Source organism: Streptomyces sp. NPDC003393 (genome assembly GCF_053589015.1).
Genome location: NZ_JBSFRB010000026.1, coordinates 1 through 55,213, shown reverse-complemented (window position 1 = coordinate 55,213; position 55,213 = coordinate 1). Strand labels below are relative to the sequence as shown.

Here is a 55,213-nt window from a genome sequence, read left to right as displayed (position 1 = left end):
CGCCTCCCGTTGCCGCCCGACGGTCACGTCCACAGCACGGTACGGGCCACCCGGGCGCCGGTGCGGGCGCAACGCGCCAGGACGCCGGTCACCGGGGGACACGGCTGTCCGTCCGGCGCAGGCGGGTCACGGGGCGGGCCCCTCCAGCAGGCCCGGCCTGTTGTTGCGGACGTCGTTGACGGCCGGGGAGACGGGACGGGCGTCCAGACGGCCGCCGCCAGGAGGGCTGAGCAGCTCCCGCAGCCCGCCGGGGTCCTGATGGCCCGGCTCGAGCCAGGCGTCGTAGTGGTCCGGGGTGAGGGCGAGCGGCATGCGGGGGTGCACGCGGCCGGCCGCGTCGGTGGCCTCGGTGGTCAGGACGGTGCAGGTCGTCACCCAGGCGGCGGGGTCGTCGTCCCGCGCCACCCCGGGGTCGCGCCAGTACTCGTAGAGGCCGGCGAGCGCCATCACCCCATCGTCCTCGGGGTGGATGAAGTACGGCTGCTTGCGCGTCCTGCCGGTGTCCTCCGCCCTGACCTGCCGCCACTCGTAGAAGCCGTCGGCGGGCAGCAGGCAGCGGCGCCTGGCGAAGGCGCGCCGGAAGGCGGGCTTCTCGTGCACGGTCTCGACCCGGGCGTTGATCAGCCGGGCGCCGATCCGCAGGTCCTTCGCCCAGGACGGGACCAGCCCCCAGCGCAGCACCCGCAGCTCCCGGCGCACCGGGCCCGCCTCCGGGTCCTCCCGCGGGGTGCGCTCCAGAACGGCCCACACCGGGTCGGTGGGTGCGACGTTCCAGCTGGGCTCCAGTGTCTCCTCCGGGCGCCACTCGGTGACCCCGAAGTGCCGCACCAGGTCTTCGGGGCTGCGCGTGGAGACGTAACGACCGCACATGTCCATCCATGGCCATCGGGCATGGCCGTGTGTCGAGTTGCGGAACGGGACGGGTCGTGCCCGGGGTTGTCCGCCCTCATGGACCGGAACCGCCGGCATCGCGGCTCGCTGCCGACCGCGCCGTCGTGGAGCCTCCCCGGGGCGGAGAGACTGGGCCACACCTCACATGGTGTCACTCACCGGGGAGGTTCCAAACGTTCTCGTCACCCTCCTGGCGGACGGGACTGCGGTACAGGCCGGCACGGCCGCGATCGGGCCGTGCGACCGGGTGTCGGGCGACCTCGATCGGGCCGGGGCGACATGACGGGGCGCCAGGTCCGCGACCGGCCGGCCGCGGAGCCCGCCACGGCGGACGACGAAGCGTCAGGCCGGTGACCGCCGCCCGGAGGCCCCGCGAGGCCGGCGGCACCGGCGACGCCACCGGGAGGCATCCGCGCATGGGGACGGCGAGTGTTTCCGCTGGTCCTGCGGCGACGTCGCGCCGCCCAGCACGTGCGGCGGCGGGTGGAGGGGTCTTACGGAGTGATGACGTGACCGGCGCGTTCGTGCGGTGCGGTGCCGCCGGCGGCCTAGCGTGGGCCGTATGCGTGTACTGGTCACCGGCGGTGCCGGATTCATCGGGTCCCATGTCGTTCAGGCGCTGACGGAGCGTGGGCACGAAGCCGTGGTGTTCGACGTGAGCACGTCCGCGGGTGCGGACGTGCGGAACCCGGAGGCGGTGGGCCGCGCGCTGTCGGGCGTGGACGCCGTGTGCCACCAGGCGGCGATGGTCGGCCTCGGCGACGGCGTCCGGGACGCGGCCGAGTACGTCTCCCGCAACGACCTCGGCACCGCCGTCCTGCTCGCCGCGATGGCCGAGGCGGGCGTGGGACGTCTGGTGCTGGCCGGGTCGATGGTGGTGTACGGAGAGGGGCGGTACGAGTGCCGGGAGCACGGGGTCGTACGGCCGGGTCCGCGGTCCGTGGGCGACCTGGACGCGGGCCGGTTCGAGCCGGTGTGCCCGAGGTGCGGGCGGGAGCTGCGCCCCGGACTGGTCGGTGAGGACGCCCCGCCCGATCCGCGGAACGTCTACGCGGCGACCAAGCTGGCCCAGGAGCACCTGGCGGCCGCGTGGGCGCGGTCGACGGCGGGGTCGGCGGTCTCGCTGCGCTACCACAACGTCTACGGGCCCCGGATGCCCCGTGACACCCCGTACGCGGGCGTCGCGTCCTTCTTCCGCTCCGCGCTGGCCCGCGGCGAGGCGCCGCGCGTGTTCGAGGACGGCCGGCAGCGGCGCGACTTCGTGCACGTACGGGACGTGGCCGCGGCCAACGTCGCGGCGCTGGAGGCGGAGCCGCCGCGGGGCGCGTTGACCGTCTACAACACGGGCAGCGGCGAGCCGCACACGGTCGGCGCCATGGCGCGGGCCCTCGCGGCCGCGTACGGCGGACCCGAGCCCGTCGTCACCGGCGAGTACCGCCTGGGCGACGTACGGCACATCACCGCGGACTCCTCACGGCTGCGGGCCGAACTGGGCTGGAAGGCCGAGGTCGGCTTCGAGGAGGGGATGCGGGAGTTCGCCCGCTCGCCCCTGCGCGACGAGAAGCCGGTCGATCACCTGTCGTAGCCGAGCGGCTCCTCGTCCGCGTCGTCCGGCCGGGCTCTGCGGGTCAGCTCTCCGCCGAGTGGGCCGCCGTGGGCAGGGTCACCTCGAAGCGGCACCCACCGGGGATGTTGTGAACGGCGGTGTGGCCCTGGTGGGCCTCGACGATGCCCCGGACGATGGCGAGGCCCAGCCCCGCGCCGGCCGGGGGTGTGCGGGCGTGGGTCCCGCGCCAGCCGGTGTCGAAGACCCGGGGCAGGTCCTCCTCGGGGATGCCGCCGCAGCCGTCGGTGACGGACAGGACGACGACGCCCTCCGGCGAGCGTTCGGCGGCGACGGCGACCGTGCCGTCGGCAGGGGTGCGGCGGATGGCGTTCACCAGCAGGTTGCCGAGCACCCGGCTCATCTCCTTGCCGTCCACCTCGACCGGCACCGGCTCCACCCGGTCGCCCACGAGGCGCACCCCGTGCTCCCTCGCCAGCGGGTCCGCCCCGGCGAGCGCGTCACCGACCAGGTCGTACAGCGAGATCCGGGAGCGGGTCAGGGCGAGGCTGCCGGCGTGGATGCGGGAGAGCTCGAACAGGTCGCCCACCATGTCGTTCAGGCGCTCCACCTCGGCGCGGATCTGCTTGAAGTAGCGGTCCGGGTCGGTGGCGACACCGTCCTCCAGCGCCTCGGACATGGCACGCAGTCCGGCGAGCGGGGTGCGCAGGTCGTGCGAGATCCAGGCGACGAGTTCCCGGCGCGAGGACTCCAGGGCGCGCTCGCGCTCCCGGGACTCGGCGAGCCGCGCGCTGGTGGCGGCCAGCTCACGGCTGAGGGACTCCAGTTCGGCGGTCGCCGGGGTGTCGGGCGCGGCGAAGTCGCCGCCCTCGCCGAACGAGCGGGCGGCGAGGGCGAGCTCGCGGCTGCGGGCGACCACCCACCGGCCCAGCAGCAGCGCGGTCACCAGGGACACCACCGCGGCCATGGCCACCACGGTGGTGACGACGGACAGGTCGTGCTCGGACAGGAACATCGCTTGCGCCACCACCAGAGTGCCGGCCAGCATCGCGGCCACCGCCACGGCGGCGACCACGGTGAGCGAGGCGGTCAGGGAGCGCCGCCGGATCAGCCGCAGCACACAGGCCCCGGCCAGGCCGGTCGCCGCGGCGCCGAGGAAGGAGTACAGGGCGATCAGCAGAATGTCGCGCACGCTCAGCTCCCTTCGGCCTCGTGTGCTTCGCCCGTGCGTGCTTCGCCCAGGTGCGCGGCGGGGTCGAAGCGGTATCCGACGCCCCACACGGTCTGGATCAGGCGGGGCCGGGCCGGGTCGTCCTCCACCTTGCCGCGCAGCCGCCGCACATGGACGGTGACCGTGGACAGGTCGCCGAAGTCCCAGCCCCACACCTCGCGCATCAGGTCCTCGCGGCTGAAGGCGCGGCCGGGGTGCCTGAGGAGGAAGGCGAGCAGGTCGAACTCGCGCAGGGTGAGGGCCAGCTCGGTGCCGTGCTTGGTGGCGCGGCGGGCGGCCGGGTCGACGGCGAGGCCGGCCGCGGCCGGTGGCCGCGACACGGCGGCGGGCCGGGTGCGGCGCAGCACCGACTCCACCCGCAGGACGAGTTCGCGCGGGCTGAACGGCTTGGTGACGTAGTCGTCGGCGCCGACCTCCAGGCCGAGGATGCGGTCGTCCTCGTCGCCGCGCGCGGTGAGCATGATGACCGGCACCGGGCCGCGGCCGCGCATCCGGCGGCAGACCTCCAGGCCGTCCATGCCGGGCAGCATCAGGTCCAGCACCACCAGGTCCGGCCAGTGCGCGGCCGCGCGAGCCAGTGCGGTCGGCCCGTCCCCGGCCCGGTCCACGACGTGGCCGGCGCGGTCCAGGTAGCCGGAGACCACCTCGGCGACGGTGGGGTCGTCCTCCACGACCAGGACCCGGGCCGCGGGGGCCGGCCGGCGTCCGGCGGTTCCGGACAGGGCGGTCGCCGGTTCGGTCGTTCCCGGTCCGGCGGTTCCTGGTCCGGCATTCCGGGGTCCACCGGTTCCGGGTTCACCGGCCTTGGGTTCGCCGGTGCCGGGTTCGCCGAATCGGGGGTCGCCGATTCGTGGTTCGCCGGCGCCCGCCTGGTGACCGCCCGCTCGGGGCTCGTACGGCTGCTGCATGCGTCCAGCCTGGCACTGCGGCGGCCGTGGTGCCGCTGCCGGTGGCTCGGCGGCTTGCGACGTCCGCGTTTCGTAAGATGCCGACAGCCGTTATGTCCGTTTTGAGTCCGTAGGGTGAGAGCCGTGACGACCTCTCCCACACCACCGGACGTCGACGTGGTGCTCCCCTGCCTGAACGAGGCCGGCGCCCTGCCCTGGGTGCTCGCCCGCATCCCCGAGGGCTGGCGCGCCCTGGTCGTGGACAACGGCTCCACCGACGGCTCGGCCGAACTGGCGCGTGAGCTGGGCGCGACCGTCGTGTCCGAGCCGCGCCGCGGGTTCGGCGCCGCCTGCCACGCGGGGCTGACCGCCGCCACCGCCGACATCGTGTGCTTCTGCGACTGCGACGGCTCGCTCGACCCGACGCTGCTGGTGCCCTTCGTCCGCGAGGTGCGCACCGGCGCGGCCGACCTGGTGCTCGGCCGGCGCCGGCCGCAAGGCCCGGGAGCCTGGCCCGCGCACGCCCGGGTGGGCAATCTCGCACTGGCCCGGATGCTGCGCCGCCGCACCGGTCTGCGCCTGCACGACCTCGGCCCGCTGCGGGCGGCGCGCCGGGCGCCGCTCCTCGCGCTCGGCCTCACCGACCGCCGCAGCGGGTACCCGCTGCAGATGGTGGTGCGCGCCGCCGACGCGGGCTGGCACGTCACCGAGCACGACGTGCCGTACCTGCCGCGCACCGGCGCCTCGAAGGTGACGGGCACCTGGCGCGGGACCTGGCAGGCGGTACGGGACATGCGCCGGGTGCTGGCCGAGCCGGGCCCGCGCGGCGCCCAGGGTGTGCCCACGGTCCCGCACGCGACCCGAGGAGTGCCCCGTTGACCACGTTGCTCGTCATCGCGAAGGAACCGCTGCCGGGGAAGGTGAAGACCCGGCTGACGCCGCCGTTCACCCCGCGGGAGGCGGCCGAACTCGCCGAGGCGGCCCTCGCGGACACCCTGCTCGCCGTGGCCGCGGCCCCCGCCGACCGGCGGGTCCTCGTCCTCGACGGTGTGGCCGGCCCCTGGCTGCCGCCCGGCTTCGACGTCGTACGGCAGTGCGCGGGCGGTCTGGACGAACGGCTGGCGGCGGCCTTCGCCGGCTGTACCGGTCCGGCGCTGCTGATCGGGATGGACACCCCGCAGGTCACCCCGGACCTGCTCGGCGTCGACTTCGCCACCTGCGACGCGTGGTTCGGCCCCGCCGAGGACGGCGGTTTCTGGGCCCTGGGACTGGCGGAGCCTGACCCCTCGCTGTTGCGGGGCGTGCCCATGTCGACGTCCGTGACCGGCGCCGTGCAGCGCGACAGGCTCGTCGCGGCGGGTCTGCGGGTGCGCGACCTTCCGCTGCTGCGCGACGTGGACACCGTCGCCGACGCCCGGGCCGTGGCCGCCCGCGCCCCGCACGGCCGCTTCGCCGCACGTCTCGCCCGCTGTGCGGTGGTCACCGGCCGATGACCACCGCACACGAGATCGCATCGACGACCGGTTCGACCGACGCCGGGGCGGCGGCCACACCGGCGTCCGGTGCCGAGTGGTCCGCCGGCGGCCGGGCAGGGCGTCGCGCAGGGGCCACCGAAACGGCCGACGGGCCGGCACGGACACCGGACACAGGCGTGGGAACCGCCGAGGAGTCCGCGCGCACCGCCGCTCGACGGGCGGGCACCGCCGACGGACCCACGCGGACCGACGACAGGCCCGCGGCGGCCACGGACCGGTTCGCGCGGCCGGCGGGTCGGCCCCCCCGGACCGCCGACGCGAACGCGGGGAACGGCGGCAGGCGCGCGCCGGCCCGCGAGCCGCGGACGGGAGCCACCGACGCACCCGTGCGAACTCCCGACGGATACACCCGAGGCGCCGACGGACCCGAATGGAGCGCCGACGGGCCTTACACCGCCGCGCTGCGCGACGGTCGCGGGCCGCTGTTCCTGCGCCGGACCGACGGGTGGCTGCTGCCGCTGGAGGTGGAGCGGTGGTGTGCGGAGGCCGACGCGGTGGATCTGGAGGTGCTGGCCCGTTGCGAGGGCGCGGTGCTGGACGTCGGATGCGGACCGGGGCGGCTGGTCGCGGCCCTCGCGGCGCGCGGACTGCCGGTCCTGGGCATCGACGTGAGCGAGGCGGCCGTCGCCCGCACCGTCGGTCTCGGCGGGCCCGCGCTGCGCCGCTCGGTGTTCGAACCGCTGCCCGGTGAGGGTCGTTGGGACAGCGCGCTCCTCATGGACGGCAACGTCGGCATCGGCGGCGACCCGCGCGTCCTGCTGCACCGGATGGCCCGGCTGCTGCGGCCCGGCGGTCTGCTGATCGCCGAGGCCGCGCCCGTGGACGTCGACGAGCGCGTCGAGGTCCAGGTCGTCCACCGGGCAGACGTGGCGGGCGGTGCGGGCGACCCCTTCCCCTGGGCGCGCGTCGGCGCCCCGGCCCTGCTGCGCCACGCCGGGCGCGCGGGCTGGCGGGCCGTCGATCAGTGGACGGCGGGCGGCCGGTGCTTCGCCGCCCTGCGCAGCCGCACCACGAGGACCAGCGCCGAGCCGCCGAAGAGCACGGCGGTGATCAGCAGCCAGCGGGCGAGGTAGCCGTCCGGCGACAGTCCGGTGGTCAGCCGGTACTGCCGCGGGTCCACCTGCCCGGTGATCAGCGGGAACCACACCAGGAACAGCAGCCCTGACAGGATCGCCGGGACCCGGACGTACGCCACCCACGCGCGGCGGCCGGCCCGACCGGCCGCCCGCACGGCGGCACGGTCCGCCGCCGCGTACAGCGGCAGCAGCACCAGGTCGTGCAGCAGCGCCGCGCCCACGAACCACAGCGCCACCCCGAACCAGTCGCCCGCGAACAGCCGCACCCCCGCGTATCCGGCCAGCGCGAACGAGCAGGCGAGCAGCACCAGCTGCAACGGGCTGCCGAGCGGGAGGCGGGAAAGGCGGAGCGAGCGGAGGAAGCCGAAGGGGCGGACGGCGCGGAGGGGGCGGGGGGCGCGCGGGGTCATCACAGGTCTCCGAAGGTCAGCCCGGCCACCCACTTCGTGTTCATCACGCCGGGTGCCGCGGGCACGATGACCCGGGCCGGGTAGCCGTGGTCCAAGGTCAGGTCCTCGCCGTTGACCTGGATCGCGAGCAGGGAGAGCGGGTCGCGCACCTGGTTGGCGCGCAGGCCGACCCGCCGGAAGGCACCGTGCCGCTGGAGCGACTCCACGAGCGCGTCGGGCACGCCGGCCGGATCCTCGTACCCGACGAGCGCCGCGAGGTCGCGCAGCCGGACGCCGCGCCACCACTGGTCGGACGTGGACCAGCCCTCGACGCAGGCGATGGGCAGCGCGGAGCTGCGCAGGGGCAGGCGGAGCAGATCGGCGCGGGCGAGGCGGACGGTGCCGGTGCGTCCGGTGACGACGAGCCGCCAGGCCTCCTCGCCCGTCTCGGCCGCGTCGATCCCGGCGTAGGCGGCGGTCTTGTTGATCTGGAATCCGTTCGGTCCGGTGCCCGGCTCGGACCCGCCGTGCGGGGCCAGCAGGGCGGTGCGCCGCAGCGGTCCGTCGAAGCCGCGGCCCACCGTCGTGGCGAACAGCAGCAGCGAGCCGCCTCCGACCACCCACAGCGCGCCACGGCGCGACACACTGGGCGGATCCGGCCGCGGGGACACCAGGTCCCCGTCCTCGTGCGGCGGCACGGGTTCGCCCGCCGCTCCCCGCGCACGGCGTACATGGCGCCACGCCGTGGGCAGCTTCAGTGCCACATGGACGGCGAAGGCCGCGAAGAACACCCAGGCGCCGTAGAAGTGCAGCGGATAGAACGAGCCGGGGAAGATGTAGTCCAGCTGGACGTTGAGCACCCCGGTGATGAACTCGAACAGGACGCCCCCGACCAGCAGGAGCAGCGAGATCCGTTCCAGCGCGTGGGTGAGGGACCGGGCGGGCGGCAGCGCGAACAGCCGGGGCACCACCGACCACAGCTTGGCCAGCAGGACCGGGATCAGGGTGATCCCCAGCGTCACGTGGACGTTCTGGGTGAGCCGGTACAGCCAGGGCGGACGCGTCGGCCAGTCGAAGAGGTAGAACCCGAGGATCCCTTTCCCGGGGGTCTTGTCGTTCACCGGGGTGAGGCCCGGGTTGTAGGCGGCGTACGACACCAGGCCGGTCACGAAGAGCACGGTGATGCCCACCAGCAGGACCAGGCCCAGCACCGAGGTGAACCACGGACCGCGCAGGGGGCTGCGCCAGAAACCGGGAGAGGTGGGGAGCCGTCGACCGCTCATATTCCGACGGTAGGCCGCTACCGCCGGGACGGCACTGCACGGCCCGTGACGAAACCCTGACGTCGGCGCCGTCGGCATACGCGCACGCCGGCCGCCGCCCTGGCGTTCCGGTGGGATCACTCATCCGGTCCACAGCGCGCGGCGGCCCGCCTGAGGAGCCGGTCCCCGATCAGCGCTCGGATCCACGGTGTTCACCGGCTCTTGCGCCCGCCCCCCGCGTAGACCCAGTACTGCGACGGGTTCTCGGGGACGTCCTCCTCCCGCTCGGGGCGCCACAACGGGACGTGCACCAGGCCCGGTCGGCCAGTCCTTCGCGGGCTGCCGGGTCGCCCACGGCTACCGGCCCGCCGGGCAGGACGACGTCATCGGCGGTGACTGGTACGACGTGCTGCCCCGGGGCGGCCGCAGGCTCGGCATGGTCGTCGGCGACGCCATGGGCCACGGGCCGGAGTCCGCCGTCGCCATGATCCAGCTGCGCACCGCCGTCCGTACGCTGGCGGCATTGGACATCGGCCCGACGGAGCTGATGTGCCGACTGGACGCGATGGCCGCCGTCACACCCGGCGCCTCCTTCGCCACCTGCAGGTACGCGGAGTGGGACGCGGACCGGCACACCTGCACCTTCGTCGGGGCGGGTCACCCGCCGCCCCTGGTCCGCGGGCCCCGCGGACCGGCGGCGCGGGTCGAACTCACCACCGCGGGCCTGCCTCTCGGACTGGGCACGGACCGTTACGAGCCGACGGTGCTGCACCTGTCGGAACCGGCCCTCCTGCTGCTCTACAGCGACGGGCTGGTGGAGTCCCGCACGAGTGACATCGACGAGGGCGTCTCCCGTCTCGCCCGAACCCTCGACGCGGGGGCCGCCACCGTGCCGGACCTCGGGCACCCGGACGCCCTGCCGTCCCTGTGCGGGCGCCTGTTGACGCAGTCCGCGGCCGACGGCGGCGGCGACGACCGGACGCTGCTGCCGGCCGAGCTGACCCCCGGGTGAACGGCGCCGTCCGTCGGGCTGCTTGTCGCATCGGCGGACGCGTCCGTTCGAGCGGTCTCCTCACCTGATGCGGTGAGGGAGCGGGCCGCGGCGCGTACGGACGAGGGGTGACCGCCGTTGCTTCGGTATGGACAGCACTTCTCGGGCCGTGCCGCCCACCCTCGGCCACCCGCCGGCGGACCGGCCCTACGCGGAACTGACCGCCGGCCCCCATTCCTCCGGAGTGCGCTGGGCCTCGTTCGCGGAGGCCGGTGCGCCCTCGCCCCATGCTCCGGCGGTCCGCGCGCCCGGCAAGCCGCTGCTGCGGCCCTGGGGCACCGGAGCGGGCGGGCTCCTGCCGGACGGGGGCGGGCGAGCGGGCGCGGGCGCCGATGCCGGGCCGGGAGCGCGAGTGGCGGCGGAGGCGGCGACCGGGGCGGTGCCCGCAGTGCCGGTACCGCGTGGGATCCCCGTCCTGTGAGGCCGGCCGATGTGACGGCGGCGGCACGGTGGCGACCGCGGACGTCCTCGTGGCCGCGTCCGCTCGCCGAGCACGGCAAGGAGGCGTGGGAGGACGGAGACTGCCCCTGGTGCCGCGCGCTGCTCGGCCCGGGGCGGACCCTCGCCCAACCGGACGTCGGGTGCGGGCCGGGCGGTTCCCGGTCGCGGCGGACCGGCCTGCCGTCCTGGGCCCACCGCGCCCGCGTCGTCATGGTGCCGATGGCGGCGCTCACGGTGGTGGCCGCGGTGCTGTTGGCGCTGGCCTGACCCGTCCCACCCGGTCGGCCGGGCCCCGTCGCCGGGCGCCCCGATTCCGCCGCGCGGCACCCGGCGGCCGGCAGGGGCATTTCAGTGGCCGGTTCCGGTGGTTCGAGGTGGGCACGGGGTTGTTATGACGACCGTCATGACGCATGCTGCTCCGAAGCCGACGAACGGAGTTGATCCGGCATGACCGACCTCCTGGCACGGGCGCTGTGGGAGCGCTACGAACCGGTCCACGGCCTCGTATACTTCGCGCCCGAGGCCCGCCGGGCGGCGGACGCGCTGGGGCTGCGCGGCTTCTGGATGGGGTACTTCGCGCTGCGCGCCGCCCCGCTCGGCGCCGTACCCGCTCCCGTCGTCACGAGTTCCTTCTACGTCTTCCACCCCGACCGAGTGGCCCGGGCCCTGCCGGACGCCTGGCGGTACACGGACCCGGCCGACGCCCTCGCGGCCCGGCAGGAGGCGATGGACGCCGCCCTGACGCGCCTGCTCGGCCGAGACGCCGCCACCGGTCCGCAGCTGGCCGAGGCGGCGGACCTGGCGTGGCGGGCGGCCGCGGCGGCCGACACCGCTGGACGGGTGCTCGGCGCCGCCAACCAGGCACTCGATCGGCCCGCGCCACCGCACGTGCGGCTCTGGCAGGCCCTGACGACCCTGCGCGAACACCGCGGCGACGGGCATGTGGCCGTACTGGTCGCGCATGGGCTCGGCCCCGTCGCCGCTATGGTGCTGAAGTCGGCCGCCGGCGAGTCCGACGCGACGCTGCTGCGGGAGACCCGCAAGTGGGACGTGGCGGCCTGGCAGGCGGCCGAGGAGGATCTGCGCGAGCGCGGCTGGCTCACCGAGGACGGCACGCTGACCGCGGCCGGAGCCGCCGTCCGCACCGAGGTGGAGGCGCGGACGGACGCGGCGGCCCGGCAGCCGTGGGCCGCCCTCGGCACCGACGCCGGCGCGCGCCTGGCCGATCTCCTCGAACCGCTGGCCAAGACGGTGCTGCACACCGGACTGATCCCGGCCGGCAACCCGGTGGGCCTCACCGGCGCTCTGTGGAACACCTCACCCGCCACCGGCGCCGGCGGCGGGTGAACGGGACCCCGGCGAACGGCTGCCGGCGCCGGCCGGCCCCGATCGGCGTCAGTCCGTCTTCCCGCGGCCGGACAGTGCGTCCCTGATCCGGTCGACCATGCCGGCGCCGGGAGCCAGGAGCTTGTTCGCGGGCGGCGTGTCCGGCGCCGTGGGGTGCGGCCTCGTCGGGGCCGTCTTCTTGGCGGTGCGCACCTTCTCGCCGAGCTGCTCCAGATCCTCCGGGGTCGCGGCCTGGCGCAGCTGGGGGAAGAGGTTCTGCTCCTCGTCCGTCACATGCTCCCGGATCTCCCGCATCAGACGGCCCATGAACTCGTCGAACCGCGCGTCCTCGGGCCCGCAGCCCTCCAGCTCCTTCATCGTGCGCTCGGCCTCCGCGTGGTCCTGGATCTCCCGGTCCGCGATCGCGTCGCCGTCCGGCACCCACCGGCGGACCGCCGGGTACAGGTACATCTCCTCGGCGACGGAGTGCCGGACCAGTTCGATCGTCGCCTGATCCGCCAGGTTCTTGCGCCGTTTGTCGCCGGCTGGGAGGGCCTCGATCTGGGCAAAGATCTCCTCGACCTCGCGGTGGTCGGTGGTCAGTTCGTTGATGACGTCTCCGCCGTGTCCCATGGCAGGGCTCCTTGGTGTTCGAGGGTGGCGTGTCGGACGGTGTGTCCCCCGGTGGGCCGGCGGACGGGTTCCCCCGGCGGCCCCGGCCACACCACCGCCCGCCGTCACACCACCGCCGGCCGCCGCGGCCGCCGTCGTACGGCGGCCGGTTGCGCGTACGCCGCCGATGACGAAGCCGCTGCGCGGGCGCGCCGGAACACGGCGCAGCGAGATGCGCAGGTCCTGGTCGGGGACGTTGTACTCCAGGCGGGCCAGACGCACCGCGAGGGACTCCAGCAGGCCGAGGACGACGCCCTCGCCGGGACACCGGTGGCCGGTCCACGGATCGCCCCCGCCCTGGGGGATCAATTCGTCGCGTTGGGCCGGGTGTTCGAAGAAGCGCTGCGGCCGGAAGGCGTAGGGGTCGCCCCAGAGGTCGGCGTCGTGGTTCTGCCCGTAGACGTCGAGGAGCACCATGCCGCCCTCGGGAACCGGCTGCCCCTGCCAGGACAGGTCCCTGGCGGCCCGGCCCGCGACAAAGGGGGCGAACGGATAGAAGCGGCGCACCTCGTGGGCGAACACGACGGCGTAGGCGGTGTCGCCCTCCCGCAGCCGTGCGCGCGTCTCGGGACGCCGGTGCAGGGCGTGCGCGGCGAACGCGACGAACCAGCTGACGGCGGCCGTGGGGCGCAGCACGTTCAGCAGCTCGGCCGCGGCCGTCCGCGCTGTCAGCGACTCCCCGTCGGCGCCGCGGTGCCGGACGACCCGCTCCAGCATGGAACCGGCCGGGGCCGCGGCACGGCCGGCACGCACGTCCCGGACCAGGCGGGCCAGCCGCTCCTCCTGCCGGGCGCGGGCGCGGCGGGCCCGCCAGTGACGTGGTCCGAGGGTGGCGAAGCCGTCGACCATCGCGATCAGGTCGCGGGCCGTCGCCGCGTCCCCCGCGTCCGCGTGTGTCTCCGCGTTCGCCTGCGCGAGAGGGACACCCGCCCAGCGGCACATCCCGCGCGTGAGCACCTCGGCCGCCTCGTCGAAGAGCACGACGCGGTCGCGCCCGGCCCAGCCGGCCACGGCCTCGTCCCAGGCCGCCGCGGTCTCCTCGACGACGGCGGCGACCCGGTCGGCGTGCAGCAGCGGAACGAACAGCCGCTTGCGCTCCCGGCGTTCCCGGCCGTCGAGCGTGTGTACGACGCCTCGGCCGAAGAGCGTGTCCAGGACGGGTTCCGGGATCGCGTCGTGGCGGCGGACGTTGCGCTCGTCGTAGAAGAACCGCACGGCGTCCGGACCGCGCACGGCGAGGGCGGGGCGGCCCATGAGCCGGGTCCGGACCGCCAGCCCGGTGACCACCCGGGGCCCGCTCTCCCGCATGCGCCCCGGCAGCCAGGCATATCCCCCGGCGAACAGGGCGAGTGTCTGGTCGGCCAGGGGCCGTGCGGGGCGTCGGGCGGCGTTCACGCCGGCCGAGTGCCCGAGGGGGTGTGCCGGAACCGCGTGCGGGATCCGGGCCCCGGGACGATCAGCGCGCGGCATCGGACACCGTCCGCCGTCATCGGACGAGTTTCAGCTCGGTGATCTTGCGGGTCTTCAGGTCGGAGCGGACGTCGATCCCCGTCACCTGGGCGTCCCTGCGGTCGCCCCAGACGAGCGTCACCCTGCACGTGGCCTGCCCGGCACCCGCCCCGGTGTAGGCCACCCTCCATCGCACCGGCACGTTCTGGGCGAACAGAACCCCGTCCGCGTGCTCCCTGGCCTCGTAGGCGGCGACCTTCCGGCGGGCGCCGGCGGACAGGTAGAAGTCCTTCAGCGCCTTCAGGCTCGCGACGGCGGCCGGGTCCTCGCCGTCCCAGGCGGTGTCGATATAGGCACCGTAGAAGTCGGAGACCCGCTGGGTCACGGCGCGCGGGTCGCCCTGGGCCGCGGGCTCGGAGGCCGCACGGCCGCCGGTGGAGGAGTGGGTGGTGCCGGGCCCGGCCAGCGCCGGTGTCACGGCGCCCAGGCAGAGGGCCCCGGCCAGAACGGAGGCGGCGACGAGGCCGCGGCGGCTGCGCACACGCGTGGACATATGGGTGCTCCCCCAGCGGATGGCGGGCCGGGTGGTTCCCGGCCCTGGTGGGCAGGTCGGACACGGCTCGGCACACGCAGCTTCCGTAATGCCCCGGAAGGTGGCGCCTGTCCCGAAACGTGAAAAAGGGTTGTACTACATTTCGGCCGTCCGCGGGCCGGCGCGCATCCGCTGCGCGTCCCTTCGGCCCCTTCGTACGGCTTCTTTTCGTCCCTTCGGGTATGCCTCGTCGCCCCTTCGGCGGACACGCTTCCCGCCCGTCCCTCTCGATTGCGCGCGTGCGGCCCGGGAACTCGGCGAAGGCCGTACACCGATACGCCCACGCATCCACACCCCTTGGAGAGGACCATGAGTCTTCTGCGCCTGACCGGTCGGCCCCTGCTCGCCTCCATGTTCGTCTTCGGAGGGCTCAACACCGTCCGCAGGCCCCAGGACGTGGCCCCGCTCGCCGAACCCGTCGTACGACCGATCCAGGAGCGCGTGCCGGTGCTGCCGGAGCGCACCGAACATGTCGTGCGGCTGAGCGGCGCCGTACAGGTCACCGCGGGTGTCATGCTGGGCCTGGGGCGGCTGCCCCGGCTCAGCGCGCTGGCTCTCGCGGGCACGCTGGTGCCGACCACGCTCGCGGGGCACCGGTTCTGGGAGGTTGACGACACCGCCGAGCGCTCCCAGCAGCTCATCCACTGCCTGAAGAACCTCTCCATGCTCGGCGGCCTGCTGATCGCGGCGGACGACACCGGCGGTACACCCTCGATGCTGTGGCGCGGCAGGCGCACGGCCCGCGAACTCCAGCGGGAGGCGGGCCTGGTACGCCGCACCGTTCGTGCGACCGCGGGCCCGGCCGCCACGATCGGCGGCATCCGCGCCAAGCTGCCCGGTTGATCAGGGGACACGCCATGAACGGTCAAGGACGCTCCGCATCCTTCCTTCCGGGGCTCTCCGGGCAGAGCGGCTACACCCTGCTCGGGATCTACCTCAACGACCACCTGGCGGGCGCGACGGTGGGCGCCGAACGGGCCCGGCACCTCGCCACCGCCTGCCGGGGGTCCGAGCTCGGTGCCGCGGTGGCGCCGATCGCCACCGCGATCGGCGAGGACCGCAGGAGCCTGCTGGCCCTCATGCGGCGGCTGGAACTGCCGGTGCGGCGCTACAAGGTCTACGCCGGGCGGCTCGGCGAGCGGGCCGGGCGGCTGAAGAGCAACGGTTCCCTGCTCCGGCGCTCACCGCTGAGTTCCCTGCTGGAACTGGAGCTGCTGCAGATCGGCGTGCAGGGCAAGATCTGCGCCTGGGAGACGCTCCGGGCGCTCGCCGACCATGAGCGGCGCCTCGACCCGTTCCAGCTGGACGGGCTCCTGGAGCGGGGCCGGGAGCAACTGCGCACCATCGACGACCTGCGCGCGCGTCAGGCGGCCGAGACGTTCCGCGGCTGGTGACGGGGCTCCGCTCCGACATCACCCTCGCCCGCCGCCGTACACGTGGCTCGTCCGGCTCGCACCCGGCCGCCGCCCCACACCGTCACTCCCGTCCGCCGCACCGGCAGCCGCGGGCGGACTCTCCGGGGAGTCCCCGGGGGCGGCGGCGTGCGGTGCGGGACGGATCGCGGCGCCAGTCGAGGACGGCGATCGTCAGGGCCGCCAGCATGGCGACCAGGGCGGAGCCCACGGAGAGCGCCACCGCCTGCCGGAAGTCCTCCCCGCTCGCGCCGAGCACCAGGTAGAACAGGCCCGGAAGGGCGGCCGTACCCACGGCGCCACCCAGGCGCTGGCCGGTCTGGAGAGCACCCCCCGCCACCCCCGCCATCCGCACCGGCACCTCGCGCAGCGTCATCGTCACGTTCGGGGAGATCACGCAGCCACTGCCCAGTCCGCCGACGAACAGGCCGGGGGCGGCGAGCCACGCGACGACGTCCTGCGGTGCGAAGCGCAGCACCAGCGCCGTCGCGCCCAGCCCCGCCATCACCGCGACCAGCCCGCACACGGTCAGCAGCCGGCCCAGCCGCTCCACCAGCCACCCGGCCACCACCGCCGCGCCGGCCGAGCCGATCGCGAACGGCGTGACCGCGAGACCGGAGCGCAGCGGCTCGTAGCCCAGGCCTTCCTGGAAGAACAGGGCGAACACCAGCCACACCCCGCTGAAGCCCACGAAGTACAGCGTGCCCAGCGCCGTCCCCAGGGCGTAACCACGCGTCCCGGTGACCAGCCGGGGATCCAGCAGCGGCCGGCACTCCCGTGCCGCCACCCGCCGCTCCCAGAGCGCGAAGCAGGCCAGCAGCGCCAGGCCCACCGGGAACAGCCACCACAGCCGGTGCAGTCCGCCGCTCTCGGCGAACACCAGCGGCAGCATCCAGGCCAGCACCCCGGCGCCGAGCAGCGCCACGCCCGGCAGGTCGAGGCGTTCCCGGCGGCCCGGGGCGACACGGGGCAGGAACCGCAGCCCCAGCAGCAGCGCCACCGCGCCGACCGGCACATTGACGTAGAAGATCCAGCGCCAGCCCTGCGCGCCGTGCGCCAAGGCCAGGATCAGGCCGCCGGTGATCGGTCCTACGGCGCTGGAGACACCCACCGTGGCGCCGAAGAGCCCGAAGGCCCGGCCGCGTTCGGCGCCGCGGAACATCTGCTGGATCAGCGCCGAGTTCTGCGGGGCGAGACATCCCGCGCAGGCGCCCTGCGCGAGCCGGGCCACGACGAGCCAGGCGATCGTGGGCGCGGCGCCCGCCGCGGCGCTGCACACCACGAATCCGGCCAGGGCGCACAGGAAGATGCGACGTCTGCCCACCGCGTCACCCACCCGGCCCGCCGGCACCAGGACGAGGGCGAACGTGAGGGCGTATCCGGACACCACCCACTGCACCGAGGACGCCGAGGCGTGCAGGTCGCGCTGCATCGACGGCAGCGCCACGGCCACGATCGTCACATCCAGCAGGCTCATGAAGCCGGTCGTCAGGGTGACCCACAGGGCCTTCCAGCGTCCGGCGGCGGCCGTGCCCTCCGGGGCGTCGCCGCGGCGGCCCGGCCGCGAGTCCCTGTCCACGAACGCTCCTCCCGGTTGCGGCCGCGGCCCGCGTTCCGTCCCACACGTTCCGGCGTGCCGAAGTGGCGCGTTCCCCCGCAGGACGTGCCGTACGCCCTCGTCCAGGAGGAACGGACACGTCAGGGCGCCCGTCTGCGGGTGCCGCGGGGGTACGCCGCCGAGGGGAGAAATGAGCCGACCGGAGAAATAATGGGTGTGAGGTTTCCGGAGGGGGGTACACGCTGCGAAGCCCGTCGTGATCACGAGACGGTCACGGACAGGCGACACATCGGCTCAGAGGGAGGACACGCACGATGGCGGTGACTACAGAGGCCAAGGCGGCTCCGGCGGGGACCGGGCTGCCCGAGGTGGCCGACCCCGCGCACGTCGCGCCGAGTGACGCGCGGGCACTGTCGCGGCTGTTCTTCGACCGGCTGGCGACCCTGGAAGAGGGCACGCACGAGCATCAGTACGCCCGTAACACGCTGATCGAGATGAACATGTCCCTGGTGCGCTACGCGGCCGGCCGCTTCCGCAGCCGGGGCCCCCAGGAGATGGAGGACATCGTCCAGGTCGGCATGATCGGGCTGATCAAGGCGATCGACCGGTTCGAACTCGCCCGCGAGGTGGAGTTCACCTCCTTCGCCGTGCCCTACATCGTCGGCGAGATCAAGCGCTTCTTCCGGGACACCTCCTGGGCCGTGCACGTGCCGCGCCGGCTTCAGGAGGCGCGGGTGGAGCTCGCCCGGGCCACGGAGGAGCTCGGCAGCCGGCTGGGCCGCAGGCCCACCACGCAGGAGCTCGCGGAGCTGATGAACCTGCCCGAGCAGGAGGTCGTCGACGCGATGGTGGCCTCCAACGGCTACACCTCCGCCTCGCTGGACGCCGCCGTCGCCGGCAGCGAGGACGGCGAGAGCGTCCTGGCCGACTTCATCGGCACCGAGGACATGGCCATGGAACTCGTGGAGGACGTGCACAGCCTGGCCCCGCTCCTGGCGGACCTCGACGAGCGGGACCGGCAGATCATCCACATGCGGTTCGTCGAGGAGCTCACCCAGGCGCAGATCGGGGAACGGCTGGGCATCTCCCAGATGCATGTGTCCCGGCTGCTCAGCCGTCTGCTCGCCCGGCTGCGCCAGGGGCTGCTCGCCACGGGCTAGCGGAGACCTGGTTCGACCCGGACGACCTGACCGGGCCCGACCGGGCTCAACGCCCCGCGTGACTGCGGGGCCAGGGGCCGGACGCCGCCGTCCTGGGGAGGTGGGCGGTGTCCGGCCCCGTTCCGCGTGTGCGTCGAGCCGGGGCGAGGCCATGCGTCCGGGCCCCGCGGCAGTGTGTCCGGTCCTGCCGCGGCGCCGCCGCCCGGTCCTGCGGCGACGCCCATCACACCGCCTTTGCTGACCCATAACCGAGCCTTATGGCCCCATAGACCGGACCCGCGTACCAACTTAGGTTTGCCTCAGTTTAGGGTTGCCGTCGAGTCGCCTGTCACCGCTCGAAGGGAACCTGATCATGCCCCGCCCCCTGCGGGTAGCCATCGTCGGAGCCGGCCCCGCCGGTATCTACGCCGCCGACGCCCTGCTCAAGTCCGGCGTGGCCGCCGAGCCGGGCGTGTCCATCGACCTCTTCGAGCGGATGCCGGCGCCGTTCGGCCTGATCCGCTACGGCGTCGCCCCCGACCACCCCCGTATCAAGGGCATCGTCACGGCGCTGCACCAGGTGCTCGACAAACCGCAGATCCGGCTCATCGGCAACGTCGACTACCCGAACGACATCACCCTGGACGACCTGCGGGCGTTCTACGACGCCGTGATCTTCTCCACCGGCGCCACGGCCGACCGGGCGCTGCCCATACCCGGCATCGACCTCGACGGCTCCTACGGCGCCGCCGACTTCGTCTCCTGGTACGACGGCCACCCGGACGTGCCGCGCACCTGGCCGCTCGAGGCCGAGAAGGTCGCCGTGCTCGGGGTCGGCAACGTCGCCCTCGACGTGGCCCGGATCCTGGCGAAGACGGCCGACGAGCTGCTGCCGACCGAGATCCCGGCGAACGTGTACGAGGGCCTGAAGGCCAACAAGGCGCTGGAGATCCACGTGTTCGGCAGACGCGGTCCCGCGCAGGCGAAGTTCAGCCCGATGGAGCTGCGCGAGCTGGACCACTCCCCGAACATCGAGGTCGTCGTCGATCCCGAGGACATCGACTACGACGAGGGCTCCATCGCGACCCGGCGCGGCAACAAGCAGGCCGACATGGTCGCCAAGACCCTGGAGAACTGGGCGATCCGCGACGTCGGCGACCGGCCGCACAAGCTGTTCCTGCACTTCTTCGAGTCCCCGGCCGAGATCCTCGGCGAGGACGGCAGGGTGGCCGGTCTGCGCACCGAGCGCACGGAGCTGGACGGTACCGGCAACGTCAAGGGCACCGGCACCTTCAAGGACTGGGACGTCACCGCCGTCTACCGCGCCGTGGGCTACCTCTCCGACCCGCTGGCGAAGCTGCCGTGGGACGACGAGACGGGCACGGTTCCCGACAAGGGCGGCCGGATCATCTCCGAGAGCGGCGAGCAGGTGCAGTCGGCGTACGTCACCGGCTGGATCCGCCGCGGCCCGGTGGGCCTGATCGGCCACACCAAGGGCGACGCCAACGAGACGGTCGCCAACCTGCTCGAGGACTACGCGGCCGGGCGGCTGCACACCCCCGCCTCCCCCGGTCCGGAGGCCGTCGACGCCTTCCTGGCCGAGCGGAACGTGCGCTTCACCACCTGGGAGGGCTGGTACCGCCTCGACGCGGCGGAGAAGGCGCTGGGCGAGCCGCAGGGCCGTGAGCGGGTGAAGATCGTCGAGCGCGAGGAGATGCTCCGGGCGAGCGGGGCGTAGACCGCAGCCCGGATCCCCAGCGCGCGACCCGCGGCCGGGACGTCGCGGCCAGGTGGTGGGCCGCATACCGCGCACGGGGTGTGCGCGCCTCACCCGTCCACGCGCCCGCACACCTGTGTCGCCGGACGGTACCGCCGACCACAATGGTCGGCTGACGGGGCCCGCCCACCATCCGCATCGGGGCGTGCCCCGTCTGCGTCGGAGCGAGCAGTGGCTCCGTGCACGGACGAGCCGTACCTCGGTTCCGAGGTACGGCTCGTCCGACTGCTGCCCCTGGTGGCTGGGGCTCTCTTACTGGTTCAAGCACGTGTTCCCGGCGGCAGGGTTGAGCAGACTGAGCACGCCGATCGAGTTCCCGCACAGGTTCAGGCCGAGGTCGAGAGGGACCTGAATGACGTTGCCGGAGAGCAGGCCCGGACTGTTGGAGGCGGCGCCGCTCGCCGTGGCGTCGGCGGCAGCGGTGCCCGCGCCCGCCACCAGGGCCGCACCCGCCAGGACCGCGGCGGCCGTCATACGGATCCTCATGAGAACTCCTGTCGCTCGAAGTAGCAGGTGCCCCAACAGTGAGCGCGTCAACGGCCGCGGGACCATCACCCCACGGCCGAACGGAGTAGAAACCTCAGTCTCCCCGGGCGTCGGTTGGACCGATCGGGGAACCGGGTGTGCGGCCGCCCGGGCGACGTCGCAGGCAGATCAGGGCGTGCGCGTCAACGTCACGCCGTCTCGCTCGCGGCCCGACCGGCGCGTCGGAGGGGCCCAGCCGGGCCGATCATGATCCGCTCTGGTTGATACTGGTAAGCGCACGCATGCCGTCCCCGCTCGCAGATTGGCCCATGTCGAACTCCTCCTCCTCCCGTCCCGCGGCCCCGCCCACGGTGTGGTCGGCGCGCGGCCGCCACACCGGTCCCGGCGCGGCGGACGCCGTACGGCGCCACCTGGAGAAACTCAAGGCCGACGGCGTCATCCACAGTCACCTCGAACCCGACGACGCCGACACCTCCCGGGAACACGTCTTCGAGGCCCGCTGGCTCGCGCCCGACGAGGTGACGGTTCGCGCCCGGCTCGCCCTGTCGCCCCGCCGCGGCTCCGCCGAGGAGCAGGACTGGGTGCTGGTGGCGGAGGCGGAACGGGACTGGGACCCGCGCTGGCCGTCGCCCGCGACCATGTTCTGGCCGCGGCGGTCCGACGTCGGCTGGGACCGGGAGGCCGGCACCGGCCTGCGCCTGGGTGACGTCAACCCGCTCCCGGACGACGACAAGGAGCTCCGGCGTGTGCTGCGGCACGCGGTGCGCGACACCTGGTGCGTCCATGTCGTCGTGCACGAGGCCATGACCCCGGACGAGCGCGGCCGTGCGACGCTGCTGGGGCCGCTGCCGGAGGGCCTGCGGCACCGTGTCGTGGAGCACCGTGCCGCGCCGCACCGGCTCAGGGCCGTCAACTGGGTGCTGGACGACTTCGGCACCAGGGTGCCCCGCGGCGGCGCCGTCGTCCTGCCCGGCCACCCGGCCGCCCCCGGCTACGAGGCGCAGGAGTTCTCCGTGCGCAGCGTCTTCCTGGACGGCACCGAGCCGGCCGAACTGCTCCACGCGATCACGCGGTTCGCCGCGCTGCGCCGGCCCCTGCCGGACGGCGCCGACGACGCCCTGACCGCGCTGCGGGAGCAGTGGCACCTCAGGACGCTGGAGGAGGAACTCGCCCACACCCGTGAGCTGGTGGCCATGTACGCCGAGGCCCTGGAGGCGATGACGAAGTCGCGGGACCTGTACCGCGAGGCGGCCGAACGGGCGCACGAAACCCTGGCCGCCCTCCGCGAGGCCGGGGCCGAGGGCGTGCCCCCCGCGCGCAGGCCCGCCCGCGTGGCCACGGGCTCCCCGTTCCGGCAACTGGCGCGCGGCCTGGAGCGGCTCAGGGGTTCGGCCCTGTCGCCGCGCCCGGGTACGCTCCCGGTGCGGGAGGACGCCGGGGACGCGGCACCCGCGCCCGGCCCCTCGGACCTCCACGGCGGAACCTGACACCAGCCGGTGCGCCCGGGCCCACCCACGCCGAGGACGTCACGGGGACGCTCACGCCGGGGACGTCACAGGGCGGGCTCAGCCGGAGGGCCGCGGCGCCGGATGCCGCTCGGCCACGTGCACCATGAGCAGCAGGGAGAGCGCTGCCAGCGAGGCCAGGGACGCACACACCGCGGTGAGCCCGGCGCTCACCGGCGGCGCCACAGTGATCGCCAGCGCCCGGGTCAACTCCGCCGACGCGAACCGGCCTTCGACGTACCCGAGTGCGGCCAGGACGCCCGGCACCACCGCTCCCGCGACCAGCACCACCACCCCGGGCCGCACGGCGAGCGCGAGGGCGAGCGCCGCGCACAGCAGCGAGACCGCGAGGGCCATGCCGTAGACGTAGACGGGCACCCCCTCGCGACGCAGCGGGAAGTGGGCCGCGCCGCACACCACGAGCGCCGCCGCGGCCAGCCAGCTGGGCCAGAACGCCAGCCGGCCCTTCCACCCGCCGGACCGCCGCGTGCCGCTGTCCGTCACTTCGTCCTCGGGCGCGTCCGGCGCTTCCGCGTGGCCGCCGGATCCGATCGTCCCGGTCATCGGCTCCTCGCCGGGCGGCGCCGGCGCGTGACCGGCACCGCAGGGCCGCGCGAAGCCCCGGTCGCGGGCGAGCCGGCCGATGAGTTCCACGAGGTCGTCCGCGCTGCGGGCGTCGGCCGCCGCCCGGACCGCTTCCCGGCCGCAGTGCGGTAGTTGAGGCTCCTGGTGCAACAGGGTCACCAGCCGGGTGACGTCCTCGACACAACGGTGTTCGACCGCGGCGCGGATCGTGTCGTCGGCGCTGTCGACCGGAGACGGCGGCCGGGTGAGCTCGGCGACCAGCCGGGCCACGTCCTCCACGGGTCGGTCCACCGCGGCCGCGCGCAGCACCGGGCCGGCGGCGTCCGCCTCCTCCGGCGACTCCCGGAGGAGGGTGACGAGCCGGGCGACCTCCTCCACGCTCCGGTCGCCGACGGCGGCCCGCATCAGCCCGCGGGCCGCATCGCCGTCCGCGCCGCCACCGGAACCCTCGCCGCCGCCCGCCGTCCGGCCGGGCGGTCCGGCCCAGGAGACCTCCTCGGTGAAGGAGATGACGGACTGGTCCGACTGGGGTGGTGAAGGGCGGGTGGTCATCTGGGCTCCAGGGGACGGGTGCGGCCGCTCCTGCACCCCCGAAGTGCGGCACGCGACTTACCCTGACCATTACAGAAGGCCGCTCCGCCCGTTCGCCACCCGGGTGCGCCGGCGGGGTGAGCCGGCCGCACGGCAGGCACACGGGGGCGCGGCCGCCGCCGTGACTACTCTCCGTAAGGAAACCATTCACTCGTTCGATTCGTATAAGTCTCCGGGAACCCAAACGAAGTCAGCGGGACAAGCGACGCCGCAAGGACGACCACCGCTTGATCGCGGCTGCACCGACAGGGGAGAGACGATGCAACCGTTCGCGCTCAACTACGCACGTCCGGCCGTGGAATGCGAGGCCACCACGCCGTACGTCTACGACTCGGGAATGCAGCTGAACCTGCTCCTCGACGGCCGGATCGCCGCCTGCGACCACGCGCTGCTGAGGGAGTTGGGCACCACGACCTCCACGGCGGGCTCCAAGACGCACTTCGACGACTGATCACGGCCGGCGACGATGACCGTACTCATCCTCACCGGCGAGGAGGACGTGACGGCGGACATGGTGGTGGTGCACCTGAACGCCTCCTCGGTCCCGGTGGTCCGGCTGGATCCGGCGGATCTGACCGCGGGCGTCGCCCTCTCGGGCGAATATGTGCACGGCTCGTTCCGCGGTCATCTGTCGGCCGGGGGGCGGCTGGTGAGCGTGAGCGGCCTGCGGTCCGTCTGGGTGCGCCGGCCGGGAGTCCCGGCGGCCCGGGCGCCCGAGCCCTCGGCCTGGCTCACCGAGGAGGCGTCACAGGCGCTCTACGGCATGCTGCGGGGCAGCGGGGCGCGCTGGATGAACCATCCCGACGCGGCACTGCGGGCCCGGCACAAGCCGTGGCAGCTGCGGCTGGCGCAGCGCTGCGGCCTGCCGGTGCCGGCCACGCTCATCACGACCTTTCCGCAGGTCGCCCGGGAGTTCGCCGACCGATTCCCGGATCTGGTGGTCAAGCCGGTCTCCGGCGCGCATCCGCAGGATCCGCCGAGGGCCGTCCCGGCCAGCCGGGTCGCACCGGACACGGACTTCGCGGCGGTGGCCTACGGCCCCACCCTGCTGCAACGGCGGATCGCCAAGCGGGCCGACATCCGGCTGACCGCGGTCGGCGAGACGCTGCTGGCCGCCCGCAAGGCGACCCCGGCGGACGCGGACCCGGACCAGGTGGACGTCCGCTTCGCCCCCTCCACCACCGCGTGGCTGCCGGTGGAGGTTCCGCCGCGTGTGGCGGCGACCGTGCGCCGCTATCTGAAGGAGGCAGAACTGGCTTACGGAGCCTTCGACTTCGCCGAGGACGCCGACGGCACCTGGTGGTTCCTGGAGTGCAACCAGTCAGGTCAGTTCGGGTTCGTCGAGGTGGAGGCCGGCCTGCCCATCGCCCGCGCCATCGCCGAGTGGCTGGCCCGCTCCCTCCCGGGGGAGCCCGGGTGTGCCGACGACCGGCGCACCGTCGCCCCTTGACCGGCGGCGGTGCGCCGTGACGGCACGCAGTGCCATGAGGGATGGCGGCGCCCCCGGACCTTCGTCCGAAACGTCACACGGCCAGGGACAGGCCGTCCGCTCCGTCGGTGTCCGTGGGGCTCTGCGTCGCCCGGCCCGCGTCCAGCAGCAGCGCGTCTGCCCGGGCGATGGCCTCGTCGACGCTGGTGGCGCCCATCATGACGCACAACGTGTAGGTGACGTCCTCCAGCTCCCGAGCCGTCTCGGCCCGTTCCCTCTCCGCCTGAGCGATCTTCAGCGATGCGTACCGAGTCAGCAACGTCCTGACGACCTTCGGGTCCGGAACCAGCACGGAGCGCCCCTCTCTCGAATTTTTCCTGCGTATGCCCCAGGCACGCCGTGCCATGCATACCGGCCGCCAAGCGGCCCATGATTGTCCGGATTCCATCGATTTTCGGTGGATCAACACTGGAGCGACGCCGGTGGCCCGTCGGCCGTCATCGGCGGTGGTCCCCGGACGTGCCGCGCGCCGTGGCGCGCCGCTCCCCCGCGGTCAGGCCGCCCCAGACGCCGTCGTACTCGCTGTGGCGCAGGGCGAAGGCCCGGCACTCGCGCAGCACGGGGCACCGTCGGCACACCGCGCGGGCCTCCTCCGTCTGCCGCAGCGAGGCAACGCCGTTCCCGAGCGGGAAGAACAGCTCGGGGTCCTCGAAGCGGCACGCCCCGCGCTCGCGCCAGTTCATGGCCACTTCTCCGTAGCACCGCACGGGGCGCGGAACGCATGGAGCGGCGCGCGGCTCACTCGCGCACCGCGCTCGATTCCTTGGGTGAAGCTCACCGGGGCCTCCGCTGAACACTCGGCCGCACATGTCCGGGCAGCTCCCGTCCACGGCGTCTCGGCGCCGCACGACCCGGCAGAGGTATCCGCAATATAGGTGCTTTGAGGGCCTTCGGCCAAGATTGGGTCAACGGCGCGCAGCAGGAAGGCAGAAGAACAGGTCGTCACAAGCCGCTCAGGGCGCACGGCTTGCGGCGGCGACGGCGGTCCGGCGAGGAATCTCCGCGCCCGCCCGGGGCCCGGCCACCAGGGCGGCCCGGCCACCAGGGCGCACGGCGCGATGCCGGCCGGGTGCCGACGAGGGGATACCGGCGCCCGCTCAGTCGGCGAGGGCGTCGGCGAGCTCGCCGGACACCCGGGTGATCTCCCGGTCCTGTTCCGCCAGCAGCCTTCGCAGGGCTCCGCGTCGGGCCCGGACGGCCTGCCGCGCCCTGCGCTCCCACACCACGGGGTTCTCACGGTGGTTGAGGAGTTTTGGATAGACGGCGGCGACGGACTCCCACTGGCGGGCGTCGGCGATGTTCTTGAGCAGCTTGATGATCTGCGCCCGGCAGGTCACGTGCGGCAGCTGGGCGAGCTCCCACAGGAACGGGACCGTGGCGGCGGTCGCCTGCTCCACGACGAAGCCGTACTGGCAGATACGGGCACGCAGGTCCTCCAGTGCGGCCCGGGCGGTGTCCGCGTCACCGCGGGCCACACTGCGCAGCAGTTGAGGGATGGCGTTCGCGGGTCCGGTGGAGTCCCTGATCTCGCTCCAGGGCACCTGCCCGAGTGCCGCCAGGGGCGTGGTCGCGGCCACGCCCGTCGGGGTCGTCGCGCGGTCGGTGCGCTGTGTGCTCGGCTGCTCCGTCGGTGCGGTGCGCATGGCGTCGGGCCTTTCCGCGGCGGGCGTACGGGGGGGAGGTCGGTCAGTGGGGCGGCCGGGTCGGCAACCTGGCCCAGACGGTCTTGCCGTCCGGCGGTCTCGGGGTCCAGCCCCATTCCTCCGCCAGGGCGTCGACGAGGCCCAGGCCCCGGCCGTGCTCCGTCAGACCGGGACCGGCCGGGTGGTCGGGCACGGGGCGGCTGCCGCAGGGGTCGGAGACGGTGAGCACCAGTTGGGCGCCGTCGAGGGCGAGCCCGAGCCAGACCTCCCTGCGGCCTTCAGGGGCGAACGGCACCGCGTGCTTCGCGGCGTTGGCCGCGAGCTCGGTGACGACGACGGCGGCATCGTCGCCGCAGTGGTCGAGCGACCAGCCGGACAGCGTCCGGCGCGTGAAGGCGCGGGCACGGGCGAAGCCCTCCCGGCAGCACTCGATGCGCAGCGCGGCGGCCGCGAGCGCGCCGGTGACCGCGTCCGGCTCCCGGCCGGACGGGGTGCCCGGCGGAGCAGCCCGCAGGTCTCGCGCCGGACCGTCGGCGCCGGCCGATGCGACCAGCCCGACCGCCCACGGCGCTGCCATGGTCGGCGCGCCGGGCGTTCCGAGCTGCGGACTCGCGGGTGAAGGCACGGCATCTCCCTGATGCGACGTCACCGTGTGGCGTCGACCGGGGGGTTGACGCCACGGCTATTATCCACGCTGAAAGCGTCCGCGTGCAATTGCACGCGAAATTTCTCGTGAAAGTGCTCGGCGACGGAGGGGCCCGCTGGGACGCGGCCGGCGGCCCGGGCACGCCTCACGGCGGAACGTGAACAGCAAGGAGAATGTGGTGTCACCAGTGCGCAACGGAGTGCGGGCCAGTTCCCTCGACACCCGCTGGATCAAAAGCAGGCACAGCAACGCCGAGGGCAACTGCGTGGAGGTCGCCGCCCTCGTCGGCGGGGACATCGCACTGCGCAACTCCCGCGACCCCGACGGCCCCGCCCTGGTCTACACGCCGGCCGAGGTGGCCGCGTTCCTGGCGGGCGCCAAGGACGGCGAGTTCGACCACCTGCTGTGAGCCGCACCCCGCACGCGACGAAGCGGAAGGGGTGTAACGACTTACGCTGACGGATGCGCTCCGCAGTTGAGCGGTGCGATAGTGTAAACCTCAAGTCTGCCGGTCCACTGGGGAGTCAGGATGTCAGCCGAGCCGCATCGCCTCTCCCGCCTCGAACCGTATCTGGACCGGTCAGAGCCGGCCCCGACGCTTTTGAAGATGCTGGTCGGCGTCCAGCTGGCGGGTTTCCGCGAGGACGCGGGTCTGTCGCAGGAGCAGGCGGCACGCGCACTGGGGTTCAGTGCCGCCAAGCTCTCCCGCATAGAGTCGGGCAAGGGACGTCGCCCTCCGGCCGAGGCCGACGTCCACGCCCTGCTGCGGCTGTACGAGACCGACGACTACGAGTCCTCCGTCCTGGTCAAGCTGCTGCGGCGGGCGGGCGAGCCCGGCTGGTGGCAGCGCTACGACAAGCGGCTGATGCCCGAGTGGTTCGACCGCCTGGTCGGGCTCCAGGAGGCGGCCGCGGCGATCCGCACCTTCGAGATCCAGTACGTGCCCGGTCTGCTCCAGACCCCGGCGTACACCCGAGCCGTGGTGGAACGCGGGCTGCCGACCGCGTCCGCCGGCGAGGTGCAGCGACGCGTCGAACTGCGCACCAGGCGCGCCGAGTTGGTCACCCGCAAGGACGCGCCCCAGCTGTGGGCGATCATCGACGAGTCGGTGCTGCTGCGCATGCTGGGCAGCCGGGAGGTCATGCGCGACCAGCTGGCCCACCTCGTCGAGATGGCCCAGCGCACCAATGTGACCTTGCAAGTCGTGCCGTTGGACGTGACGAACGCGTCCGCGCCCAACGTCCCGATCACCTATCTCCGGTTCGGTGGGCTCGACCTGCCCGACGTCGTCTACCTCGAGCACATCCGGAGCGCCAACTTCCTCGAGGACCGGGACGAGACGGAGGAGTACCGGATCGCGCTCGACCGGCTGGCCGACGAGGCGCTCACGCCCTCGGAGTCCCTGGCGTTGCTGCACAAGACGATGAAGGATCGCTACGCGACACCCTGATCACATCATCGTCCGCCGTACGAGCGGCGCACTCGGTACGCACGCCCCTGCCCCACCGCTGTCGGTGGCCCGGAGGGGCGTCGCCGTCCGCGTCGACCTCGGCCCACCCGGGAATCGATCGAGGGGCTCGATCTAGCGAATCAGGCCCAGGCCGCCGAACTCCACCCATTCATGGGTGAGCTGACGTGGTGCCACCTCGGTGTCCGGTCGCCAGGTGGACACCTCCACCAGGCCCGGTTCGAGGATCTCCAGACCCTCGAACCACTGGTGGACGTCCTTCTCCTGGCGCACCCGGCCCCAGTGGCCCTGCGTGACCTGGTCCATGAAGTCGGTGACGAAAGCGCGGACCTCGGGGTCCTCGCTCACCAGTTGGCACATGAGCATGATGCTGCCGGGCGCGAGGTGCGAGCGGACCCGCTCGATCACCGCGAGCGGGCCGTCGGTGTCGCTGTCCGGGATGCAGTGGAACACCGAGTTGAACAGCACGGCGACCGGCTGCGAGAAGTCGATCAGCCGCTTGGTGTCCGGGTGCGCAAGGATCTCGTCGGTGCTGCGCATGTCGGCGTGGACGACCGCGGTGCGCTCGTCCTGCTGCAACAGGGCGCGGCCGTGGACCAGCACCATCGGGTCGTTGTCGACGTACACCACGCGCGTGTCGGGGGAGATCCGCTGGGCGACCTGGTGGACGTTGTCCTGGGTGGGCAGGCCGGAGCCGTGGTCGAGGAACTGCCGGACGCCGTACTCCTCGGCGATCACCCTGACGGCCCGCTGGAGGAAGCGGCGGTTGTTCAGGGCGAGCCGGCGCGTGCTGGGGACGACCTTGTCGAGTTCCTCGCACGCGGCACGGTCCGCCGCGTAGTTGTCCTTGCCGCCCAGGTAGTGGTCGTACATACGCGCGGCCGTCGGCACGTTCTCGTCGATCTTCGTTGACAGCTGGTTCTCCGTAGGCATCGATCCCCCAGATTCGCCGAATCCACCGCGCCAACTGGGCCGGTCCGACAGAGAGTACATCGTACGGACGCCGTGTTCGGCCGAACCAGTCCACGAACGAACGACAGCACGGAACATGCGCCCGAACTGCCCGATCATCACGAACTCTTCACTTCGAGGGGTCTCCAGCGGGTTGCTCGACCGACCCTTTTTCGAACGGACTTGCGGCACACGGCCCGCCGGGCGTTCCGGCGACTGTGACACGCTCTGTCACGACAGACCAGGAGCGGGGCGGACCCGGTTCCGTCCGCTCGTTCGACAGCACGGAGAGACAACGGCATGCGCATAGGACTGCTCGGCACCGGCCCCTGGGCCCGTATGGTCCACGCTCCCGCCCTGAGCGGGCACGGCGAACTGGAGTTCGCCGGCATCTGGGGACGGCGGGCGGACGCCGCCAAGGAACTGGCCGGACGCCATGGCACCCGCGCCTACGACGACGTGGACGCCCTGCTGGCCGACGTGGACGCGGTCGCGGTCGCCCTCCCGCCGGACGTGCAGGCCGATCTGGCCGCGCGTGCCGCGCGCGCCGGTTGCCATCTGCTGCTGGACAAGCCGCTGGCCGCGACGGTGGACCAGGCCCGTGCCGTGGTCGAGGCGGCCCGGGAGGCTCAGGTGGCCTCGGTGGTCTTCTTCACCACGCGCTTCCAGACCGGGCCGGCGTCCTGGATCGCGTCGCAGGCGGAACGGGACGGCTGGTTCACGGCGCGGGCGCACTGGCTGGGCGCGGTGTTCACCGGTGACAGCCCGTTCGCCGACTCGCCGTGGCGGCGCGAGAAGGGTGCCCTGTGGGACGTGGGCCCGCACGCGTTGTCGGTGCTGCTGCCGGTGCTCGGCGACGTTCACCGGGTCTCGGCCGCCGCGCACGGGCCCGGGGACACCGTGCACCTGGTCCTCGACCACGCCGGCGGCGCCTCGAGCGCGGTGACCCTGAGCCTCACCGCGCCGCCTGCCGCGGCGGGGGCCGCCGTGGAACTGCGGGGCGCGGCCGGCGTGACCACCCTTCCCGAGAGCTCCGAGGAGGCGGTCGCCGCCTTCGCGCGGGCGGCCGACGCGCTGCTCGCCGCCGCGCGCACCGGCCGCCCGCATCCGTGCGACGCCGTGTTCGGCCTGCGGGTCACGGAGATCCTCGCGACGGCGGAGTCGCTGCTGGCACGCTGAGGAGCGGTGGCGGAAGGCCGAGCGGGTGGGCGGGTGCCCATGCCGGGTCAAGGAGCCCTCGAGCGCGCGTCGCTCGGCCCCCGACCGCAATCCCCAGGCAGCACGGATCCGAGCACGTTGGGCCGGCAGGGTGTACGGCTTCGCCTTCGACGACGTGGCGGACTGCGCCTCCTGCATCCAGGACACGGCCCCCACGGGCGTCCGCCTCACCCTTACCCCTTTCTGGATGTCACCCGGAAATCTCGACATGCGGGTGGGGTGGGGGCGTAGCAGCGTGGTGGTGTGGTGAAGCTGCCTGTTCCGGCGGCGCGGGATCCGCATCGGCGAGGCTGGTTGCGGGGCGCGCCGCCGCCTCGCTGGGTGCGGTCGCTGCCGCTCGTGCTGATCGTCGTCGTGGGCGCGGCCACGCTGGTGAGCCCGAACCCGATCGACATCGGCTTCCTGCTGGGTGCGATCCCGCCCCTGGCCGTGATGTCGTACGGCCCGCTGGCGACCGCGCTGCTGGGCTGCGTGGTCGTGGCCCTGCTCACTGTGCCGATCTTCGGGCTGAACCACCCGGGCGACACCGATCTGGAGACGATCGCCTTCGTCGCCGCGCTGAGTGTGTTCCTGTCCTATGTGCGCTGCCGCCGGGACGCGCAGCTGAGCATGGAGCGCATGGTCGCCGAGGCCGCGCAGCGGGCCGTCGTACCGGCGGTGCCCGAGCGGGTCGGTGCGGTGCGCTGCGCGGGCCTGTACCGGGCCGCGCAGCTCGGCACGCTGGTGGGCGGGGACTTCTTCGACGTGCGCCGGTGCCCCGCAGGCGGGGTACGGGCGGTCATGGGCGATGTGCAGGGACACGGCCTGGCGGCGGTGGCCACGGTCGCCGCGCTGATGGGGAGCTTCCGGGAGGCGGTGCTCGACCGGCCGGACCTCACGGCGGTCGCCGCCGCCCTGGACCGCCGGCTGATGGTGGACGCGGCGGAGAAGAGGAACACGGACCTGTTCGCGACCGCCGTGCTGCTGGAGTTCTCCGGCGACGCGCGGTCCGTGCGGATGGTGACGTGCGGCCATCCGCCCCCGGTCCTGCTGCGGGACGGGAAGGCCACGGAGATCGAGCTCGTGCCGTGGACACCCCTGGGTCTGGGCCTGTCCGAAGGGGTGCCGCAGCAGGACGGGCCGGTCCTGGCGCTGCGGCCGGGCGACATGTTGTTCCTGGCCTCGGACGGGGTGACCGAGGCCAGGGACGCCCATGGCGCGTTCTACCCCCTCCTGGACCGCCTGCCCGGCCTCGCCGACCGGGACCCGGCCGTTCTCGCCGGTCATGTGCTCGCCGATCTCCTGGCGCACAGCGGCACACTCGACGACGACGTGACGATGCTGGTCCTGACCACCTGCCCGCCGGACGCTCCCTGACCGGAGCGGTCCGGCCGGCGGCGGAGCCGGAAGTCGCTCGGCCGACGGCGTCGGGACCGACGGCTCGGACGTCGGGACCGACGGCTCAAGCGACGGGACCCGGACCGACCGGCTCAGGCGACAGCGGCGCAGCCCGCGGCGCAGAGCTCGCCGTGTCCGGGAGTGGTGCAGCCCGCGACGGGCCGCGACGGCGCCGGGCGCCGCGCCGCCGGCACGGTGGCGCCGATCGTGACCGGCAGCACCTCGGCCGCGCGCTCCGCGGCGGCACGGCGGGTGCGGCGGTCGCGCAGGAGGACGCCGGTGCCGATGGAGCCGGCGATGAGGACACCGCCGATCACCAGGGCGCCCCTCGCCCCCGCGGTCTGCATCAGCAGACCCAGCAGCGGCGGGCCGACCAGGCTCCACCCGGTGCTCGTGGTGCGCCACACACCCAGGACCCGGCCGCGCATGTGCGGCGGCGGATCGGTCTGCAGGACCGTCGTGCCGGCGGTGTCCGAGACGGACTCCACCACGGCCATCGGGGCGACGATCAGCAGCAGGACCCACAGGGTGGGAGACAGGCCGGCGGCGATCTGGAGCACCGCTCCGGCCGCGGCGAGGGATCCCACCAGGCGCACGGAGGGGCTGCGCAGGCGTCCGGCGAGCACTGCCCCCGCGACACCGCCCACGGCCAGCACGCTGGAGACCGTGCCGAAGGCCCCGGCGGCGCCGCCGAGCGGTCCGGTGACCAGCACGGCCAGGGTCAGGCCGTAGTTCCGGCCGAAGACGCTGCTGAGCGCGGTGATGCCGGCCAGGGCCACGAGCCGCGGGCGGCGCAGGAAGAAGCCGAGGCCCTCGCGCGCTCCGGTGCCCCGACGCGCGGGTGACGCGGCGCCCGCGTCCCGCCGGGACTCCGCGGCCGTCCGCTTCCGCCGCGGCGCCGCGGCCGGCGCCTGCCCGGCCTCGGGGTGCGGGCGCAGGAAGGGGATCACCGCGGCGACGGCCAGGAAGGACACTCCGTTGGCGGCGTACGCCGCTCCGGTTCCCCACAGGCCGATCACGACGCCGGCCAGCGCGGTCCCGCCCACGCGGCCGGCCCCGCTCACCACCGAGCCCAGGGCGATCGAGGACGGCACGTCCTTGGGGGGCACGAGATCGTTGCCGAGCAGCGCGCAGGCGGGCGCGTCGACGGTGGCGATCAGTCCGGTGACGGCGGCGAGCACCATCAGGACCGGCACCGTCAGGTGGTCGGTGGCGACCAGCCCGGCGGTCAGGAGGCCGACCACCGCGAGCAGGGCCTGGCTCACCGAGGCGGTGAGCCGGCGTGGCCAGGCGTCGACGGCGGCGCCGCCGAGGAGGCCGAGCAGCAGCCCGGGCGCGGCCTGCGCGGACAGGGACAGGCCGGTCGCCGCGGCGGACCCCGTGAGGTGGAGCACCAGCAGGTTCTGCGCGGTCAGCTGCATCCAGGTGCCGGCGTTGGACACCAGGTTGGCGGCCGACCACCAGCGCATGCTGTGGTGGCGCAGCGCACGCCACGGGGCGCGGTCCTCGCCGTCCGCCGCCCGGCGGCCCGGGCGGCGGAACGAGGGCAGGAGCACGCGGCGCGACGCGCTCGGGTGCTGGGGGGAAGAAGCAGTGGTGGAAGAAGCCACAGGAAGACGTTCTCTGTAGGAGACCAGACCGGACGACTTGGCGTGCTGTGGCGCCAGAGGCGGCTCGACGGTGAGACGTGGCCGGGCACAGCGGTTGCCCATCTTGACCCAGGGCAGGGGACAGTCGACGATCACACCGCTTGCCGGTGGCCGATGGATGCATCAACCGGCGCCCCGGGCAGGGGAGTTCGCGGTGCGGTGGTGTTCCTCACAGGCCGCGCCGCGGAGAGAGACCTGGAACACACCGCCGCACGGGACACGGCACCGCTGTGACACACGTCCCCGCATCCGGTGGCGGCCGGACCGTCGCAGTGGAGGCCGGACCGTGTCCGGGTGGAGGCCGGACCGGTCCCCCGCTCCGGTCCCGCCTCCGCGGTGTCGAACCTACGTCGCTCTCCGCAGCCGTCGACATCGCGCCGGTGCCCTCTCGGCAGGCCGAAGGGCTCACCCGTGCACAACCGAGTCCTCTATGCCCTCGTTTGCGCACGGCACGTCCGCGCGGCGCTCATCCGGGCCCGTCGAGGTGGGGCGGTTCCAGGTCGCCCACCGCGAGATGGGCCAGCACGACCTCGTACAGGTCGCTGCCGCTGTCGAGGAGCCGCCGTTCCAGCACGGGCTCCGCACCCCGGACGTGCTCCCGCACCGTCTGCGCGTGCACACCGAGCAGCCGTGCGGCGCGCTCGGCGTTGCCACCGGCGGCGATCCAGACGCGCAGGGTGCCGCGCAGGTCCCGTGAGTCCGCCGCCAGCCGTCCCAGCAGCTCGTGCGCCCAGGTGCGCAGCGCCGGCCCGGCGAGCAGATCACCGAGGCGCACGGCATGGTCCCTCGGCGCGGGCCGGGCGGCGGTCTCGTCGTGGAGGGCCGCCTGGGCGTTGAGGGCCAGGTGGACGGCGGCCCGGACGGGCAGCGCGGAGAGGTCGGCGCCGAGCAGCCGCTCCAGCCGCTCCATCCGGGCGCGTACGGTGTTGCGGCTCACCCCGAGGATCCGCGCCGCGCTGACCGCGGTGAACTCCAGCCCCAGCCGCGCCGTGGCGATCAGCTCGGCCCCGGTGTGGTGGGGCAGGACGTCCAGCGGCCGCAGCAGCCGGTCCGCCCAGGCCCGCAGCGCCCCGGGGTCCATCAGGCGCTCCGGGTGGGTGCGCTCGGCGTAGACGGCCGTGCCGTCCGGCTGGAACCGGGCCAGGGCGAGGGCGCTGACCGCCTGGCCGTACGCCGTCGCGGTCCGCGCGAGGCTGTGCCGGGTGCTGCCGCCGAGGAAGGTGTCCGGACGCCCGCCGACCAGCGAGCGCAGCACGGGGCCGGTGGTCTCGGCGGGGGCGATCACGATCACATGGCCGTCCACCGCCGGGCAGCGCACGACCAGTGCTTTTCCGCCCGTGACGTCCAGGCAGTCGGCGGCGAGCCGCTCGCGCTCCTCGCGGTGCGTCTCCAGGACGTAGACGTGCGCGGTGTCGGTGTCGAGGAGGCCGGGCCACGGGCCGGCGGCCACCCGGCGGGCCGAGACGATGTCCTCCACCATCAGCAGTTGCAGGACCGCCAGGCGCAGAGCGGACGTCGCCTCCCTCAGCCGGCGCCCGGCCTCGCCGCTCTCGTGGGCACGCAGCAGCAGCTCGACCACTCCCGCCGTGTGGCTGAGCATGTCGGCGGCCTCCCGGTCGAAGGGCGCGGCGCGGGAGACGGCCAGCGCACCGGCCGGAGGTGAGTGCGGATCGCCCACGCGCACCACGCGCAGGTGGCGTCCCTCGTCCTCCAGTGCCGCGGAGGCGAACCGGCCGGCGGCGACGTCCGCGACCAGTTCCTCCGGCAGGGACCGACCGGCGAGGAGTGCGCCGCTGCCGTCGAGGAGGCAGGCCGTGCCGTGCACGGCGTCGCCGAGCCAGGCCACGACCTTGCGCACGTCCCGGCCGGCCGGCCGCAGCTGGCCGAGGAGTTCCTCGGCCCATGCCGTGCGGCGGCCCTCTCGCCCGCCTGCCGTGGCGGCCTCGTCCTCCTGGCCGGCCATGTCGGCCCCTTCCCCTCTCTCCGTGTCCGCGTGCGCCGCGCTGACCTCGGCGTTTCGCTCAGGGACGTTACCAGCGGCCTTGGCCGGCCGTCCGGGCCGAACACGGTGAGGCACCTGTGGACGGCGGAGCGTGCGGAAGAGGGAGGGGGCTTCGCCGGCGCTGCACGGGGGAGGTGAGCGGCCGGCGAAGCCGCACGCCCGGGACCGGGGGGCAGCTCCGAGCGGTGTACAGCTCTGGTTCCCCGGTACGGGCCGTCCAAGCACGCGAAGTTGACGTCGTTTCGGCGTGTCGCACGTGCCGTCGGCCCACGGGCAGCGAGGCAGGCAGGGGACGCGGGCGCGGGCGCGGAAGCAGGTCCGGCGCGGACACGGCGCGCTGAGCGGTCGGGCACGCGGTCTGCGCGGCGCCGGCCGGCTGTACGGCATAAGCTCGACGGATGGCGAAGTACTTCGACGTGCACCCGGACAACCCCCAGCCACGCGCCATCCGCCAGGTCGCCGACGGCGTGCGCGAAGGGGCGTTGATCGCGTATCCGACCGACTCCTGTTATGCCCTCGGCTGCCGGCTGGGCAGCCGCGACGGCATCGATCGGATCCGCGCGATCCGACATCTGGACGACCGGCACCACTTCACGCTGGTGTGCCAGGACTTCGCCCAGCTCGGCCAGTTCGTCCGCATCGACAACGACGTGTTCCGTGCGATCAAGGCCTCCACGCCCGGCAGTTACACCTTCATCCTGCCCGCCACGCGTGAGGTGCCGCGCATGTTGCAGCACCCGAAGAAGAAGACGGTCGGAGTGCGCATCCCCGACCATGTCGTCGCCCAGGCGCTCCTCGCGGAACTCGGCGAACCGCTGCTGTCCAGCACCCTGCTGCTGCCCGACGAGGACGAGCCGCTGACCCAGGGCTGGGAGATCAAGGACCGGCTCGACCATGTGCTGGACGCGGTGGTCGACTCGGGCGACTGCGGCACCGAGCCGACCACGGTCATCGACTTCTCCGGCGGCGAGGCGGAGATCGTGCGGCGCGGAGCGGGCGACACCTCACGGTTCGAGTGAGATCACGGCCACGGCCGCGGGGCCGGCCGCGGGTGCGCGCCGAGTGCTGCGGCGGCCCCGTGCCCGGCCCGGCCGGCCCCCTCGGCCGGAGGTCACGGCGTGTCATCGGGCCACGCCGGCGGAGGAGTTCGGCCCGAAGCGGCGGGTGCGCTGATCACGGGTCCCCCCTCCTCGGCGCTGCCACGGCGTTGTTACGGTGCACCGCGTGTCTGACTCCTCACGCGATACCGTCGAAGGCGCCGGCTGGAGCACAGCCGAGCGCGGCACCTATCGGGAACTCATGCCCGCCCGGGCCGAGAAGCTGTCCTGGCTGAACCCCCGGACGCTGTGGGCCGCGCGCAACGGCGTGGTCGCGTCCTGGTTCGGGGACCCCACGGGCCGTACCCGGAGCCGCTGGGTGGCCCAGCGGGCCGCGGCCGGAGCGCCGGCGGACAAGGTGATCCGGCGCACGGAGGCGGACCGCTTCTCCTTCATGGTCGTCGGGGACACCGGCGAGGGCGACGCTTCCCAGTACGCCGTGGTGCCCGGCTTCCTGAGGGCCTCCGCGGGCACGTCGTTCGCGGTGATAGCCAGCGACGTGAACTATCCGGTCGGCAGCACGGACGAGTACGGCACGAAGTTCTTCCGGCCCTACCGGGACTACCCGGCGCCGATCTACGCGGTCCCCGGCAACCACGACTGGTACGAGGACCTCGGCGGCTTCATGCGGGTCTTCTGCGACGACGCCCCGCCGCTCGCCCCGGAGCCGAGGCCCCGCCCGCTGAGCCGCGCCTGGTGGCGTGCGCTGCTGTGGCACCGGCCGCGGCCGGTGGACGAGCGGCGCCTGGCCGACGCGCGGAAGCTGCGTTCCGCGCCGGGTCAGCAGGCCGTCCAGCCGGGGCCGTACTGGGCGATCGACGCGGGGCCGGTGCGGATCGTCGGCATCGACACCGGTCTGCTCGGCACCGTCGACGCCGAGCAGGGCGCCTGGCTGCGCGAGGTGTCCCAGGGGCCCCGGCCGAAGATCCTCATCACCGGCTCGCCCCTGTACGTGGACGGTGAGCACCATCCCTGCCCGATCGAGGGCGGCGGCACCGTCGACGACATCGTCCGCGCCCCGGAACACCACTACGTGGCGGCGATAGGCGGCGACATCCACAACTACCAGCGCTACCCGGTCGACGTGGACGGTCGCACCGTCCAGTACGTGGTCTCCGGTGGCGGCGGCGCGTTCATGCACGCCACCCACACCATCCCGCGCGTGTCGGTCGCGAACGTCACGGAGGCGGACTTCCGTTGCTATCCGCTCCGCGGCGACTCCCTCTCCTTCTACAGCAGGCTCTACGGCCGCCGGCTGCGCATGCCCCGCCTGTTCACCATCGGCGAGGACGAGGGCATGGCCGTGGTCGCCGAACGGCTCGGCATCCCCCCGACCCGCGCGCAGGGCGGCCCCGTACGGGTCACCCGGCGGGTGCGCCTGATCGCGAGCCTGCTGGGCACCGGCCGGCGCCCGGACCGCAGGGTCCGCTTCCGCCTGCCGGTCCGCACGCTCTACACCCGGCTGTTCTCGCCCGGTTCGGCCACGTACAGCCCGCCGTTCTTCAAGTCGTTCCTGCGCCTGGACGTCACCCCGGAGGCGGTCCGGCTGCGCTGCTTCGCCGCGACCGGCAACCTGGCCCAGGAGCTCGACCCGCCGGTCGAGGACGAGGTGACCATTCCGTTGTGCTGAGCGGCGCGGGGCGGTTTGTCACCAGCGGCCCGGCTCGCTTCCGGTGATCGGCTCGGAGGCCCTTCCGTCCACCCCGACCGGCACCTCCCCCGAGAGCATCACCCGGTGCATGATCCGGGGAAAGCCGAGGTGGGCGTTGTCGCCGGGGGCCAGGTGGATGGTGGCCCTGTTGTCCCAGAAGGCCACGCTGCCCGGCTCCCACCGGAACCTGACCGTGTACTCGGGCCGGACCGCCTGCTCCAGCAGCATCTGCAGGATCGCGGAGCTCTCGGCGCGGGAGAGGCCCTCGATCTGTTCGACGTAGTACCCGTTGACGAACAGCACCCGCTCCCCCGTCTCCGGGTGGACGCGCACCAGCGGGTGCACGGTGGCGACCTGACGGTCCAGCAGGTGCCGGACGTACGCGTCGTCGCCGGGCCGCGGCTGGTAGCCGACCCCGAGGCGGTGTTCGGCGCGCAGCCCGTCGACGAAGGCGCGGACCGGGGCCGACAGGCCCGCGTAGGCGGCGGCCAGGTTGGACCAGGTGGTGTCGCCGCCGTAGGGCGGGACGGTCTCGGCACGCAGGATCGTCGCGGCGGGCGGGTCGACGCGGGGGCCGTGGTCGCAGTGCCAGCCGCGCAGCAGTGTGTGCCGACGCCGCTGGAGCCACTCCTCGTGGTCCATGCCGAACCGCCCGCCCAGCTCCAGCCGGTCGGCGGTCGTCTCCACCTCGGGGACGTCCGGCGGTGACGCGCCGCCCCGCTTCGGCAGCACCACGGGCTCACCGAAGCGGCGGGCGAACGCCACGTGGGCGGCGTGGTCCAGCCGCTGTCCGCGGAAGAACACCACCTTCCAGCGCAGTACCGCCGCCCGGATCAGCGCGACCACGGCGTCCTCGAGGTCCGCGGCGAGATCCACTCCGGTGATCTCGGCGCCGATGTGCCCGGCGACCGGGTTCACCTCGACGCCCTCGACCGCCCCGGTGCCGTCGGTCCCCGTGCTGCCCCGAGTGTCCTCGGCGCCCCGCGCGCCCGTTCCGCCCGTGCCCGTCGCCGTCATCTGCGCTCCGATGGTCGCCCGTCAGGTTCCACGGAGATCGTGGCAGGCTTTCCCGCGGGCGGCGACAGGGCCGCCGCGGCGGGAACTCCCGTAGCGCGTGTCGCGGAACACCCGGTCGGCGACGGAGCCGGCGGCGCCGGGCGCGAGGGCCGCTCATACTGGCCGTACGCCACCGTCAACGGGAAGGTTCCGACGTGATCAGCATCCCGGCGCACACCCTGAACGACGGCACGCGGATCCCCGCGGTCGGTCTGGGCACCTGGCCGATGGACGACACCGAGGCCGAGCGGGCCGTGCACGACGGCCTGAGGCTGGGCTACCGACTGGTCGACACGGCGGCCAACTACCGCAACGAGACGGGCGTCGGCCGCGCGGTCGCCCGCAGCGACGTGCCCCGCGAGGAGATCGTCGTGACGACGAAGCTGCCCGGCCGGCATCACGGCTACGAGGAGACCCTCGCCTCCTTCGAGGAGTCCCGGCGCCGCCTCGGGCTGGAGTACGTGGACCTCTACCTCATCCACTGGCCGCTACCCCGCGTCGGGAAGTACCTGGACTCCTGGAAGGCCATGATCAGGCTGCGCGAGGACGGCCTGGTGCGCTCGATCGGCGTCTCCAACTTCACCCGCGGGCACATCGAGCGGCTGGAGAAGGAGACCGGGGTGCTGCCGTCCGTGAACCAGATCGAGCTGCACCCGCTTCTGCCGCAGGAGGAGCTGCGCGCCTTCCACGCTGACAAGGGCATCCTCACCGAGAGCTGGAGCCCGCTGGGCCGGGGTTCCGGGCTGCTGGAGGATCCGGCGGTCGTCCAGGTCGCGGAGGCGCTCGGTGTGACGCCCGGCCAGGCGGTGCTGCGCTGGCACACCCAGCTCGGCGCGGTCCCGATCCCGAAGTCGGCGGACCCGGGGCGGCAGCGGGAGAACCTCGACCTCTTCGGCTTCGAGCTCACCCCTGACCAGCTCGGCGCGCTCGCCCACGAGGTGCCGCGGCGCCTGGGCGGTGACCCGGAGTCGTACGAGGAGTTCTGAGCGGACCGAGGCGTCCTCTCGACGGACGTGCGTGCGCGCCTCCCGGCCTGCCGCGTCGCTCCGCCCGCCGCGGGTACCCGGACCACCGGTGACATGCGGAGGAGGTTCAGGTGGGTGCGGACGAGCGGCTGCGGGAGTACCGCGGCAAGCGGGACTTCGGGCGGACCGCGGAGCCATCGGGACAGCAGGACTCCGCCGGCGCCGGACCGCGGTTCGTGGTGCAGATCCACGATGCGCGCCGGATGCACTTCGACTTCCGGCTCCAGGTCGACGACGTGCTCAGGTCCTGGTCGGTGCCGAAGGGGCCCTCTGACGACCCGCAGGACAAGCGCCTCGCGGTGCCCACGGAGGACCACCCGCTGGAGTACGAGCAGTTCGAGGGCGTGATCCCGAAGGGTGAGTACGGCGGCGGCACGGTGATCGTCTGGGACCGGGGGACGTACGAGCCGCTGAGCCACGACCGCAGGGGGCGGCCGGTCGACTTCGCCGAGTCCCTGGAGCACGGGCACGCCACCTTCCGGCTGCACGGGTCGAAGCTGCACGGCGAGTACGCGCTGACCCGCTTCCGCGGCGGCCGGGACGGCGCCGAGGAGGAGGCGTGGCTGCTGGTGAAGAAGGGCGGCGGCCGCGGCAGCGGGCACGGCACCCCCGACCCGCGCCGCGCCCGTTCGGTGCGCACCGGCCGCACCCTGGCCCAGGTCGCGGCGGAGGGCGGCGAGGGCTGATCCCCCGCCGGCCGGGCGCGGGCGCGCGGCTGCCCGGACGGAGCGGGCCGGGCGCGTCGGTTGTTTCGGAGGTCGCTTCCGGCGGTGTCGGGCCGGTGCGGCGGGGCGGGGCGGGAACGGGCCGGCGCGGCCGGGGCGCGGTCACTCGGAGGGGAGTGGCTGTTCGCACCAGATGGTCTTGCCGCGCCCGCTGGGGCGGCTGCCCCAGCGCTGGGTGAGCTGGGCGACCAGGAGGAGGCCGCGGCCTCCTTCGTCGTAGGCGTGGGCGCGGCGCAGGTGCGGCGAGGTCGAACTGGCGTCGGACACCTCGCAGATGAGCGCCTGGTCGCGGATCAGCCGCAACTGGACGGGGGGTTCGCCGTAGCGGATGGCGTTGGTGACCAGTTCGCTGACGACCAGTTCGGTGACGAACGCGATCTCCTCCAGCCCCCAGGCGGCCAGTCGGTCCGCGACGGCCTGGCGGGTGGCGGCCACGTGGACCGGGTCCGGTGGGACGTCCCAGGTGGCGATCTGATCGGCGCCGAGCGCGCGGGTGCGGGCCAGGAGCAGGGCCACGTCGTCGCCGGGCTCCGCCGGCAGGACGGCTTTCAGCACTTCGTCGCCGAGGTCCTCCAGCGATGCGGCGGGGAGGCACAGGGCCCGGCAGAGTTCGGCGGTGGCGCGGTCGACGTCGCGGTCGCGGTGTTCGACGAGGCCGTCGGTGAACAGGGCGACGACCGAGCCCTCGGGCAGCCGCAGTTCGGTCGCCTCGAAGGGCAGGCCGCCGACGCCCAGCGGTGGCCCGGGGGCCACGGCGACCGTCGCGGCCTCGCCGCCCGGCGACACGACGACCGGTGCCGGGTGGCCTGCGGTGGCCAGGCTCAGGCGCCGCGAGGCGGGGTCGTAGACGGCGTAGAGGCAGGTGGCGCCGAGCTCCGGGACCTCGCCGCCGTCCTGTTCGTCGGCCAGGTGGGCCACCAGGTCGTCGAGGTGGGTGAGCAGTTCGTCCGGGGGCAGGTCCACGTCGGCGAGGGTCCGTACGGCCGTGCGCAGACGTCCCATGGTGGCCGACGACTGGATGCCGTGGCCGACCACGTCGCCGACGACCAGAGCGACCCTGCTGCCGGACAGCGGGATCACGTCGAACCAGTCGCCGCCGATGCCCGCCTGTGAGCCGCAGGGCAGGTAGCGGTGGGCCACCTCCACCGCCGCCTGGCCGGTCAGCCCGCGCGGCAGCAGGCTGTGTTGCAGGGCGAGGGCGGTGGAACGCTCGCGGGCGAAGCGCCGGGCGTTGTCGATGCAGACGGCGACCCGGCTCGCGAGTTCCTCCAGGAGCACGGCGTCGTCGGCGGCATAGGCGTCCGGCTGGCTGATCCTGAGCCCCACGGCGACGCCCAGGGTGGTGCCGCGGGCCCGCAGCGGCACGGTGATCATCGAGTGGGCGCCTCTGCGGTAGAAGCGCCCCGCGGGGTCCCGCCGGTCGCGCTCCGTCATCCATCTGGCGAACTCGGGCTGGTCGGCCCGGCTGAGGACCGCCCGTCCGGCCCGCATCGCCCGTGCGGCGGCCGAGTCGGAGGGGCGCACGTCGCGTTCGCCCAGGCGTACGGCCGCCTCCGGGGTGCCCTGGGTGACGGAGCTGTGGGCGACCCGGCGCAGCACGATCTCGTCGGCCGGCGCGTCCGGCGGTTCCTCCGCCCCCAGGACCCACTCGAGGAGGTCCACCATGGCGAAGTCGGCGAACTGCGGTACCAGGAGTTCCACCAGTTCCTCGCCGGTGCGCACGACGTCGAGGGTGGTGCCGATGCCGGCCGCCGCCTCGTTCAGCAGGGCGAGGCGGCGCCGGGCCCAGTACTGATCGCTGCTGTCGAGGGCCGCCAGGGCGACCCCGGTCAGTGTTCCGCGGGCGTCGCGCACCGGCCACATCTCGATCGACCAGGCCTGTTCCCGGTCCAGGGCGGGGGTGCTGGAGAAGCTCTCGTAGCGCGCCGGGCGGCCCGTCTCGGCGACCTTGCGCAGATGCTCCAGGACGCCCTGGTTGGGTGCGGTGTCCTCCACACTGTCCAGATACGGCCGGCCGAGCAGGGTCTCCTCGGACACGCCCAGCAGCCGGCAGGCCATCTCGTTGAGCCGCAGGTACTGCTGCCGGGTGTCGAAGACCGACATCGACACGGACGCCTGCTGGAAGGCCTGCCCGGCCAGGACGTGCCCGGGCAAGGTCGGTTCGGGCGGGGTCTCGGGTCCGGGCAGGGTCTCGGGTCCGGGCAGGGTCTCGGGTTCGGCGGTCACCACGAATCCGGCCGGTCGGCCGTCCGCGCCGAGCACGGGGCAGGCCCGTAGCGCGGTCGTCACGGTGGAGCCGTCCCGGTGGCGCAGGACGGCGGGGCCCGAGACCGTGCTCGGGGCCCGGGGCGGCGGCTCCTCCGCGAGCAGCACGCGCACCGGCAGCCCGACCGCTTCCTCGGCCGGATATCCGGTCAGCCGCCGGGCCCCTTCGCTCCAGCCCGTCACGATGCCGTGGGCGTCGACCACGGCCGTGGCGGAGGCCTGCTCCATATCCTCAGAATGAGGCGGTTGCCACACCACATCAAGCGCGGCGGACGGCGGGCGCGGCGGCTCCGCCGGCTCAGGTCCGGGTGCGGGTCGGCCCGGCGGGGCGCGCACGGTCGTACGCGCCCGGCGGCACGGTGGAGGCGGGCGCCTGCTCCCCGGCCGCCCCCCGGCCGTCTTCTGCGCGCCCCCCCGTTCAGGGGAAAGCGATCCGGAGGGCGCTTGACGCCGGGACGGTGCGTCGACACCTTCAGCCGTGACCCTGCCGCTGATCCCGCCCATGCTCGCCACGCCCGGTTCGCTGCCCTCCCCCGCCCAGGACGCGCGCTGGGCGTACGAGACGAAGCAGGACGGCCAGCGCATGGTGGCGTATCTGCCCGGCGACGGCTCCCTGGTGCTGCGGGCCCGCTCCGGCGAGGAGATCACGGCCGCCTATCCGGAGCTGCTCCCGCTGGGCCGTGCCCTGGGCACCACGCCCGCGATCCTGGACGGCGAGATCCTGGCACTGGACGAGGCGGGCCGCGCCAGCTTCCAGCTGCTCCAGAGCCGCATGGGCCTGGCCCACGCCCCCGCCCTCGCCTCGCGCCGGGCGGCGCGGATCCCCGTGCACGCGGTGCTGTTCGACGTGCTGTACCTGGACGCCGGGCCGCTGATCCGGCTGCCCTACGTGGAGCGCCGCGAGCGGCTGGAGGCGCTCGGCCTCGACGGACCCTACTGGTCGACGCCCGGCGCCGTCTTCGGCCACGGAGCCGAAGCCCTGGCCGCCACCCGGGAGCACGGACTGGAGGGCCTGGTCTGCAAGCGGCTGGACTCGGTGTACGAGCCGGGGGTGCGTTCCCGGGCCTGGATCAAGATCCGCAACATGCGCAGCGAGGACGTCGTGGTGGGCGGCTGGCTGCCCGGCAAGGGACGGCTGACCGGGCTGCCCGGCGCGGTGCTCATGGGGCAGCGCGGGGGCGGGAGGCTGCGGTACGTCGGCAGCGTGGGAACGGGCTGGAGCGAGGCCGAGCGTTCGGAGCTCGCGGCGCTGCTCGCGGACCTGGCGACCGACGTGTGCCCCTTCGACCCCGTACCGGCCGCGCGCGGCGCGCACTGGGTGCTGCCCCGCCTGGTCGGCGAGGTCCGCTACAGCGTCCGCACCCGCGCGGGCATGCTGCGCCAGCCCTCCTGGCTGCGACTGCGCCCGGACCTCACCCCCGAGGAATCGGCGGCAGACCTGCCGGACGACCCGCTGAGGTAGCGGCGCCGTGTCGGGTCCGGGCGCGGTGCCTCCGGGCCCGGCCCGAAGGGTGTCGCCGCTGGCCCCGGTGCCGTCGCGCGGCGTGTCCGGCGGTCCCGTCCGCTCGCCCGCCCTCGGGTGGGGCCGTGAGCGGCGTCCGGTGACTTCAGGGTCCCCGGGAAGGTCTATCGTGTGCCGCATGGCCGTGCCTGAAATGATCCGTGTCGTCTCCCGGGACTCGCCGATGGCGTTGGCTCAGGTGGAGCGTGTCCGTGCCGAGTTGGCCGCCCTGTACCCGGGTGTGCGCACCGAAGTGGTGCCGGTGAAGACCACCGGCGACAAGTGGCTGGGTGACCTGGCCACGGTGGAGGGCAAGGGCGCGTTCACCAAGGAGGTCGACGCCGCGCTGCTGGCCGGGGAGGCGGATCTCGCGGTGCACTGTCTGAAGGACGTGCCCGCCGACCGGCCCCTGCCCGCGGGCACCACGTTCGCCGCGTTCCTCGCGCGGGACGACATCCGCGACGCCCTGGTGCACCCCGGCGGACTCACCCTTGACGAGCTGCCGCCCGGCACCAGGATCGGTACGTCCGCGGTGCGCCGGATCGCACAGCTGGCCGCCACCCATCCGCACCTGACGTGCGTCCCGTTCCGCGGCAACGCCAACCGGCGGCTGGAGAAGCTCGCGGCCGGGGAGGCGGACGCCCTGCTGCTGGCCGTGTCCGGCCTGGAGCGGATCGGACGGCAGGACGTGATCAGCGAGGTGCTGTCCCCGGAGACGATGATGCCGCCGATCGGCGCGGGCATCCTCGCCCTTCAGTGCCGGGAAGGGGACACCGAGCTGATCGAGGCGGTCAGCGCCCTCGGTGACACCGACACCTACCGCGTCGCCACCGCGGAGCGCATGTTCCTGCATGTGCTCCAGGGGCACTGCAACAGCCCGATCGCCGGATACGCGCGGGTCGACGGCGGCGGTGAGCTGTCGCTGCGGGCGTGCGTGTTCACCCCCGACGGCAAGACCCGGCTCAACGCCCACGAGTGGGCGGGCCGCCTGGACGCGGCGACGCTCGGCACCTCGGTCGCCGTGGCCCTGCTCCGCCAGGGCGCCCGCGAGATCATCGACGGCATCCCGCACTGAGGCGGCCGGGCCCGACGGGGCCCGGCACCGCCCACCGCCGGGTGACGTCAGCCGGCGGTGCCCGGTTCGGCCTGGTCGCGCAGGAAGTTGCTGATCTGGTGCATCAGCCCGCCCTGGGCGCTCGCGCACGCCGCGCCCGCCGCGACGGACTCCTCGCACGCACCGATGCCCCCGGTCCACATGCGCCGGTCGGTCCACTCCTCGTCGACGCGCAGCTGCACCTGGACGTCCACCTGGGACAGGGACGACTCCGGACCCGCGGCGTACAGCACGGCGGTGACCCGGCGCAGCGGGTAGACGTCGTAGCCCTCGATGAACTGCGAGTTGCGCCAGTCGACGAGCGCGCCCTCCCCGTCGGGGCCGAGCCGCACGTCGATCTGGCCGTCCTCCACATGGATGCCGAAGCTGCGCGTGCCACGGTTCTCGACGGTGATGCGGACCCGGAAGTACGTCAGCCCTTCGGCCGCGTCGTCACGCCCGCGCGGCGGCTCGGCCGGCTCCAGGCGGTGGACGCGGACGCGCAGACCGGCATGTCCGTCGTACTCCTGCCAGTCCCCGACCACGTTCGGCTCGTACACATTGCACCTCTCGACTACCAAGAGCTGCTTCCTATCTGTGCGCCGAGCGCACTGTCAAATGTGCCGAATGCGGCGTGGCCTGGGAATTCACCGGCAATTGATCGCTGATCAAGCCGTGTGCTGGAGAAACCTCCGATTCGGCCCTTCCGGCCGCCGCCGCGGGCGTGCCGCACATCACGCCGTACGGCCGCCCGACGGATGGGTGAGCCCCCCGTCAGCGGGCGAGCCGGCCGAGCAGGCCGGAGGCCGCGGTGATGCCGAGCGCGGCGGCCACCACGAGGACGGCGAAGTCGAGGGCCAGATGCGCGGAGGTGCCCAGCAGCAGTCCGCGCAGCGCGTCGACCTGGTAGCTGAGCGGATTGGCCTTGCTGACGGCCTGGAGCCAGCCCGGCATGACGGCCACGGGATACAGCGCGTTGGAGCCGAAGAACAGCGGCATCGTGATCGCCTGACCGATGCCCATCAGCCGGTCGCGGCTGAGCACGATCCCGGCGATGGTCATCGACAGGCAGGAGAAGAACGCGGATCCCACGACCACGGCGGCGCCCACGCCGAGCAGCCGCAGCGGATTCCAGGTCAGCGCCACGCCCAGCAGGGCGGCGATGACGATCACGACGACGGCCTGGATCAGCGACTTCACGCCGGCCGCGAACGCCTTGCCGGTGACCAGGGCCGAGCGTGGTGTCGGGGTCACCAGGAGCCTGTTGAGGACGCCCGCGTCCCGCTCCCAGATGATCTGGATGCCGTAGAAGATGGCGATGAACATGGCGGACTGGGCGATGATGCCGGGCGCCATGAAGTCGATGTAGGGGATCCCGCCGGTGGGGATCGCCCGGATGCGGGTGAAGGTCTGACCGAAGATCAGCAGCCAGAGCGCCGGCTGGACCGCGCGGGTGTAGAGCTCGGTGCGGTCGTGGCGCAGCTTCTGGAGCTCCACCGCGCACATGGCGCCGACGCGGGCGGGCAGCAGCCGCCAGCCCGCACGGGGCCGCGGGGGGCGCACGAGGAGGCCGATGCCGTCCGCGCCGGCCGGATCAGCCGAGACGGTGGGCGGTGCGGCGGGTGCTTCGCACATCGCGGAAATCTCCTGAGGTGTCGTCGAGGCCGCTGCCGGCCACGTCACGGAAGACGTCCTCGAGCGTGGGCGGCGGATCGGTGGCCGGGGCGCCCTGGGCGCGGCGCCGTTCGCCGAGTCCCTCGCGCAGTTCGGCGGGCGTGCCCAGGGCCCTGATCCGGCCACGGTGCATCAGGGCGACGCGGTCGCAGTACTGGTCGGCCTCGTCCATGTAGTGCGTGGTGACCAGGACCGTCATGCCGGTGGCGACGCAGACGGCGTTGATGTGCTCCCACACTCCGGTGCGGGCGATCGGGTCCAGGCCGATCGTGGGCTCGTCGAGGATCAGCAGGCGGGGCGCGCTGACCAGGGCCTGGGCCAGTTCCAGGCGGCGGACCATGCCGCCGGAGTACGTCTTGGCCAGCCGGTCGGCGGCCGCGGTCAGGTCCACGGCGGCCAGCGCCTGGGCGACCCGGGCGGCGCGTTCGCGGCGCGGGACGTCGAAGACGCGGGCGAACAGGGTGACGTTCTCCCGGCCGGTGAGGGCGGCGTCGGCCGACAGCTGCTGGGGGACGTAGCCCAGCAGGCGGCGGACGGCCATCCGGTCGCGGGCGGGATCGTGACCGAAGACGCGGACCATGCCGGCGGGGACCGGCAGCAGCGTGGTGACGCAGCGGATCGCCGTGGTCTTCCCGGCTCCGTTGGGCCCGAGCAGCCCGAACACCTCCCCCGGGCGTACGGCCAGGTCGAGGCCGTCGACGGCCTTGGTCCCGCCGAAGGCGTGAGCGAGTCCGGTGCAGGTGACGGCGTCGTCGGCCGGTGCCCGCTCGGCGGCGGCCCCGGCGGTGTCCGGTGTCATGGTCGGTCGGCCTCCTCACGCAGGTTGTCGGCCAGCCTGCGCAGGGCGGGGATCGCGGCGCGCAGGGCGTCCCGGTCGGCCTGGTCGAGCCGGTCGACCTGACGGCGGACCAGGGCGGCCCGGCGCGCGCGCCAGTCGCGCAGGCGTGTCCCGGCGGCCTCGGTGAGCCGCAGCCGGGCGGCCCGCCGGTCGGCGGGGTCGGTCTCGCGCACCAGCTGCCCGTCCCGGACCAGCCGGTTGACCAGTGTCGACACGGAGTTGCCCGCCAGGTGCAGCTCCTTGGCGGCCTCCGAGACACCGATGCCGGGGCGGGCCTCGACCAGGCGCAGCAGTTCCACCTCGGCGCCGCGCAGCCGCGGCACGGTCAGTCCGGCGCGCAGCCGGCGCCGGATCGGCCGCAGGACGCCGACGAGCGCGTCGGCCAGCTCCTCGGCATAGGTCTCCGGTGGCATGTCGGTGCCCGTCCCCGGTTCCACGCCAGGCACATTACCTCTGTGACAGAGGTATGTGGCCCAAGAGGCGGTCAAGACCCGGCGTGACCGCGGTCCTTTCACACCGATCACTCACGGCCGTCGCGCATGGTCGAAGAAATTCCCCATAATCATCGCCACGGGAATTCCGAACACACTGCTCGACGATTCAGAATCATTCGATCGCACACCGTCACCGATTTTTGTAATTGTTTCGGAATCGCCCGCATCGGGAATCCATAGATGAGTGCTTCGGACAGGAGGCACGTCCGTGGGAGCCGGCGCGCCGGGCCCCGACGTCCGTCCTTTGGTCCGAGCCCGCGCCTCCCGCGGTGTCCGTCCATCGAGCACCTGCTGAGGGAGGCGCAGCGTATGCGTACCACCGGCAGAACGAAGTCCCATCCGCACGACGACGCCCCCGACACCGCGGCGGCGTTCGAGCGGCTCGCGCGGCTGCCGGACGGCCCCGAGCGCAAGGCGCTCCGGGACGAGCTGGTCCAGGTGTGGCTGCCGATGGCCGAGCGGATCGCGGTCCGCTTCCGCGGGCGCGGCGAGGCCCTGGAGGATCTGTACCAGGTGGCGGCGCTCGGTCTGGTCAAGGCCGTGGACCACTACGATCCAGCGCGCGGCTACGCGTTCGAGGCGTACGCCGTGCCGACGGTGACCGGGGAGATCAAGCGGCACTTCCGCGACCACATGTGGACGCTGCACGTGCCGCGCCGGGTCCAGGACCTGCGCAACCGGGTGCGGCGCGCGACCAAGGAGCTGGCGCAGACCACGCCGGGCCGGGCGCCGACCGTCACCGAGATCGCCGAGTACACCCGTCTGAGCGTGAGCGACGTGCGCACCGGCATGGAGGCCCTGGACTGCTTCGCCGCGCTCTCCCTGGAGGCGGAGGTGCCGGGCACCGAGGGCTACGCGCTCGGGGACGGCCTGGGCGAGGCCGACCCGCGCTACGACCTCGTGGTGGACCGGGTGGCCGTCAAACCGTGTCTGGAGGCACTGCCCGAACGCGAGCGCATGATTCTCTACCTGCGGTTCTTCCGGGGCATGACGCAGAGCCGGATCGCGCAGCAGCTGGGGATCTCGCAGATGCACGTCTCACGGCTGCTCAGCGGCTGCTTCGCCCAGCTGCGGGAGGAGTTGCTCGCCGAGACGCTCTGAAGGCCGGCACCCCGATCATCCGGCGGGTCACGCCGCTGATGCTCCGGTCGGGTGACGGGTGCGGTCCGGGCGGCCGTTTCGGCGGCATCGGGAGGGTACTCGGCAGGCGCCCCGGCATGTTCCCGTCGGACACTGGTGGGAGGCCGGTGGCCACCGGTCGGCGAAACCAGGACGTGCGATGAACCACGATGCGACACCCTCCGGCCCTTGCGAGCCCGGCGTCCTCTCCACCCACTCGGTGTGCGGCGCGCCCTGCTGGGTCAGCCTCACCAGCCGTGACCTCGAGGCCACCGAGAGCTTCTACCACGCCGTGCTGGGCTGGGACTGGCGCTCGACGGCGAAGCTCGGTGAGCACTTCCGGATCGCGCTCGCCGACGGCGCGCCGGTCGCGGGGATCGCGGCCGTGGCCTCGATGTGGCAGATGGCCGTGGCCTGGACCCCGTACTTCGCCGTGCCCAGCGCCGACGAAGCCGTCTCGCGGGTGCAGGAACGCGGCGGTACGGCGGCGGTCGGCCCGATCTCGCTGCCGCCCGGGCGGGCCGCCCTGCTGGCCGACCGGGACGGCGCGACCTTCGGGATCTGGGAGGGTGAGCTGTTCACCGACTGGGAGACGTGGCGCAAGGCCGCGCCCGCCTTCATCCGCCTGCACACGCGCGACGCGTTCGACGCCGCCATGTTCTACGGCGAGGTCCTGGACTGGGCCTCGGACCGGCCAGGCTGCTGCCAGGTCCACTACGAGGGCGAGGAGGTCGTGCTGCGCAGCCACGGCGAGGTCGTGGCCCGCATCGAGTCGGGGGCTCTGGAGGCGGCCCCCGACCCCACGATCCGCCCGCACTGGCAGATCCACTTCCGGGTGGCGGACGTGGCCGCCTGCGCCCGGGCCGCCGAGTGCCACGGCGGCAGCGTCCTGCGCGAGGGCGCCGACGAGGCCGTGCTGCGGGATGCGGACGGCGCCCAGTTCACGGTGACCTCCCGCCGGGAGGCCTGAACCGGCCGCGGGCAGAGGATCCGCACCGAACCGGCCGCCGGAAGACCCGTGCCGGGGCTCTGCCCGCGACGGTGCCCCACCCGGAACCGATCCCGGGAGGGCACCGTCGCGGGCAGGGCTCCGGGCTGTTGGTTCAGCGCGCCGTCCTCGGCGGCCGGGACAGCAGGACCAGGCTGCGGGGCTCCACGAGGAGGCCGCCGGCCGGCTTGTGCTCCGCCTCGTCCGGGGGGCCGTGCGGTTCGGCCGTGTCGAGGACCGTGGTCCAGCGGTCGCCGTAGGCGGGGCCCGGCATGCGGAAGTCGACCGCCTCCCAGTAGCCGTTGAGGAGCAGCAGGAACGAGTCGTCCACCACGCGCCGGCCCTTGCGGTCGGGCTCGGCGATGGCGTCGCCGTTGAGGAAGACCATCACCGAGTGCGCGTCGGAGCGCAGCCAGTCCTCCTCGGCCATCTCCCGGCCGTCCGGGAGCATCCAGACCAGGTCGGGCAGCGGCTGGTCGTCACGGGTCGCCGTCTCTCCCTGGAAGAAGCGGCGGCGGCGCAGCACGGGATGGGCGGCGCGCAGGGCGATGACGTAGCGCGTGAAGTCGGCGAGCTCCCGCTGCGCGGCGGTCAGCCTCCAGTCGATCCAGGAGACCTCGTTGTCCTGGCAGTAGGCGTTGTTGTTGCCGCGCTGGGTGCGGCCCAGCTCGTCGCCGTGGCAGAGCATCGGGATGCCCTGGGAGAGCAGCAGCGTGGCCAGGAGGTTGCGCTGCTGGCGGGCGCGCAGGGCGAGGGTCGCCGGGTCGTCGGTCTCCCCCTCCGCCCCGCAGTTCCAGGACCGGTTGGCGCTCTCCCCGTCCCGGTTGCCCTCGCCGTTGGCCTCGTTGTGCTTGTCGTTGTACGACACCAGGTCGCGCAGGGTGAAACCGTCGTGCGCGGTGACGAAGTTGACGCTGGCCCGTGGCCGGCGGCGGTTGTGGGCGTACAGGTCCGCGGAGCCCGTCAGGCGGGAGGCGAAGTCGCCGAGCGTGTGCTCCTCACCGCGCCAGAAGTCCCGTACGGCGTCCCGGTACAGGCCGTTCCACTCCGACCACAGCGGCGGGAAGTTGCCCACCTGGTAGCCGCCCTCACCGACGTCCCACGGCTCGGCGATCAGCTTCACCCGGCTGATCACCGGGTCCTGCTGGATCAGGTCGAAGAACGCCGACAGCCGGTCCACCTCGTGGAACTGCCGGGCCAGGGTGGCCGCCAGGTCGAAGCGGAAGCCGTCGACGTGCATCTCGGTGACCCAGTACCGCAGTGAGTCCATGATCAGCTGGAGCACGTAGGGGTGGCGCATGAGGAGGCTGTTGCCGGTGCCGGTGGTGTCGTAGTAGTGCGCCCAGTCGCCGTCGACGAGGCGGTAGTAGGAGGCGTTGTCGATGCCGCGGAAGGACAGGGTGGGGCCCTTCTCATTGCCCTCGGCGGTGTGGTTGTAGACGACGTCGAGGATCACCTCGAGCCCGGCCGCGTGCAGCGCCCTGACCATCGACTTGAACTCGGCGACCTGCTCGCCGCGGGTGCCGCGGGCGGCATAGCCGTTGTGCGGCGCGAAGAAGCCGATGGTGTTGTAACCCCAGTAGTTGGTCAGGCCCCGGCCCTGGAGCACGCCGTCGTGGACGAACTGGTGCACCGGCATCAGTTCGACGGCCGTCACGCCCAGCGAGGTCAGATGCTCGATCACCGCCGGGTGCGCCAGCCCGGCGTAGGTGCCGCGCAGTTCGGGCGGCACGTCGGGGTGGGTGCGGGTCAGACCGCGCACATGTGCCTCGTAGATCACGGTGTCGGAGTACGCGCGCCGCGGCGGCCGGTCGTCACCCCAGTCGAAGGCGGGGTCGGTGACCACGCCGAGCATGGTGTGCCCGGCGCTGTCGGCCGGGTCGGGACTGTGCGGGGCGCGCTCGTACAGGGAGGGGTGGTTGTCGATCTGGCCGTCCACCGCCCTGGCGTAGGGGTCCAGGAGCAGCTTTCTCGGGTTGCAGCGGTGGCCGGCCGCCGGGTGCCAGGGACCGTGCACCCGGTAGCCGTAGCGCTGCCCGGGCCCGACACCGGGCAGATAGCCGTGCCACACGAAGCCGTCGGCCTCGGTCAGCGGGACGTGGCGGTGGGTGCCGGCGTCGTCCACGAGGACGAGTTCGACGTGTTCGGCGACTTCGCTGAACAGCGCGAAGTTGGTGCCCTCGCCGTCGTAGGCGGCGCCCAGCGGGTAGGGGTACCCGCTCCACACGGGAACGGGTACCCCTTTATGGCGTCCGCGCGCGGTCACCGGGCCTCCTCCAGGACGGCCTCTTCCAAGGCGTCCTCCGGACCGCCCACCGGAGAGGCCAGCGCGGCGACCGGCATGGCGCGGGGCGTCTTCAGACCCTCGCGCAGGGTCGGCTCGGGAGCCCTGGGGACCAGCGGGACACGCACCCCGGCACGGGCCCGCTGCGAGAACCAGATGACCTTGCTGCCGGTCTCGGAGGCGCAGCAGCCCCAGCCGTCGCTCGTCGCCGCGATGCGGGCCAGGCAGCCGCGCAGGTCCTGGTCCGGGCGCAGGTCGTGGTTGTTCTCCCCGACGGCGGTGATGAGGTGCTGGCCGGTCCACCACATCTCGATGGACGTGTGCTTGTCGCGGGCGTGCTCGTCGATGGCCTTCAGCAGCATCTCGGCTCCCCCGCACACGGGTTCGACGAGGTCCTCCAGGTCCCAGAACCGGAGGTGAGCGGCCAGGATGCGCCTGACCTGCCCGACCCGTTCCGGGCTGACTTCCACGTCGAGGTGGTAGTAGCAGGGCACTGCGGTCTTCATCGTCGTTGGCTCCTCACGGCGAGGCTCGCGCTCCCTCAAGGCCCCTGTGTAAGGCTCAGCCCCCGAGTACGAAGCGTGAGCACGTGTTGCCTCTGAGTCAGATCCCACAGTGGGCGCGCTACGCCATTCGTGCAACCCGAGCGGGCGGCGAGGAGGTGTCCGACGCTCTGGCCAGGACCGCGGCGAGCAGGCGAAACACGCTGGTTGAAGATCCAACAGGACGGTGGGTCGTTGAACGTGCACCATGAGTGAAAGTCTCGAGCGCCGTGAACGGGATCCGTGCCTCCGTGCACGGTCACCGCCCCGACCGTCGGGGAGACGTGCCCATCGAGCGCATCCGAAAGGTGAACGGCGCCATGCTGCTACCCGCCAAGGCCGAAGTCGCACGGCATCTGCGGCACTACCGGGCGTGGGAACGCGCGATGCTCGCGTCCCCCGACGACCGCAGGGTGCGGGCCACCTTCGAGGATTCCGGCTACACCCTGTGCGTGCTGATGGGCAAGCGCTGCGCGCGGGAGGCCGCGGACGCCGCGGAGCGCTATCTGCGTACCAACCTCGTCACCTATCTGCGCGAGCAGAGCAGCAGCCGGCCGCACGTCGGTGTCGTCACGCGGCGCAGCCGGCGCAGGGCGAAGGAGAGGCGTTCGCCCGCCGGGGCATAGAGCCCACCTGGTGCGGAGCCCGCCGGATCACTCGGGCCACCGGGACGCAGAGCCCCGGGTGCGTGGAGCCCACGCACCCCGCACGCCCTCCCCGGGCGACACGCCGGGGAGGGCGCCGAGAAGGACATGCCGAGAAGACGCGGTTCCCGGCCGGGCGCGAGCCCGGCCTCAAGCACGGTGGAGGTGACACCATGAGTTCGACCCCGAGTCCGGCCACGGTCCCCGGCCGCATTCCGGTGCGGGACGTCCGCCCGGCAGTGGAGTACGGCCGCCGTCCGGCCAAGGCGGTGACCGGTGAGTCGTTCCAGGTCACGGCCACCGTGTTCCGTGAGGGCCATGACGCCGTGGCCGCGAACGTCGTGCTGCGCGATCC

The 55,213-nt window shown here is 73.6% G+C and carries 53 protein-coding genes and 2 pseudogenes; 29 read left to right on the top strand and 26 right to left on the bottom strand.

Annotated elements, in window-relative coordinates; genetic code table 11:
- Positions 1-126: 126 nt before the first annotated feature.
- Positions 127-870 carry an SOS response-associated peptidase gene (locus tag ACWDUZ_RS23860; protein WP_451633818.1) on the bottom strand — a complete coding sequence of 248 codons (744 nt, stop codon included), beginning with the start codon at positions 868-870 and terminating at the stop codon, positions 127-129.
- A gap of 583 nt (positions 871-1,453) precedes the next feature.
- On the opposite strand from ACWDUZ_RS23860, the gene ACWDUZ_RS23855 reads away from it, so the two are divergent.
- Positions 1,454-2,476, top strand: a complete 1,023-nt coding sequence (locus ACWDUZ_RS23855; RefSeq protein WP_451633817.1) for an NAD-dependent epimerase/dehydratase family protein — start codon at positions 1,454-1,456, stop codon at positions 2,474-2,476.
- Between the two features lie 43 nt (positions 2,477-2,519).
- Here ACWDUZ_RS23855 and ACWDUZ_RS23850 read toward each other — a convergent pair whose 3' ends face one another.
- Entirely contained in the window at positions 2,520-3,647 is a 1,128-nt protein-coding gene (locus ACWDUZ_RS23850) for a sensor histidine kinase (RefSeq protein WP_451633816.1), read from the bottom strand.
- Positions 3,648-3,649: 2 nt separating this feature from the next.
- Complete coding sequence (locus ACWDUZ_RS23845) at positions 3,650-4,594, bottom strand: response regulator transcription factor (protein ID WP_451633815.1); 945 nt, start codon at positions 4,592-4,594, stop codon at positions 3,650-3,652.
- 114 nt (positions 4,595-4,708) lie between these two features.
- On the opposite strand from ACWDUZ_RS23845, the gene ACWDUZ_RS23840 reads away from it, so the two are divergent.
- The 3 genes from ACWDUZ_RS23840 (at position 4,709) to ACWDUZ_RS23830 (ending at position 7,181) form a co-directional block, all read left to right on the top strand.
- Positions 4,709-5,452, top strand: a complete 744-nt coding sequence (locus ACWDUZ_RS23840) for a glycosyltransferase family 2 protein (protein ID WP_451633814.1) — start codon at positions 4,709-4,711, stop codon at positions 5,450-5,452.
- A complete protein-coding gene (locus tag ACWDUZ_RS23835; RefSeq protein ID WP_451633813.1) occupies positions 5,449-6,066 on the top strand; it encodes a TIGR04282 family arsenosugar biosynthesis glycosyltransferase in 618 nt (205 codons plus the stop codon). Before ACWDUZ_RS23840 ends, ACWDUZ_RS23835 begins: the two co-directional genes overlap by 4 nt.
- A gap of 368 nt (positions 6,067-6,434) precedes the next feature.
- Positions 6,435-7,181, top strand: coding sequence for a class I SAM-dependent methyltransferase (locus tag ACWDUZ_RS23830; protein ID WP_451633812.1), 747 nt, complete (start codon positions 6,435-6,437; stop codon positions 7,179-7,181).
- On the opposite strand, the gene ACWDUZ_RS23825 is transcribed toward ACWDUZ_RS23830, so the two are convergent.
- Together ACWDUZ_RS23825 and ACWDUZ_RS23820 are read right to left on the bottom strand one after the other, a co-directional pair.
- Positions 7,070-7,594, bottom strand: a complete 525-nt coding sequence (locus ACWDUZ_RS23825) for a hypothetical protein (protein ID WP_451633811.1) — start codon at positions 7,592-7,594, stop codon at positions 7,070-7,072. The genes ACWDUZ_RS23830 and ACWDUZ_RS23825 overlap by 112 nt on opposite strands.
- On the bottom strand, positions 7,594-8,856 hold the full coding sequence (locus tag ACWDUZ_RS23820) for a molybdopterin-dependent oxidoreductase (RefSeq protein ID WP_451633810.1): 1,263 nt from the start codon (positions 8,854-8,856) through the stop codon (positions 7,594-7,596). The genes ACWDUZ_RS23825 and ACWDUZ_RS23820 overlap by 1 nt, the downstream gene beginning before the upstream one ends.
- A 301-nt stretch (positions 8,857-9,157) precedes the next feature.
- Between ACWDUZ_RS23820 and ACWDUZ_RS23815 the strand changes: the two are divergent.
- The 4 genes and pseudogenes from ACWDUZ_RS23815 to ACWDUZ_RS23800 all read left to right on the top strand — a co-directional run.
- Positions 9,158-9,847: pseudogene (locus ACWDUZ_RS23815) on the top strand (PP2C family protein-serine/threonine phosphatase); the annotation flags it as partial.
- Between the two features lie 127 nt (positions 9,848-9,974).
- Positions 9,975-10,307, top strand: coding sequence for a hypothetical protein (locus ACWDUZ_RS23810; RefSeq protein WP_451633809.1), 333 nt, complete (start codon positions 9,975-9,977; stop codon positions 10,305-10,307).
- On the top strand, positions 10,304-10,594 hold the full coding sequence (locus tag ACWDUZ_RS23805; protein WP_451633808.1) for a hypothetical protein: 291 nt from the start codon (positions 10,304-10,306) through the stop codon (positions 10,592-10,594). Before ACWDUZ_RS23810 ends, ACWDUZ_RS23805 begins: the two co-directional genes overlap by 4 nt.
- Positions 10,595-10,774: 180 nt before the next feature.
- Positions 10,775-11,674, top strand: a complete 900-nt coding sequence (locus ACWDUZ_RS23800; protein WP_451633807.1) for an SCO6745 family protein — start codon at positions 10,775-10,777, stop codon at positions 11,672-11,674.
- Between the two features lie 48 nt (positions 11,675-11,722).
- On the opposite strand, the gene ACWDUZ_RS23795 is transcribed toward ACWDUZ_RS23800, so the two are convergent.
- The 3 genes and pseudogenes from ACWDUZ_RS23795 to ACWDUZ_RS23785 form a co-directional block, all read right to left on the bottom strand.
- Positions 11,723-12,286: a hemerythrin domain-containing protein gene (locus ACWDUZ_RS23795; protein WP_451633861.1), complete on the bottom strand. Its 564-nt coding sequence runs from the start codon at positions 12,284-12,286 to the stop codon at positions 11,723-11,725.
- A 114-nt stretch (positions 12,287-12,400) separates the two neighbouring features.
- Positions 12,401-13,720 (bottom strand): annotated as a pseudogene (locus ACWDUZ_RS23790) (cytochrome P450); the annotation flags it as partial.
- Between the two features lie 91 nt (positions 13,721-13,811).
- Positions 13,812-14,327, bottom strand: a complete 516-nt coding sequence (locus tag ACWDUZ_RS23785) for a hypothetical protein (RefSeq protein WP_451633806.1) — start codon at positions 14,325-14,327, stop codon at positions 13,812-13,814.
- Positions 14,328-14,675: 348 nt separating this feature from the next.
- On the opposite strand from ACWDUZ_RS23785, the gene ACWDUZ_RS23780 reads away from it, so the two are divergent.
- On the top strand, positions 14,676-15,209 hold the full coding sequence (locus tag ACWDUZ_RS23780; RefSeq protein WP_451633805.1) for a DoxX family protein: 534 nt from the start codon (positions 14,676-14,678) through the stop codon (positions 15,207-15,209).
- 14 nt (positions 15,210-15,223) lie between these two features.
- Positions 15,224-15,760: a hypothetical protein gene (locus tag ACWDUZ_RS23775; protein ID WP_451633804.1), complete on the top strand. Its 537-nt coding sequence runs from the start codon at positions 15,224-15,226 to the stop codon at positions 15,758-15,760.
- 82 nt (positions 15,761-15,842) lie between these two features.
- Here ACWDUZ_RS23775 and ACWDUZ_RS23770 read toward each other — a convergent pair whose 3' ends face one another.
- Positions 15,843-17,357: an MFS transporter gene (locus ACWDUZ_RS23770; protein ID WP_451633803.1), complete on the bottom strand. Its 1,515-nt coding sequence runs from the start codon at positions 17,355-17,357 to the stop codon at positions 15,843-15,845.
- Between the two features lie 293 nt (positions 17,358-17,650).
- Here ACWDUZ_RS23770 and ACWDUZ_RS23765 point away from each other — a divergent pair, with 293 nt between their 5' ends.
- Complete coding sequence (locus ACWDUZ_RS23765; protein WP_451633802.1) at positions 17,651-18,496, top strand: RNA polymerase sigma factor SigF; 846 nt, start codon at positions 17,651-17,653, stop codon at positions 18,494-18,496.
- Between the two features lie 352 nt (positions 18,497-18,848).
- Positions 18,849-20,213, top strand: a complete 1,365-nt coding sequence (locus ACWDUZ_RS23760) for an FAD-dependent oxidoreductase (protein ID WP_451633801.1) — start codon at positions 18,849-18,851, stop codon at positions 20,211-20,213.
- A 291-nt stretch (positions 20,214-20,504) separates the two neighbouring features.
- Here ACWDUZ_RS23760 and ACWDUZ_RS23755 read toward each other — a convergent pair whose 3' ends face one another.
- A complete protein-coding gene (locus tag ACWDUZ_RS23755; RefSeq protein ID WP_451633800.1) occupies positions 20,505-20,738 on the bottom strand; it encodes a chaplin in 234 nt (77 codons plus the stop codon).
- Positions 20,739-21,046: 308 nt separating this feature from the next.
- Here ACWDUZ_RS23755 and ACWDUZ_RS23750 point away from each other — a divergent pair, with 308 nt between their 5' ends.
- On the top strand, positions 21,047-22,225 hold the full coding sequence (locus ACWDUZ_RS23750) for a hypothetical protein (RefSeq protein ID WP_451633799.1): 1,179 nt from the start codon (positions 21,047-21,049) through the stop codon (positions 22,223-22,225).
- Positions 22,226-22,303: 78 nt separating this feature from the next.
- Here the strand turns inward: ACWDUZ_RS23750 and ACWDUZ_RS23745 are convergent, their stop codons facing one another.
- Positions 22,304-23,380 (bottom strand): hypothetical protein, encoded by a 1,077-nt coding sequence (locus ACWDUZ_RS23745; protein WP_451633798.1) that lies wholly within the window; start codon positions 23,378-23,380, stop codon positions 22,304-22,306.
- Between the two features lie 298 nt (positions 23,381-23,678).
- Here ACWDUZ_RS23745 and tgmA point away from each other — a divergent pair, with 298 nt between their 5' ends.
- Positions 23,679-23,870: a putative ATP-grasp-modified RiPP gene (gene tgmA, locus ACWDUZ_RS23740; protein WP_451633797.1), complete on the top strand. Its 192-nt coding sequence runs from the start codon at positions 23,679-23,681 to the stop codon at positions 23,868-23,870.
- 15 nt (positions 23,871-23,885) lie between these two features.
- Positions 23,886-24,869 (top strand): ATP-grasp ribosomal peptide maturase, encoded by a 984-nt coding sequence (tgmB, locus tag ACWDUZ_RS23735; protein ID WP_451633796.1) that lies wholly within the window; start codon positions 23,886-23,888, stop codon positions 24,867-24,869.
- Positions 24,870-24,942: 73 nt separating this feature from the next.
- Here the strand turns inward: tgmB and ACWDUZ_RS23730 are convergent, their stop codons facing one another.
- The 4 genes from ACWDUZ_RS23730 to ACWDUZ_RS23715 form a co-directional block, all read right to left on the bottom strand.
- A complete protein-coding gene (locus ACWDUZ_RS23730) occupies positions 24,943-25,200 on the bottom strand; it encodes a DUF5133 domain-containing protein (protein ID WP_451633795.1) in 258 nt (85 codons plus the stop codon).
- A 145-nt stretch (positions 25,201-25,345) separates the two neighbouring features.
- Positions 25,346-25,591: a WhiB family transcriptional regulator gene (locus tag ACWDUZ_RS23725; protein ID WP_451633794.1), complete on the bottom strand. Its 246-nt coding sequence runs from the start codon at positions 25,589-25,591 to the stop codon at positions 25,346-25,348.
- Positions 25,592-26,005: 414 nt separating this feature from the next.
- Positions 26,006-26,551 (bottom strand): hypothetical protein, encoded by a 546-nt coding sequence (locus ACWDUZ_RS23720; RefSeq protein ID WP_451633793.1) that lies wholly within the window; start codon positions 26,549-26,551, stop codon positions 26,006-26,008.
- A gap of 43 nt (positions 26,552-26,594) precedes the next feature.
- Positions 26,595-27,176: an ATP-binding protein gene (locus tag ACWDUZ_RS23715; protein ID WP_451633792.1), complete on the bottom strand. Its 582-nt coding sequence runs from the start codon at positions 27,174-27,176 to the stop codon at positions 26,595-26,597.
- 199 nt (positions 27,177-27,375) lie between these two features.
- Between ACWDUZ_RS23715 and ACWDUZ_RS23710 the strand changes: the two genes are divergently transcribed.
- Both ACWDUZ_RS23710 and ACWDUZ_RS23705 read left to right on the top strand, forming a co-directional pair.
- Positions 27,376-27,606, top strand: a complete 231-nt coding sequence (locus ACWDUZ_RS23710; RefSeq protein WP_451633791.1) for a DUF397 domain-containing protein — start codon at positions 27,376-27,378, stop codon at positions 27,604-27,606.
- 120 nt (positions 27,607-27,726) lie between these two features.
- Complete coding sequence (locus tag ACWDUZ_RS23705; protein WP_451633790.1) at positions 27,727-28,647, top strand: helix-turn-helix domain-containing protein; 921 nt, start codon at positions 27,727-27,729, stop codon at positions 28,645-28,647.
- A 132-nt stretch (positions 28,648-28,779) separates the two neighbouring features.
- Here ACWDUZ_RS23705 and ACWDUZ_RS23700 read toward each other — a convergent pair whose 3' ends face one another.
- Positions 28,780-29,598: an SAM-dependent methyltransferase gene (locus tag ACWDUZ_RS23700; protein ID WP_451633789.1), complete on the bottom strand. Its 819-nt coding sequence runs from the start codon at positions 29,596-29,598 to the stop codon at positions 28,780-28,782.
- A 318-nt stretch (positions 29,599-29,916) separates the two neighbouring features.
- On the opposite strand from ACWDUZ_RS23700, the gene ACWDUZ_RS23695 reads away from it, so the two are divergent.
- On the top strand, positions 29,917-30,795 hold the full coding sequence (locus tag ACWDUZ_RS23695) for a Gfo/Idh/MocA family protein (protein ID WP_451633788.1): 879 nt from the start codon (positions 29,917-29,919) through the stop codon (positions 30,793-30,795).
- Positions 30,796-31,077: 282 nt separating this feature from the next.
- Positions 31,078-32,190, top strand: a complete 1,113-nt coding sequence (locus tag ACWDUZ_RS23690; RefSeq protein WP_451633787.1) for a PP2C family protein-serine/threonine phosphatase — start codon at positions 31,078-31,080, stop codon at positions 32,188-32,190.
- 113 nt (positions 32,191-32,303) lie between these two features.
- Here ACWDUZ_RS23690 and ACWDUZ_RS23685 read toward each other — a convergent pair whose 3' ends face one another.
- Together ACWDUZ_RS23685 and ACWDUZ_RS23680 are read right to left on the bottom strand one after the other, a co-directional pair.
- Complete coding sequence (locus ACWDUZ_RS23685; protein ID WP_451633860.1) at positions 32,304-33,680, bottom strand: MFS transporter; 1,377 nt, start codon at positions 33,678-33,680, stop codon at positions 32,304-32,306.
- A 646-nt stretch (positions 33,681-34,326) separates the two neighbouring features.
- Entirely contained in the window at positions 34,327-35,823 is a 1,497-nt protein-coding gene (locus ACWDUZ_RS23680) for a helix-turn-helix domain-containing protein (RefSeq protein ID WP_451633786.1), read from the bottom strand.
- 437 nt (positions 35,824-36,260) lie between these two features.
- On the opposite strand from ACWDUZ_RS23680, the gene ACWDUZ_RS23675 reads away from it, so the two are divergent.
- Together ACWDUZ_RS23675 and ACWDUZ_RS23670 are read left to right on the top strand one after the other, a co-directional pair.
- Positions 36,261-36,881, top strand: coding sequence for an L-threonylcarbamoyladenylate synthase (locus ACWDUZ_RS23675; protein ID WP_451633785.1), 621 nt, complete (start codon positions 36,261-36,263; stop codon positions 36,879-36,881).
- A gap of 205 nt (positions 36,882-37,086) precedes the next feature.
- Positions 37,087-38,589, top strand: coding sequence for a metallophosphoesterase family protein (locus ACWDUZ_RS23670; RefSeq protein ID WP_451633784.1), 1,503 nt, complete (start codon positions 37,087-37,089; stop codon positions 38,587-38,589).
- 18 nt (positions 38,590-38,607) lie between these two features.
- Here the strand turns inward: ACWDUZ_RS23670 and ACWDUZ_RS23665 are convergent, their stop codons facing one another.
- On the bottom strand, positions 38,608-39,627 hold the full coding sequence (locus ACWDUZ_RS23665) for a TauD/TfdA dioxygenase family protein (protein ID WP_451633783.1): 1,020 nt from the start codon (positions 39,625-39,627) through the stop codon (positions 38,608-38,610).
- 194 nt (positions 39,628-39,821) lie between these two features.
- Between ACWDUZ_RS23665 and ACWDUZ_RS23660 the strand changes: the two genes are divergently transcribed.
- Positions 39,822-40,652 carry an aldo/keto reductase gene (locus ACWDUZ_RS23660; protein WP_451633782.1) on the top strand — a complete coding sequence of 277 codons (831 nt, stop codon included), beginning with the start codon at positions 39,822-39,824 and terminating at the stop codon, positions 40,650-40,652.
- 110 nt (positions 40,653-40,762) lie between these two features.
- Entirely contained in the window at positions 40,763-41,377 is a 615-nt protein-coding gene (locus tag ACWDUZ_RS23655) for a DNA polymerase ligase N-terminal domain-containing protein (RefSeq protein WP_451633781.1), read from the top strand.
- Positions 41,378-41,518: 141 nt separating this feature from the next.
- Here the strand turns inward: ACWDUZ_RS23655 and ACWDUZ_RS23650 are convergent, their stop codons facing one another.
- The gene (locus ACWDUZ_RS23650; protein ID WP_451633780.1) at positions 41,519-43,909 is read right to left on the bottom strand and encodes a SpoIIE family protein phosphatase; all 2,391 of its coding nucleotides are present in this window, start codon (positions 43,907-43,909) and stop codon (positions 41,519-41,521) included.
- A gap of 250 nt (positions 43,910-44,159) precedes the next feature.
- Between ACWDUZ_RS23650 and ACWDUZ_RS23645 the strand changes: the two genes are divergently transcribed.
- Positions 44,160-45,143: an ATP-dependent DNA ligase gene (locus tag ACWDUZ_RS23645; protein ID WP_451633779.1), complete on the top strand. Its 984-nt coding sequence runs from the start codon at positions 44,160-44,162 to the stop codon at positions 45,141-45,143.
- Positions 45,144-45,321: 178 nt separating this feature from the next.
- On the top strand, positions 45,322-46,257 hold the full coding sequence (gene hemC, locus ACWDUZ_RS23640) for a hydroxymethylbilane synthase (protein ID WP_451633778.1): 936 nt from the start codon (positions 45,322-45,324) through the stop codon (positions 46,255-46,257).
- Between the two features lie 47 nt (positions 46,258-46,304).
- Here the strand turns inward: hemC and ACWDUZ_RS23635 are convergent, their stop codons facing one another.
- The 4 genes from ACWDUZ_RS23635 to ACWDUZ_RS23620 all read right to left on the bottom strand — a co-directional run bounded on the left by ACWDUZ_RS23635 (position 46,305) and on the right by ACWDUZ_RS23620 (position 49,200).
- Positions 46,305-46,835, bottom strand: a complete 531-nt coding sequence (locus ACWDUZ_RS23635) for a hypothetical protein (protein ID WP_451633777.1) — start codon at positions 46,833-46,835, stop codon at positions 46,305-46,307.
- Between the two features lie 214 nt (positions 46,836-47,049).
- Positions 47,050-47,910, bottom strand: a complete 861-nt coding sequence (locus ACWDUZ_RS23630; RefSeq protein ID WP_451633776.1) for an ABC transporter permease — start codon at positions 47,908-47,910, stop codon at positions 47,050-47,052.
- A complete protein-coding gene (locus ACWDUZ_RS23625) occupies positions 47,870-48,748 on the bottom strand; it encodes an ABC transporter ATP-binding protein (protein WP_451633775.1) in 879 nt (292 codons plus the stop codon). Before ACWDUZ_RS23625 ends, ACWDUZ_RS23630 begins: the two co-directional genes overlap by 41 nt.
- A complete protein-coding gene (locus tag ACWDUZ_RS23620) occupies positions 48,745-49,200 on the bottom strand; it encodes a MarR family winged helix-turn-helix transcriptional regulator (protein WP_451633859.1) in 456 nt (151 codons plus the stop codon). Before ACWDUZ_RS23620 ends, ACWDUZ_RS23625 begins: the two co-directional genes overlap by 4 nt.
- A gap of 390 nt (positions 49,201-49,590) precedes the next feature.
- Here ACWDUZ_RS23620 and ACWDUZ_RS23615 point away from each other — a divergent pair, with 390 nt between their 5' ends.
- Both ACWDUZ_RS23615 and ACWDUZ_RS23610 read left to right on the top strand, forming a co-directional pair.
- The gene (locus ACWDUZ_RS23615) at positions 49,591-50,382 is read left to right on the top strand and encodes a SigB/SigF/SigG family RNA polymerase sigma factor (RefSeq protein ID WP_451633774.1); all 792 of its coding nucleotides are present in this window, start codon (positions 49,591-49,593) and stop codon (positions 50,380-50,382) included.
- Between the two features lie 178 nt (positions 50,383-50,560).
- The gene (locus ACWDUZ_RS23610) at positions 50,561-51,370 is read left to right on the top strand and encodes a VOC family protein (RefSeq protein WP_451633773.1); all 810 of its coding nucleotides are present in this window, start codon (positions 50,561-50,563) and stop codon (positions 51,368-51,370) included.
- Positions 51,371-51,503: 133 nt separating this feature from the next.
- Here ACWDUZ_RS23610 and glgX read toward each other — a convergent pair whose 3' ends face one another.
- Both glgX and ACWDUZ_RS23600 read right to left on the bottom strand, forming a co-directional pair.
- On the bottom strand, positions 51,504-53,654 hold the full coding sequence (glgX, locus tag ACWDUZ_RS23605) for a glycogen debranching protein GlgX (RefSeq protein ID WP_451633772.1): 2,151 nt from the start codon (positions 53,652-53,654) through the stop codon (positions 51,504-51,506).
- Complete coding sequence (locus ACWDUZ_RS23600) at positions 53,651-54,178, bottom strand: pep a2 (RefSeq protein WP_451633771.1); 528 nt, start codon at positions 54,176-54,178, stop codon at positions 53,651-53,653. Before ACWDUZ_RS23600 ends, glgX begins: the two co-directional genes overlap by 4 nt.
- A gap of 356 nt (positions 54,179-54,534) precedes the next feature.
- On the opposite strand from ACWDUZ_RS23600, the gene ACWDUZ_RS23595 reads away from it, so the two are divergent.
- Entirely contained in the window at positions 54,535-54,840 is a 306-nt protein-coding gene (locus ACWDUZ_RS23595) for a DUF5133 domain-containing protein (RefSeq protein WP_451633770.1), read from the top strand.
- 191 nt (positions 54,841-55,031) lie between these two features.
- The coding region (locus ACWDUZ_RS23590) for a maltotransferase domain-containing protein (protein WP_451633769.1) at positions 55,032-55,213 on the top strand (182 nt) is incomplete at its 3' end.

Coding starts and splice junctions, on each gene's coding strand:
- ACWDUZ_RS23785 (WP_451633806.1), bottom strand. CDS start 14,327: ATGTCCACGCGTGTGCGCAGCCGCCGCGGCCTCGTCGCCGCCTCCGTT.
- ACWDUZ_RS23855 (WP_451633817.1), top strand. CDS start 1,454: ATGCGTGTACTGGTCACCGGCGGTGCCGGATTCATCGGGTCCCATGTC.
- ACWDUZ_RS23665 (WP_451633783.1), bottom strand. CDS start 39,627: ATGACGGCGACGGGCACGGGCGGAACGGGCGCGCGGGGCGCCGAGGAC.
- ACWDUZ_RS23750 (WP_451633799.1), top strand. CDS start 21,047: ATGTCGAACTCCTCCTCCTCCCGTCCCGCGGCCCCGCCCACGGTGTGG.
- ACWDUZ_RS23760 (WP_451633801.1), top strand. CDS start 18,849: ATGCCCCGCCCCCTGCGGGTAGCCATCGTCGGAGCCGGCCCCGCCGGT.
- ACWDUZ_RS23595 (WP_451633770.1), top strand. CDS start 54,535: ATGCTGCTACCCGCCAAGGCCGAAGTCGCACGGCATCTGCGGCACTAC.
- ACWDUZ_RS23745 (WP_451633798.1), bottom strand. CDS start 23,380: ATGACCACCCGCCCTTCACCACCCCAGTCGGACCAGTCCGTCATCTCC.
- ACWDUZ_RS23705 (WP_451633790.1), top strand. CDS start 27,727: ATGTCAGCCGAGCCGCATCGCCTCTCCCGCCTCGAACCGTATCTGGAC.
- ACWDUZ_RS23625 (WP_451633775.1), bottom strand. CDS start 48,748: ATGACACCGGACACCGCCGGGGCCGCCGCCGAGCGGGCACCGGCCGAC.
- tgmB (WP_451633796.1), top strand. CDS start 23,886: ATGACCGTACTCATCCTCACCGGCGAGGAGGACGTGACGGCGGACATG.
- ACWDUZ_RS23725 (WP_451633794.1), bottom strand. CDS start 25,591: ATGAACTGGCGCGAGCGCGGGGCGTGCCGCTTCGAGGACCCCGAGCTG.
- ACWDUZ_RS23675 (WP_451633785.1), top strand. CDS start 36,261: ATGGCGAAGTACTTCGACGTGCACCCGGACAACCCCCAGCCACGCGCC.
- ACWDUZ_RS23795 (WP_451633861.1), bottom strand. CDS start 12,286: ATGGGACACGGCGGAGACGTCATCAACGAACTGACCACCGACCACCGC.
- hemC (WP_451633778.1), top strand. CDS start 45,322: ATGGCCGTGCCTGAAATGATCCGTGTCGTCTCCCGGGACTCGCCGATG.
- ACWDUZ_RS23630 (WP_451633776.1), bottom strand. CDS start 47,910: ATGTGCGAAGCACCCGCCGCACCGCCCACCGTCTCGGCTGATCCGGCC.
- ACWDUZ_RS23610 (WP_451633773.1), top strand. CDS start 50,561: ATGAACCACGATGCGACACCCTCCGGCCCTTGCGAGCCCGGCGTCCTC.
- ACWDUZ_RS23755 (WP_451633800.1), bottom strand. CDS start 20,738: ATGAGGATCCGTATGACGGCCGCCGCGGTCCTGGCGGGTGCGGCCCTG.
- ACWDUZ_RS23680 (WP_451633786.1), bottom strand. CDS start 35,823: ATGGCCGGCCAGGAGGACGAGGCCGCCACGGCAGGCGGGCGAGAGGGC.
- ACWDUZ_RS23620 (WP_451633859.1), bottom strand. CDS start 49,200: ATGCCACCGGAGACCTATGCCGAGGAGCTGGCCGACGCGCTCGTCGGC.
- ACWDUZ_RS23650 (WP_451633780.1), bottom strand. CDS start 43,909: ATGGAGCAGGCCTCCGCCACGGCCGTGGTCGACGCCCACGGCATCGTG.
- ACWDUZ_RS23820 (WP_451633810.1), bottom strand. CDS start 8,856: ATGAGCGGTCGACGGCTCCCCACCTCTCCCGGTTTCTGGCGCAGCCCC.
- ACWDUZ_RS23775 (WP_451633804.1), top strand. CDS start 15,224: ATGAACGGTCAAGGACGCTCCGCATCCTTCCTTCCGGGGCTCTCCGGG.
- ACWDUZ_RS23860 (WP_451633818.1), bottom strand. CDS start 870: ATGTGCGGTCGTTACGTCTCCACGCGCAGCCCCGAAGACCTGGTGCGG.
- ACWDUZ_RS23615 (WP_451633774.1), top strand. CDS start 49,591: ATGCGTACCACCGGCAGAACGAAGTCCCATCCGCACGACGACGCCCCC.
- ACWDUZ_RS23800 (WP_451633807.1), top strand. CDS start 10,775: ATGACCGACCTCCTGGCACGGGCGCTGTGGGAGCGCTACGAACCGGTC.
- ACWDUZ_RS23845 (WP_451633815.1), bottom strand. CDS start 4,594: ATGCAGCAGCCGTACGAGCCCCGAGCGGGCGGTCACCAGGCGGGCGCC.
- ACWDUZ_RS23695 (WP_451633788.1), top strand. CDS start 29,917: ATGCGCATAGGACTGCTCGGCACCGGCCCCTGGGCCCGTATGGTCCAC.
- ACWDUZ_RS23780 (WP_451633805.1), top strand. CDS start 14,676: ATGAGTCTTCTGCGCCTGACCGGTCGGCCCCTGCTCGCCTCCATGTTC.
- ACWDUZ_RS23685 (WP_451633860.1), bottom strand. CDS start 33,680: ATGCGCTGGTGGTCGGCCGCCAACCTGGTGTCCAACGCCGGCACCTGG.
- tgmA (WP_451633797.1), top strand. CDS start 23,679: ATGCAACCGTTCGCGCTCAACTACGCACGTCCGGCCGTGGAATGCGAG.
- ACWDUZ_RS23825 (WP_451633811.1), bottom strand. CDS start 7,594: ATGACCCCGCGCGCCCCCCGCCCCCTCCGCGCCGTCCGCCCCTTCGGC.
- ACWDUZ_RS23765 (WP_451633802.1), top strand. CDS start 17,651: ATGGCGGTGACTACAGAGGCCAAGGCGGCTCCGGCGGGGACCGGGCTG.
- ACWDUZ_RS23720 (WP_451633793.1), bottom strand. CDS start 26,551: ATGCGCACCGCACCGACGGAGCAGCCGAGCACACAGCGCACCGACCGC.
- ACWDUZ_RS23700 (WP_451633789.1), bottom strand. CDS start 29,598: ATGCCTACGGAGAACCAGCTGTCAACGAAGATCGACGAGAACGTGCCG.
- ACWDUZ_RS23810 (WP_451633809.1), top strand. CDS start 9,975: ATGGACAGCACTTCTCGGGCCGTGCCGCCCACCCTCGGCCACCCGCCG.
- ACWDUZ_RS23600 (WP_451633771.1), bottom strand. CDS start 54,178: ATGAAGACCGCAGTGCCCTGCTACTACCACCTCGACGTGGAAGTCAGC.